The 57671-nt window shown below is 54.2% G+C and carries 52 protein-coding genes and 4 tRNA genes (2 of these 56 cut by a window edge); 40 read left to right on the top strand and 16 right to left on the bottom strand.

Annotated elements, in window-relative coordinates; genetic code table 11:
* From wecA to ACI2J2_RS18665, 17 genes are all read left to right on the top strand, one after another.
* On the top strand, positions 1–48 hold the 3' portion of the coding sequence (gene wecA, locus ACI2J2_RS18745; RefSeq protein ID WP_209637843.1) for a UDP-N-acetylglucosamine--undecaprenyl-phosphate N-acetylglucosaminephosphotransferase. Its footprint begins 1050 nt before the window's first position; only the last 48 of its 1098 coding nucleotides appear in the window; the start codon falls outside the window, past its left edge; it ends in the stop codon at positions 46–48.
* A 20-nt stretch (positions 49–68) separates the two neighbouring features.
* Positions 69–1121, top strand: coding sequence for an ECA polysaccharide chain length modulation protein (gene wzzE / locus ACI2J2_RS18740; RefSeq protein WP_209637841.1), 1053 nt, complete (start codon positions 69–71; stop codon positions 1119–1121).
* Positions 1122–1205: 84 nt separating this feature from the next.
* A complete protein-coding gene (gene wecB, locus ACI2J2_RS18735; RefSeq protein WP_209637839.1) occupies positions 1206–2336 on the top strand; it encodes a non-hydrolyzing UDP-N-acetylglucosamine 2-epimerase in 1131 nt (376 codons plus the stop codon).
* The gene (gene wecC, locus ACI2J2_RS18730) at positions 2333–3595 is read left to right on the top strand and encodes a UDP-N-acetyl-D-mannosamine dehydrogenase (RefSeq protein ID WP_404760598.1); all 1263 of its coding nucleotides are present in this window, start codon (positions 2333–2335) and stop codon (positions 3593–3595) included. Before wecB ends, wecC begins: the two co-directional genes overlap by 4 nt.
* Entirely contained in the window at positions 3586–4659 is a 1074-nt protein-coding gene (gene rffG / locus ACI2J2_RS18725; RefSeq protein WP_265556416.1) for a dTDP-glucose 4,6-dehydratase, read from the top strand. The genes wecC and rffG overlap by 10 nt, the downstream gene beginning before the upstream one ends.
* Positions 4660–4711: 52 nt before the next feature.
* The gene (gene rfbA / locus ACI2J2_RS18720) at positions 4712–5593 is read left to right on the top strand and encodes a glucose-1-phosphate thymidylyltransferase RfbA (protein WP_404760597.1); all 882 of its coding nucleotides are present in this window, start codon (positions 4712–4714) and stop codon (positions 5591–5593) included.
* Positions 5571–6296, top strand: a complete 726-nt coding sequence (gene rffC, locus ACI2J2_RS18715; protein WP_404760596.1) for a dTDP-4-amino-4,6-dideoxy-D-galactose acyltransferase — start codon at positions 5571–5573, stop codon at positions 6294–6296. The genes rfbA and rffC overlap by 23 nt, the downstream gene beginning before the upstream one ends.
* Complete coding sequence (rffA, locus tag ACI2J2_RS18710) at positions 6283–7413, top strand: dTDP-4-amino-4,6-dideoxygalactose transaminase (protein WP_209637829.1); 1131 nt, start codon at positions 6283–6285, stop codon at positions 7411–7413. Before rffC ends, rffA begins: the two co-directional genes overlap by 14 nt.
* Position 7414: 1 nt before the next feature.
* The gene (gene wzxE, locus ACI2J2_RS18705) at positions 7415–8665 is read left to right on the top strand and encodes a lipid III flippase WzxE (protein WP_404760595.1); all 1251 of its coding nucleotides are present in this window, start codon (positions 7415–7417) and stop codon (positions 8663–8665) included.
* Positions 8662–9747: a TDP-N-acetylfucosamine:lipid II N-acetylfucosaminyltransferase gene (locus ACI2J2_RS18700; protein ID WP_209637825.1), complete on the top strand. Its 1086-nt coding sequence runs from the start codon at positions 8662–8664 to the stop codon at positions 9745–9747. Before wzxE ends, ACI2J2_RS18700 begins: the two co-directional genes overlap by 4 nt.
* Complete coding sequence (gene wzyE, locus ACI2J2_RS18695; protein ID WP_209637822.1) at positions 9744–11120, top strand: ECA oligosaccharide polymerase; 1377 nt, start codon at positions 9744–9746, stop codon at positions 11118–11120. The genes ACI2J2_RS18700 and wzyE overlap by 4 nt, the downstream gene beginning before the upstream one ends.
* An 18-nt stretch (positions 11121–11138) precedes the next feature.
* Complete coding sequence (gene wecG, locus ACI2J2_RS18690; protein ID WP_209637820.1) at positions 11139–11879, top strand: lipopolysaccharide N-acetylmannosaminouronosyltransferase; 741 nt, start codon at positions 11139–11141, stop codon at positions 11877–11879.
* 370 nt (positions 11880–12249) lie between these two features.
* Positions 12250–13650 carry an amino acid permease gene (locus ACI2J2_RS18685; RefSeq protein ID WP_404760594.1) on the top strand — a complete coding sequence of 467 codons (1401 nt, stop codon included), beginning with the start codon at positions 12250–12252 and terminating at the stop codon, positions 13648–13650.
* Positions 13651–13788: 138 nt separating this feature from the next.
* Positions 13789–13865: transfer RNA gene (locus tag ACI2J2_RS18680), tRNA-Arg, on the top strand.
* Between the two features lie 64 nt (positions 13866–13929).
* Positions 13930–14005 (top strand) — tRNA-His (locus ACI2J2_RS18675).
* Positions 14006–14048: 43 nt separating this feature from the next.
* Positions 14049–14135, top strand: a tRNA-Leu gene (locus ACI2J2_RS18670).
* 76 nt (positions 14136–14211) lie between these two features.
* Positions 14212–14288: transfer RNA gene (locus ACI2J2_RS18665), tRNA-Pro, on the top strand.
* Between the two features lie 993 nt (positions 14289–15281).
* On the opposite strand, the gene hemY is transcribed toward ACI2J2_RS18665, so the two are convergent.
* Genes hemY through hemC form a run of 4 tightly spaced genes read right to left on the bottom strand, consistent with a single transcriptional unit; the run spans position 15282 to position 19305 of the window.
* The gene (gene hemY / locus ACI2J2_RS18660; RefSeq protein ID WP_265556408.1) at positions 15282–16475 is read right to left on the bottom strand and encodes a protoheme IX biogenesis protein HemY; all 1194 of its coding nucleotides are present in this window, start codon (positions 16473–16475) and stop codon (positions 15282–15284) included.
* 3 nt (positions 16476–16478) lie between these two features.
* Complete coding sequence (hemX, locus tag ACI2J2_RS18655; RefSeq protein ID WP_209637814.1) at positions 16479–17603, bottom strand: uroporphyrinogen-III C-methyltransferase; 1125 nt, start codon at positions 17601–17603, stop codon at positions 16479–16481.
* A 23-nt stretch (positions 17604–17626) separates the two neighbouring features.
* A complete protein-coding gene (gene hemD, locus ACI2J2_RS18650) occupies positions 17627–18367 on the bottom strand; it encodes a uroporphyrinogen-III synthase (RefSeq protein WP_209637813.1) in 741 nt (246 codons plus the stop codon).
* Positions 18364–19305, bottom strand: coding sequence for a hydroxymethylbilane synthase (gene hemC, locus ACI2J2_RS18645; RefSeq protein ID WP_265556407.1), 942 nt, complete (start codon positions 19303–19305; stop codon positions 18364–18366). The genes hemD and hemC overlap by 4 nt, the downstream gene beginning before the upstream one ends.
* Before the next feature lie 316 nt (positions 19306–19621).
* On the opposite strand from hemC, the gene ACI2J2_RS18640 reads away from it, so the two are divergent.
* Complete coding sequence (locus ACI2J2_RS18640) at positions 19622–22174, top strand: class I adenylate cyclase (protein WP_209637809.1); 2553 nt, start codon at positions 19622–19624, stop codon at positions 22172–22174.
* Between the two features lie 46 nt (positions 22175–22220).
* Here the strand turns inward: ACI2J2_RS18640 and cyaY are convergent, their stop codons facing one another.
* Positions 22221–22541 (bottom strand): iron donor protein CyaY, encoded by a 321-nt coding sequence (cyaY, locus tag ACI2J2_RS18635; RefSeq protein WP_209637807.1) that lies wholly within the window; start codon positions 22539–22541, stop codon positions 22221–22223.
* A gap of 78 nt (positions 22542–22619) precedes the next feature.
* Between cyaY and ACI2J2_RS18630 the strand changes: the two genes are divergently transcribed.
* The 6 genes from ACI2J2_RS18630 (at position 22620) to uvrD (ending at position 28376) form a co-directional block, all read left to right on the top strand.
* The gene (locus ACI2J2_RS18630; RefSeq protein ID WP_314590912.1) at positions 22620–22817 is read left to right on the top strand and encodes a lipoprotein; all 198 of its coding nucleotides are present in this window, start codon (positions 22620–22622) and stop codon (positions 22815–22817) included.
* Positions 22818–22875: 58 nt separating this feature from the next.
* Complete coding sequence (gene dapF / locus ACI2J2_RS18625; protein ID WP_209637803.1) at positions 22876–23700, top strand: diaminopimelate epimerase; 825 nt, start codon at positions 22876–22878, stop codon at positions 23698–23700.
* The gene (locus tag ACI2J2_RS18620; RefSeq protein WP_209637801.1) at positions 23697–24401 is read left to right on the top strand and encodes a DUF484 domain-containing protein; all 705 of its coding nucleotides are present in this window, start codon (positions 23697–23699) and stop codon (positions 24399–24401) included. Before dapF ends, ACI2J2_RS18620 begins: the two co-directional genes overlap by 4 nt.
* On the top strand, positions 24398–25309 hold the full coding sequence (gene xerC / locus ACI2J2_RS18615; protein WP_209637800.1) for a tyrosine recombinase XerC: 912 nt from the start codon (positions 24398–24400) through the stop codon (positions 25307–25309). The genes ACI2J2_RS18620 and xerC overlap by 4 nt, the downstream gene beginning before the upstream one ends.
* Entirely contained in the window at positions 25309–26025 is a 717-nt protein-coding gene (gene yigB, locus ACI2J2_RS18610) for a 5-amino-6-(5-phospho-D-ribitylamino)uracil phosphatase YigB (protein ID WP_404760593.1), read from the top strand. Before xerC ends, yigB begins: the two co-directional genes overlap by 1 nt.
* 188 nt (positions 26026–26213) lie before the next feature.
* Positions 26214–28376, top strand: coding sequence for a DNA helicase II (gene uvrD / locus ACI2J2_RS18605; protein ID WP_209637796.1), 2163 nt, complete (start codon positions 26214–26216; stop codon positions 28374–28376).
* A 138-nt stretch (positions 28377–28514) separates the two neighbouring features.
* Here the strand turns inward: uvrD and ACI2J2_RS18600 are convergent, their stop codons facing one another.
* The gene (locus ACI2J2_RS18600; RefSeq protein ID WP_209637794.1) at positions 28515–28988 is read right to left on the bottom strand and encodes a WbuC family cupin fold metalloprotein; all 474 of its coding nucleotides are present in this window, start codon (positions 28986–28988) and stop codon (positions 28515–28517) included.
* A gap of 445 nt (positions 28989–29433) precedes the next feature.
* Between ACI2J2_RS18600 and corA the strand changes: the two genes are divergently transcribed.
* Positions 29434–30384 (top strand): magnesium/cobalt transporter CorA, encoded by a 951-nt coding sequence (gene corA, locus ACI2J2_RS18595; RefSeq protein WP_209637791.1) that lies wholly within the window; start codon positions 29434–29436, stop codon positions 30382–30384.
* A 110-nt stretch (positions 30385–30494) separates the two neighbouring features.
* Positions 30495–31553, top strand: a complete 1059-nt coding sequence (locus ACI2J2_RS18590; RefSeq protein ID WP_209637789.1) for an AbrB family transcriptional regulator — start codon at positions 30495–30497, stop codon at positions 31551–31553.
* A 7-nt stretch (positions 31554–31560) separates the two neighbouring features.
* On the opposite strand, the gene rarD is transcribed toward ACI2J2_RS18590, so the two are convergent.
* The gene (gene rarD, locus ACI2J2_RS18585) at positions 31561–32448 is read right to left on the bottom strand and encodes an EamA family transporter RarD (RefSeq protein ID WP_209637787.1); all 888 of its coding nucleotides are present in this window, start codon (positions 32446–32448) and stop codon (positions 31561–31563) included.
* 64 nt (positions 32449–32512) lie between these two features.
* The gene (locus ACI2J2_RS18580; RefSeq protein WP_037426267.1) at positions 32513–32983 is read right to left on the bottom strand and encodes a thioesterase family protein; all 471 of its coding nucleotides are present in this window, start codon (positions 32981–32983) and stop codon (positions 32513–32515) included.
* Positions 32984–33184: 201 nt separating this feature from the next.
* Between ACI2J2_RS18580 and pldA the strand changes: the two genes are divergently transcribed.
* From pldA to rhtC, 3 genes are all read left to right on the top strand, one after another.
* Complete coding sequence (pldA, locus tag ACI2J2_RS18575) at positions 33185–34063, top strand: phospholipase A (protein ID WP_209637783.1); 879 nt, start codon at positions 33185–33187, stop codon at positions 34061–34063.
* A gap of 150 nt (positions 34064–34213) precedes the next feature.
* Positions 34214–36046: an ATP-dependent DNA helicase RecQ gene (recQ, locus tag ACI2J2_RS18570; protein WP_265556403.1), complete on the top strand. Its 1833-nt coding sequence runs from the start codon at positions 34214–34216 to the stop codon at positions 36044–36046.
* Between the two features lie 12 nt (positions 36047–36058).
* A complete protein-coding gene (gene rhtC / locus ACI2J2_RS18565; protein WP_265556402.1) occupies positions 36059–36685 on the top strand; it encodes a threonine export protein RhtC in 627 nt (208 codons plus the stop codon).
* 125 nt (positions 36686–36810) lie between these two features.
* Here rhtC and rhtB read toward each other — a convergent pair whose 3' ends face one another.
* Entirely contained in the window at positions 36811–37431 is a 621-nt protein-coding gene (rhtB, locus tag ACI2J2_RS18560; RefSeq protein ID WP_209637778.1) for a homoserine/homoserine lactone efflux protein, read from the bottom strand.
* Between the two features lie 135 nt (positions 37432–37566).
* On the opposite strand from rhtB, the gene pldB reads away from it, so the two are divergent.
* Entirely contained in the window at positions 37567–38604 is a 1038-nt protein-coding gene (pldB, locus tag ACI2J2_RS18555) for a lysophospholipase L2 (RefSeq protein ID WP_265556400.1), read from the top strand.
* A gap of 11 nt (positions 38605–38615) precedes the next feature.
* A complete protein-coding gene (yigL, locus tag ACI2J2_RS18550; RefSeq protein WP_209637773.1) occupies positions 38616–39416 on the top strand; it encodes a sugar/pyridoxal phosphate phosphatase YigL in 801 nt (266 codons plus the stop codon).
* 153 nt (positions 39417–39569) lie between these two features.
* Here yigL and glpQ read toward each other — a convergent pair whose 3' ends face one another.
* On the bottom strand, positions 39570–40649 hold the full coding sequence (gene glpQ, locus ACI2J2_RS18545; protein ID WP_209637771.1) for a glycerophosphodiester phosphodiesterase: 1080 nt from the start codon (positions 40647–40649) through the stop codon (positions 39570–39572).
* Positions 40650–40880: 231 nt separating this feature from the next.
* Positions 40881–42236, bottom strand: coding sequence for a glycerol-3-phosphate transporter (glpT, locus tag ACI2J2_RS18540; RefSeq protein WP_037426293.1), 1356 nt, complete (start codon positions 42234–42236; stop codon positions 40881–40883).
* A gap of 365 nt (positions 42237–42601) precedes the next feature.
* Between glpT and glpA the strand changes: the two genes are divergently transcribed.
* The 3 genes from glpA to glpC are packed head-to-tail and all read left to right on the top strand — an operon-like array spanning position 42602 to position 46702.
* Positions 42602–44245, top strand: coding sequence for an anaerobic glycerol-3-phosphate dehydrogenase subunit A (glpA, locus tag ACI2J2_RS18535; protein ID WP_404760592.1), 1644 nt, complete (start codon positions 42602–42604; stop codon positions 44243–44245).
* Positions 44235–45506, top strand: coding sequence for a glycerol-3-phosphate dehydrogenase subunit GlpB (gene glpB / locus ACI2J2_RS18530; RefSeq protein ID WP_404760659.1), 1272 nt, complete (start codon positions 44235–44237; stop codon positions 45504–45506). The genes glpA and glpB overlap by 11 nt, the downstream gene beginning before the upstream one ends.
* Positions 45503–46702 carry an anaerobic glycerol-3-phosphate dehydrogenase subunit GlpC gene (gene glpC, locus ACI2J2_RS18525; RefSeq protein WP_404760591.1) on the top strand — a complete coding sequence of 400 codons (1200 nt, stop codon included), beginning with the start codon at positions 45503–45505 and terminating at the stop codon, positions 46700–46702. The genes glpB and glpC overlap by 4 nt, the downstream gene beginning before the upstream one ends.
* 52 nt (positions 46703–46754) lie before the next feature.
* On the opposite strand, the gene ACI2J2_RS18520 is transcribed toward glpC, so the two are convergent.
* The 3 genes from ACI2J2_RS18520 to ACI2J2_RS18510 all read right to left on the bottom strand — a co-directional run bounded on the left by ACI2J2_RS18520 (position 46755) and on the right by ACI2J2_RS18510 (position 48542).
* Entirely contained in the window at positions 46755–47318 is a 564-nt protein-coding gene (locus ACI2J2_RS18520; RefSeq protein WP_209637766.1) for a DcrB family lipoprotein, read from the bottom strand.
* A gap of 80 nt (positions 47319–47398) precedes the next feature.
* Positions 47399–47833 (bottom strand): GNAT family N-acetyltransferase, encoded by a 435-nt coding sequence (locus ACI2J2_RS18515; RefSeq protein WP_404760590.1) that lies wholly within the window; start codon positions 47831–47833, stop codon positions 47399–47401.
* A 43-nt stretch (positions 47834–47876) separates the two neighbouring features.
* Complete coding sequence (locus ACI2J2_RS18510; RefSeq protein ID WP_209637761.1) at positions 47877–48542, bottom strand: 7-cyano-7-deazaguanine/7-aminomethyl-7-deazaguanine transporter; 666 nt, start codon at positions 48540–48542, stop codon at positions 47877–47879.
* 399 nt (positions 48543–48941) lie between these two features.
* On the opposite strand from ACI2J2_RS18510, the gene tusA reads away from it, so the two are divergent.
* A complete protein-coding gene (gene tusA / locus ACI2J2_RS18505) occupies positions 48942–49187 on the top strand; it encodes a sulfurtransferase TusA (protein WP_209637759.1) in 246 nt (81 codons plus the stop codon).
* 64 nt (positions 49188–49251) lie between these two features.
* Here tusA and ACI2J2_RS18500 read toward each other — a convergent pair whose 3' ends face one another.
* On the bottom strand, positions 49252–51567 hold the full coding sequence (locus tag ACI2J2_RS18500; protein ID WP_404760589.1) for a zinc/cadmium/mercury/lead-transporting ATPase: 2316 nt from the start codon (positions 51565–51567) through the stop codon (positions 49252–49254).
* Between the two features lie 670 nt (positions 51568–52237).
* On the opposite strand from ACI2J2_RS18500, the gene ACI2J2_RS18495 reads away from it, so the two are divergent.
* Entirely contained in the window at positions 52238–53701 is a 1464-nt protein-coding gene (locus tag ACI2J2_RS18495) for a serralysin family metalloprotease (RefSeq protein WP_209637755.1), read from the top strand.
* 55 nt (positions 53702–53756) lie between these two features.
* Positions 53757–54134 (top strand): AprI/Inh family metalloprotease inhibitor, encoded by a 378-nt coding sequence (locus ACI2J2_RS18490; protein ID WP_209637753.1) that lies wholly within the window; start codon positions 53757–53759, stop codon positions 54132–54134.
* A gap of 35 nt (positions 54135–54169) precedes the next feature.
* Here the strand turns inward: ACI2J2_RS18490 and ACI2J2_RS18485 are convergent, their stop codons facing one another.
* Positions 54170–54796 carry a lysoplasmalogenase gene (locus ACI2J2_RS18485; protein WP_209637751.1) on the bottom strand — a complete coding sequence of 209 codons (627 nt, stop codon included), beginning with the start codon at positions 54794–54796 and terminating at the stop codon, positions 54170–54172.
* Positions 54797–55214: 418 nt separating this feature from the next.
* On the opposite strand from ACI2J2_RS18485, the gene ACI2J2_RS18480 reads away from it, so the two are divergent.
* The 3 genes in view from ACI2J2_RS18480 to ACI2J2_RS18470 are tightly spaced (at most 11 nt apart) and all read left to right on the top strand, a layout consistent with a single transcriptional unit that may run on beyond the window.
* Positions 55215–55964, top strand: a complete 750-nt coding sequence (locus ACI2J2_RS18480) for a methyltransferase domain-containing protein (RefSeq protein ID WP_404760588.1) — start codon at positions 55215–55217, stop codon at positions 55962–55964.
* 11 nt (positions 55965–55975) lie between these two features.
* Positions 55976–56887: a class I SAM-dependent methyltransferase gene (locus ACI2J2_RS18475; RefSeq protein ID WP_404760587.1), complete on the top strand. Its 912-nt coding sequence runs from the start codon at positions 55976–55978 to the stop codon at positions 56885–56887.
* On the top strand, positions 56884–57671 hold the 5' portion of the coding sequence (locus tag ACI2J2_RS18470) for a site-2 protease family protein (RefSeq protein ID WP_404760586.1). It continues 331 nt past the right edge of the window; only the first 788 of its 1119 coding nucleotides appear in the window; it begins with the start codon at positions 56884–56886; the stop codon falls past the right edge of the window. The genes ACI2J2_RS18475 and ACI2J2_RS18470 overlap by 4 nt, the downstream gene beginning before the upstream one ends.

The raw sequence follows: 57671 nt of genomic DNA, 5'->3' as shown, positions 1-57671 counted from the left end.
ATCAAACGTCGTCTGCGGCGTTCGAACAGCAATAAGCAAGTATCTTAATCAGAGGCTTTTGGGCAGTGATGAATCCAGAAACAATGTCTAACAAGAACGCCCCGGCAGTGGATAACGAACTCGATATCCGTGGCCTGTGTTGTACCCTGTGGCGCGGTAAACCATGGATTATTGGTATTGCGGCATTGTTTGCCGTGGTTGCGCTGGTCGTTTCCTACCTGGTGAAACAGGAATGGAGTGCAACGGCGATTACTGACAGGCCAACCGTAAATGCATTGGGCGGTTATTACTCCCAACAACAATTCCTGCGCAATCTGGATGTAAGAACCATGCCAGCCGCTGCCAGTGAGCAGCCAGGCATTGCTGACGAAGCGTATAATGAATTCATTATGCAGTTGGCCGCTTACGATACACGTCGTGATTTTTGGCTGCAGAGCGATTATTACAAGCAGCGTCAGGAAGGCGATGCGGGCGCTGATGCGGCATTGCTCGACGAACTGATTAACAACATACAGTTTACTGCGCGTGATGATAAAAAAGTGCCGAACGACGGTGTGAAATTGACGGCGGAAACGGCGGCAGATGCTAACCGTCTGCTGCGCCAGTACGTCGCCTTTGCCAGCCACCGTGCAGCACAGCACTTGAACGAAGAGATCCAGGGGGCTTGGGCTGCCCGTACCACCTCGATGAAAGCGCAGGTCAAGCGCCAGGAAGCGGTCGCAGAGGCGGTGTATAAGCGCGAGTTGAATACCATTCAACAGGCGTTGAAAATTGCCGAAACGCAGGGTATCAGCCGGACTCAAACCGATACACCGGCAGAACAGCTGCCAGACTCCGATCTGTTCCTGCTGGGCAAACCTATGCTGCAGGCACGCCTGGAGGGGTTACAGGCTTCGGGGCCTACATTCGATCTGGATTACGATCAAAATCGTGCGATGCTGTCGACATTGAACGTTGGCCCGACGTTGGACGAAAAGTTTCAGACTTACCGCTATTTGCGGACGCCTGAAGAGCCGGTAAAACGTGATAGCCCGCGGCGGATATTCTGGCTGATCATGTGGGGCGCGATGGGTGCTTTGGTTGGCGCAGGTGTTGCCCTGGTGCGTCGGCCGCGTAATTAAAAATAATATAATAATTCGCTGATGGGCGCGTAAGCGCCCAATTCGCAGGTACGCCTGCGGTTAACCGACCAAAAGAGATTCGCTGTGAAAGTGTTGACTGTTTTCGGCACCAGACCTGAAGCCATCAAAATGGCACCGCTGGTACATGCCCTGGCTCAGGATGAAGCCTTTGAATCAAGAGTCTGCGTGACGGCACAGCATCGTGAGATGTTGGATCAGGTATTGCGGTTATTTGAAATAGTGCCTGATTACGACTTGAATATCATGAAGCCCGGTCAGGGATTGAGTGAGATTACCTGCCGTATTCTGGAAGGTCTGAAAGGCGTTCTCGAGGAGTTCAAACCGGACGTAGTGCTGGTTCATGGTGACACTACCACGACGCTAGCGACGAGTCTGGCGGCGTTTTATCAGCGTATTCCCGTAGGACACGTTGAGGCAGGTCTGCGCACCGGCAACCTTTATTCGCCGTGGCCAGAAGAAGCTAACCGTAAGCTGACCGGCCATCTGGCGATGTATCACTTCGCTCCGACGGAAAATTCGCGTCAGAATCTGTTGCGGGAACTGCTGCCGGACGATCATATTTTCGTCACCGGTAACACGGTGATCGACGCGCTGTTCTGGGTACGCGATCGGGTGATGGGTGATACCGCATTGCATGACAGCCTGGCACAGCGTTATCCGTTCCTGGATGCCAATAAGAAATTGATTCTGGTTACAGGCCACCGTCGCGAAAGCTTTGGTGGCGGTTTTGAGCGGATCTGCAGCGCGCTTGCAGAAATTGCACGCACGCATCCCGATGTGCAGGTGGTGTATCCGGTGCATCTCAATCCAAATGTCAGCGAGCCGGTCAACCGCATTTTGAAAGGGATCGATAATATTATTCTGATCGATCCGCAAGATTATTTGCCCTTCGTGTATCTGATGGCCAAGTCTTATTTGATCCTGACCGATTCTGGCGGCATTCAGGAAGAGGCGCCGTCATTGGGCAAACCTGTGCTGGTAATGCGTGACACCACCGAGCGACCGGAAGCGGTAGATTCAGGCACGGTGCGTCTGGTGGGCACCGACGTGGCAAAAATTGTCGACGCCGTAACCCGCTTGCTGACGGATGAAAGTGAATATCACGCCATGAGCCGGGCGCATAACCCTTACGGTGACGGGCATGCCTGCCAGCGTATTCTTGAAGCTTTGAAGAACCATCAGGTGACACTATGAGTTTTAACACTATTTCAGTTATCGGCCTGGGTTATATCGGCCTGCCAACAGCGGCGGCGTTCGCCTCCCGTAAGAAAAAAGTGGTGGGCGTAGATGTTAACCAACATGCGGTAGATACCATCAATCGCGGCGCGATCCATATCGTGGAACCCGACCTGGATAAAGTGGTGAAAGACGCGGTCGATGGCGGTTATCTGCAAGCCGTAACTCAACCTCTTGCCGCAGATGCTTTCTTGATCGCGGTGCCAACGCCGTTTAAAGGCGATCATGAGCCGGATCTGGCTTATGTCGAAGCTGCGGCAAAATCCCTGGCTCCGGTGCTGAAAAAGGGCGATCTGGTTATTTTGGAGTCGACCTCTCCGGTCGGCGCCACCGAACAGATGGCCCAGTGGCTGGCCGAGGCGCGTAGCGATCTCAGCTTCCCTCAGCAGGCAGGTGAGTCTGCCGACGTGAACATCGCTTACTGCCCAGAGCGTGTGTTGCCAGGGCAGGTGATGGTTGAGCTGATTCAGAACGACCGCGTTATTGGTGGCATGACGCCAAAATGCTCAGAGCGTGCCAGCACGCTGTATAAAATTTTCCTCGAAGGTGAGTGCGTCATTACCAATTCGCGCACCGCTGAGATGTGCAAACTGACCGAAAACAGCTTCCGCGATGTGAACATCGCGTTTGCCAATGAACTGTCGCTGATTTGCGCGGAACAGGGCATCAACGTGTGGGAGCTTATCCGGCTGGCGAATCGCCATCCGCGGGTAAATATTCTGCAACCAGGCCCTGGTGTTGGAGGCCATTGTATCGCGGTCGATCCGTGGTTCATTGTCTCGCAAAATCCGCAGCAGGCGCGTTTGATCCATACTGCGCGCCTGGTGAATGACGGAAAACCGCTGTGGGTGGTGGATCGCGTTAAGGCGGCGGTTGCTGACTGCCTGGCGGCGACCGACAAGCGTGCATCCGAAGTGAAAATTGCCTGCTTTGGTTTAGCCTTTAAGCCAAATATCGACGATCTGCGCGAAAGCCCTGCGGTTGAAGTGGCACACCTGATTGCCGATTGGCACGTTGGTGAAACGCTTGTCGTTGAGCCTAACGTTGAGCAGTTGCCGAAATCACTGGCGGGCCATGTGACGCTGAAAACGCTGCCTGACGCATTGCAACAGGCAGATGTGATCGTGATGTTGGTCGATCACAAGCAGTTCAAGGCAATTAAGCCGGAAGAAATAAAACAAACATGGGTTGTGGATACCAAAGGGGTATGGCGTTGAAACGTATTTTAGTCACTGGTGGGGCTGGCTTTATTGGCTCAGCGGTCGTGAGGCACATCATCGAAGCTACGCAGGACAGCGTCCTGGTGGTAGACAAACTCACCTACGCGGGCAATCTGGAGTCGCTCTCGGTGGTTGCCGATAACGAACGCTATTCGTTTGAACAGGTGGATATTTGCGATCGTTCGGCATTGGATCGGGTATTTGCCCAGTATCAGCCGGACGTGATCATGCACCTGGCGGCGGAAAGCCATGTTGACCGTTCTATCGATGGCCCGGCGGCATTTATTGAAACCAACGTGGTGGGTACCTACACCATGTTGGAGGCGGCCCGCCATTATTGGCAACCGCTGGATGCAGAGAAGAAGCAGAGTTTCCGTTTTCATCACATCTCCACCGATGAAGTGTATGGCGATCTGCACGGTACGGACGATTTGTTCACTGAAACCACGCCTTACTCGCCGAGCAGCCCCTATTCGGCCTCCAAGGCGTCCAGCGATCATCTGGTCCGCGCCTGGTTGCGTACCTATGGCTTGCCGACGCTGGTCACCAACTGTTCCAATAATTACGGCCCATATCACTTCCCGGAGAAGCTGATCCCGCTGGTGATCCTCAATGCCGTGGCCGGTAAACCCTTACCGGTGTATGGCGATGGCGCACAGGTGCGTGATTGGCTGTATGTTGAAGATCATGCGCGTGCATTATACCAGGTGGTTACCGAAGGCGTGGTCGGTGAGACCTACAATATCGGTGGCCACAATGAGCGCAAGAATATTGAAGTCGTGCATACCATTTGCGATCTGCTGGAAGAGTTGGCACCGAATAAACCACAGGGCGTGGGGAAATACCGTGACCTGATTACTTACGTCAAGGATCGTCCGGGCCACGATATGCGTTATGCGATCGATGCCGGAAAAATTGACCGGGAGCTGGGCTGGCGCCCACAGGAAACCTTTGAAAGCGGTATCCGCAAAACGGTTTCTTGGTATCTGAACAATGAAACCTGGTGGCGTCGTGTTCAGGACGGTTCCTATGCGGGTGAACGTTTAGGTTTATCAGACTAAATACAGCGAGGCCGTTACCTGAGTGGCGGTCCTGCAGATTTTTGGAGTAAGTATGAAAGGCATTATTCTGGCTGGCGGTTCCGGTACCCGTTTGCACCCTATTACCCGTGGCGTATCCAAGCAACTGTTGCCTATTTACGATAAGCCGATGATTTATTACCCGATGTCGGTGCTGATGTTGGCTGGTATCCGCGACATTTTGATTATTTCTACCCCGGAAGATTTGCCTTCGTTCCAGCGCTTGTTGGGGAGCGGCGATCAGTTTGGTGTGAATCTCAGCTATGCCGCACAACCGAAGCCAGAAGGCTTGGCTCAGGCGTTCTTGATTGGTGAAGAGTTCATCAATGGAGACTCCTGTTGTTTAGTGTTGGGGGATAACATCTTCTTCGGCCAATCTTTCAGCCCTAAACTGAAAACTGTCGCGACGCGTACCGAAGGTGCAACGGTATTTGGCTATCAGGTGATGGATCCCGATCGCTTCGGTGTGGTGGAGTTTGACGAGAATTTCCGCGCATTGTCGATTGAAGAAAAACCGAAAAAGCCTAAATCTGACTGGGCAGTGACCGGCTTGTACTTCTACGACAAGCAGGTTGTGGAATTTGCTAAACAGGTGAAACCTTCGGAGCGTGGTGAGTTGGAAATCACCAGCATTAACCAGATGTATCTGGAGCGTGGTGAACTGACCGTTGAACTGCTAGGCCGTGGTTTTGCCTGGCTGGATACCGGTACCCACGACAGCTTGCTGGAAGCCAGTAGCTTTGTGCAGACGGTAGAAAAACGTCAGGGCTTCAAAATCGCCTGTCTGGAAGAGATTGCCTGGCGTAACGGTTGGCTGGATGATAAAGGCCTGAAGCGTGCCGCCAGCGCACTATCCAAAACCGGTTACGGCAAGTATTTGCTGGATCTACTGCATGTACGTCCACGCCACTATTGATCCCTTAGCATGGGAATCTGAGTTTTTCGCCCTTACTAGCGCAAAACTCAACTTTTCCGATACGGCCCCGGCGCTAGCCGAGGCCGATCTGGCTGGCTGGGCTTTGGTACAGGCCAAAATCCCGGCACATCAAACAGCGTGGGCCGACGGACTGGCTCAGCTAGGTTTTCAATTGGTTGAGGGTGAAGTTGACCTGGTGCTGAATGTCGGCACGGAATGTGCTTCATCGATAAATATGTCTCCGCAGCGCATCCGCCTGGCTGTGCCTACCGATATTCCGGCGCTGCGTGCTGCCGCGGCACGCGTGTTCACCGCCAGCCGTTTCCGTGCCCCTTGGTATGATGTCCAAGACAGCGGCCGTTTCTATGCCGCCTGGATCGAAAAGGCGGTCTTGGGGACGTTTGACCATCAATGTCTATTGGCGCTGGACGATACTGGGCAACCGGAAGGTTTCGTCAGTCTGCGTGATATCGGTCACCAGGAGGCCCGCATTGGCCTGCTGGCGGCGTTTCCAGGAGCCTCAGGCAGAGGCATCGGTTCGCGATTGATGGCTGCGGCCATTGCTGAGTGTCGATCACTGAAGCGTCTGCGGGTTGCGACCCAACTGGGTAATATCGCGGCGTTACGGCTCTATCAACGACAGGGTGCTGTGATTGAAAGCACCTCGTATTGGTTATACAGAGGAAAACATGATCCCATTTAACGCACCACCGGTTGTTGGTACCGAACTTGACTATATGCAGGCTGCGATGGGCAGTGGCAAGCTGTGTGGTGACGGTGGATTTACCCGCCGCTGCCAGCAATGGATGGAACAGCGGTTTGGTAGCCCGAAGGTGTTGTTGACGCCATCTTGCACCGCGTCGCTGGAAATGGCGGCAATCCTGCTGGATATCCAGCCGGGCGATGAAGTGATCATGCCGAGTTTTACCTTTGTTTCAACGGCTAACGCTTTTGTGCTTCGGGGCGCCACCGTGGTGTTTGTCGATCTGCGTCCAGACACCATGAACATCGATGAAACTAAAATCGAAGCCGCGATCACCGACAAGACCCGCGCTATTGTGCCGGTACATTATGCTGGCGTAGCCTGTGAAATGGACACCATCATGGCGCTGGCGAAAAAGTATAACCTGTTCGTGGTGGAAGATGCCGCGCAAGGCGTGATGTCTACCTACAAAGGGAAGGCGCTTGGCACCATCGGCCATATTGGCTGCTTTAGCTTCCACGAAACCAAAAATTACACTGCGGGTGGGGAAGGCGGTGCCACGCTGATTAACGATCCGGCGCTGATCGACCGGGCGGAGGTCATCCGTGAGAAAGGCACCAACCGCAGCCAGTTCTTCCGTGGTCAAGTGGATAAGTACACCTGGCGTGATATTGGCTCGAGCTACCTGATGTCAGACCTGCAAGCGGCCTATCTCTGGGGGCAACTTGAAGCGGCCGATCGCATCAACCACCGTCGCCTGGCGTTGTGGCAACAGTATCACGACAGCCTCCTGCCATTAGCCAAAGCGGGTCGGATCGTTCTGCCGACTATCCCGACGGGCTGCGTACAAAATGCGCATATGTTCTATATCAAATTGCGCGATATTGAGGACCGCACGGCGTTTATCAATTATTTGAAAGAAGCCGAAATCATGGCGGTATTCCATTATATTCCGCTACACGCGTGCCCAGCGGGCGATCGCTTCGGTCGTTTTGCCGGTGAAGATCGCTTCACCAGCCAAGAGAGTGCACGTCTGGTCCGTTTGCCATTGTTCTACAATATGTCTGATGTCACTCAACGCACGGTGATCAATACCATTCTTAACTTCTGCGCTTGATATGTCACTGGCAAAAGCGTCGATTTGGACTGCCGGCTCTACGCTAATCAAGATTGGCGTAGGGCTGTTGGTGGTGAAACTGCTGGCAGTGGCGTTTGGTCCCAGCGGGGTTGGGCAAGCGGGTAACTTCCGCCAGTTGATTACCGTGTTGGGCGTGTTGTCCGGCGCCGGGATTTTTAACGGTATCACTAAATACGTTGCCGAATATCATCAGGATCCACAACGGCTGCGGCTGGCTGTTGGCACGGCATCGACTATCGTTCTGGGTTTTTCCACGCTGTTGGCACTGGTGTTTCTGTTCGCGGCTGAACCCATCAGTATCGGGTTGTTCGGCCATGCTGAGTATGTGAACGTGGTGCGGGCGGTGGCGTTTATACAGATGGGCATTGCCTACGCCAACCTGTTTATGGCGGTGCTGAAGGGCTATCGTGATGCGATGGGCAACGCACTGGCGGTGATTGCCGGCAGCTTGATTGGTGTCGTGGCGTACTACCTGTGCTTTACGCTCGGGGGTTATGAAGGCGCACTGGCAGGGTTGGCGCTGGTGCCTGCACTCGTGGTGTTGCCCGCAGGCTTTATGTTGTGGCGACGCAAAACCCTGCCGCTGCGCTATTTGGCGCTGGCATGGGACAAGGCATTAGCCAGCCATCTTGGCAAGTTCACTATTATGGCGTTGATCACGTCGGTGACGCTGCCAGTGGCCTACGTGATGATGCGTAACTTGCTGGCGAGCCATTACAGCTGGGATGAAGTGGGGATTTGGCAGGGGGTGAGCAGTATCTCCGATGCTTACCTCCAGTTTATCACCGCTTCATTTACCGTTTATCTGTTACCCACGTTGTCACGGTTGAAGGAAAAAAACGCCATCTCGCAGGAGATCGTGCGTTCACTTAAATTTGTGCTGCCTGCGGTGGTCGCGGTAAGTTTCACCGTCTGGCTGTTACGTGATTTCGCCATCTGGCTACTGTTTACGGACAAGTTCATCGCGATGCGCGATCTGTTTGCCTGGCAGCTGGTGGGGGACGTATTGAAAGTTGGCGCTTATGTGTTTGGCTACCTGGTTATTGCCAAAGCGTCGCTGCGTTTTTATATCCTGACCGAAGTCAGTCAGTTCCTGCTGTTGACGCTGTTCTCGCATTGGTTGATACCCTTGCACGGTGCGTTGGGCGCGACGCAGGCTTACATGGCAACCTACATCGTGTATTTCGCGCTCTGTAGCTGCGTATTTATTCTTTATCGTAGACGAGTATGACCACACTGATTCACGTATTGGGATCTGATATCCCGCATCACAATCAGACGGTGCTGCGTTTCTTCAACGACGTGTTGGCGAAGCGCCTGCCGTCCGATCAGACGCGCCATTTCATGGTAGCGGCGAAAGACGCCGCTGCGCTAGGGTCGTTCCCCGATCTGAACATTGAAAGCTATCCGGACAAAAAAAGTCTGGCGATGGCGGTCATTGCCCGTGCTCAGGCCGATCGCAACCAGCGTTTCTTCCTGCATGGCCAATTTAACCCTACGTTGTGGCTGGCATTGTTAAGTGGGAAGATCAAAGCGCATCAGGTGAGCTGGCACATCTGGGGGGCCGATCTTTATGAAGACGCCACCAGTTGGAAATTCCGTCTGTTCTATTTACTGCGCCGTATTGCGCAGGGCCGGGTGGGGCACGTGTTCGCCACCCGTGGTGACGTCATCCACTATCAGCAGCGCCATGCGCGTGTGCCTGCTTCTCTGCTGTATTTCCCGACACGGATGGATCCGGCGTTAACCGGCATTAACGTAGAGAAAAACCTGGCTGGCCCAATGACCATTCTGGTAGGGAATTCGGGCGATCGTACCAACCGGCATGTGGAGGCGCTGAAAGCGATTCATCAGCAGTTTGGTGCCGATGTTCGAGTGATCTTGCCGATGGGGTATCCGGCCAATAACGAGGCTTACATTGAGCAAGTACGTGCAGCCGGGCTGGCGTTATTTAGCGCCAGGAACCTGCAGATACTGACGCAGCAGGTGGCATTTGACGATTACCTGAATATCCTGCGTGAGTGCGATCTCGGTTACTTCATCTTTAACCGTCAGCAGGGTATTGGCACCCTGTGTCTGCTGATCCAGTTCGGTGTGCCGTTCGTCCTGAGTCGACAGAACCCATTCTGGCAGGATCTGGCCGAGCAGCATCTGCCGGTGCTGTTTTATGGCGACTCACTGGATGAGGCGGTGGTACGAGAAGCGCAACGCCAATTGGCATCGGTGGATAAGCAGGCGATCGCCTTCTTCAATCCTAACTACGTTGATGGCTGGCAGCAGGCATTAACCCTGGCAGCAGGGGAGCAGTCATGACGCTGGCGCAATTTGGCGGGTTATTTGTTGTCTACCTGATAGGCGTGTTGTTTGTTCTGACATTGACCTATCAGGAGTTCCGGCGCGTCCGCTTTAACTTCAACGTGTTTTTTTCGCTGCTGTATCTGCTGACGTTTTACTTCGGTTTCCCACTGACGTGCTTGCTGGTATTTCAGTTCGACGTTGAGGTGGTGCCTGTGGAGTTCCTGCTGTACGCCATTCTCTCCGCCACTGCGTTTTATGCGATTTACTACGTCAGCTATAAAACCCGGTTGCGAAAGCGTAGCGTGCAGCCGCGTAAGCCGGTATTTACCATGAACCGGGTGGAAACCAACCTGACGTGGGTATTGCTGGCGTTAGTCGCCATTGTCACTGTTGGCATTTTCTTTATGCAAAACGGTTTCTTGCTGTTCAAGCTCAATTCCTACAGCCAGATTTTCTCCAGTGATGTATCTGGCGTGGCGCTCAAGCGGTTCTTCTATTTCTTTATCCCGGCGATGCTGGTGGTCTACTTCCTGAAACAAGATTTGCGTGCCTGGTTCTTTTTCCTGGCGGCAACGGTCGCTTTTGGCATTTTGACCTACGTGATTGTCGGTGGGACTCGCGCCAATATCATTATTGCCTTCTCGCTATTTCTGTTCATCGGCATTGTGCGGGGATGGATCTCGTTGTGGATGCTGGTAGCCGCCGGGGTGTTTGGTATCGTTGGTATGTTCTGGTTGGCATTGAAGCGCTACAGCCTGGACGTCAGCGGCCCCGAGGCGTTTTATACGTTCCTCTATCTGACGCGTGATACGTTCTCGCCGTGGGAAAACCTGGCGTTACTGCTGCAAAATTACGACAAGATTGATTTCCAGGGCCTGGCACCTATAGTGCGTGATTTCTACGTCTTTATTCCGGCGTGGCTCTGGCCGGGGCGACCGGATACCGTGCTAAATACCGCCAACTACTTCACCTGGGAAGTGTTGAATAACCATTCAGGCCTGGCAATTTCACCGACGCTGATCGGTTCGTTGGTGGTCATGGGGGGCGCGCTGTTCATTCCGGTTGGCGCGGTCTTGGTGGGTATGATTATCAAATGGTTCGACTGGCTGTATGAGATGGGCAAAAGCGAGCCGAACCGTTATAAGGCTGCCATATTGCAGAGTTTCTGCTTCGGCGCGGTATTCAACATCATCGTGTTGGCTCGCGAGGGCGTGGATTCGTTTGTCTCACGCGTGGTGTTCTTCTGCCTTATTTTTGGTGCCTGTTTGCTGATGGCAAAATTGCTGTACTGGTTGTTTGACACTGCTGGCTTGATTAAGGCGCGTGTGCTGCGTTCGCGCACGCTGAGAGCGCCTGCGTCATCCGTTCAGGCCGACAGCCTTTTGTAAGGTAAGGGTAATAATAAGATGGAAGTAAAAATCTCGGTCCCCAAATATGAGCTGCGCGGTTTCAGCCTCTGGGGATTTCGCGATATGGCACAGTGCATGGATTTTCTCTTTGACGGTGGCCGGGTAAAACAGGGCACGTTAGTTGCCATGAATGCCGAAAAGATTCTGACGGCCGAACAGGATGCAGAACTCCATGCTCTGCTGGACGAAGCGGAATATAAGTACGCCGACGGCATCAGCATGGTTCGGTCTATCCGTCGTAAATATCCGGGTGCCGATGTGTCTCGCGTCGCGGGAGCCGACTTATGGGAAGCATTGATGCAACGCGCGGGGCGTGAGGGTACGCCAGTGTTCCTGATTGGCGGCAAGCCGTCGGTATTGGCGGAAACGGAACAGAAGCTGCGTAGCCAGTGGAACGTTAATCTGGTCGGTAGCCAAGATGGTTACTTCAAACCTGAACAACGTGAAGCGCTGTTTGAGCGGATTCGCGCCAGTGGCGCGGCCATTGTGACGGTTGCCATGGGATCGCCGAAACAGGAAATCTTGATGCGAGACTGTCGCAAGATCCATCCAAAAGCGCTCTATATGGGGGTTGGCGGGACCTACGACGTGTTTACTGGGCACGTAAAACGTGCACCAAAGATCTGGCAAAACCTCGGTCTGGAGTGGCTGTATCGGCTGTTGAGCCAACCGAGCCGCCTTGGCCGCCAGCTGAAATTGCTCAAGTTTGTTGGCTACTACTATCGCGGTAAGATGTAATCACGACGTTGGGGCGGATTATTCCGCCCTGATGCAACAAATTGTTCAAATAACCTGCTTTATGGCTGTTTATCCAGCGTCTCTATAACCTCAGTTCCTAAACTCCCCTGCATTTATTCCATAAAGTTTTAAATTGCGGTTTGCTTATAGCGGCAAAATGCGAAACGATACCGCCCTGAAATTATCCCCAGCTGTTGGCGCCAGATATGGCCGCACTGAACGACGTTTTTCTCCGCCGTAAGATTGCCTCGATCGCCAGTTGATGTCCGTCACCGCGACGGGAGATGATTTACGCTATTTTTAATTAAAACAATAACGACCGGTAACGGCCGGCATGCAAACACAATCAAAAAAATAATACTGAGGATTTATGGCACACAAAGAAAAACCGCAAGGTCTACATCGGGGGCTGGAAGCCCGGCATATCGAGCTGATTGCGCTGGGTGGCACCATTGGGGTCGGTCTGTTTATGGGCTCCGCCAGCACGCTGAAATGGGCCGGGCCGTCGGTATTATTGGCTTATATCATCGCCGGGTTGTTCGTGTTCTTTATTATGCGTTCGATGGGCGAAATGCTGTTCCTTGAGCCGGTCGCGGGCTCTTTTGCCGTTTATGCGCATAAATACATGAGCCCGTATTTTGGCTACCTGACGGCCTGGGGCTATTGGTTTATGTGGATTGCCGTTGGTATCTCAGAAATCACCGCCATTGGGGTCTACGTGCAGTTCTGGTTCCCGGAGATCCCGCAATGGATACCCGCGCTGATTGCCGTGGCGATGGTCGCGCTGGCTAACGTGGCGGCGGTGCGCCTGTACGGCGAGCTGGAGTTTTGGTTTGCCATGATTAAGGTGACTACCATCATTGTGATGATTCTGGTCGGGCTGGGGGTGATCTTGTTTGGCTTCGGCAATGGGGGGCAGCCTATCGGCTTTGCCAACCTGACAGAGCACGGCGGTTTCTTTGCCGGTGGCTGGAAGGGCTTCCTGTTTGCGCTCTGTATTGTCGTGGCGTCCTATCAGGGGGTTGAGCTGGTTGGCATCACCGCCGGTGAGGCCAAGAACCCGCAGGTGACGTTAAAACGCGCGATTAACAATATCCTGTGGCGCATCCTGATTTTCTATGTTGGTGCCATTTTCGTCATTGTCACCATCTTCCCATGGAACGGTATCGGCACCACCGGCAGCCCGTTTGTACTGACCTTTGCCAAAATCGGTATCGTTGCTGCCGCGGGTATCATTAACTTCGTGGTGTTGACCGCTGCGCTTTCTGGCTGCAATAGCGGTATGTATAGTGGGGGGCGCATGCTGTACGCGTTGGCCAAGAACCGTCAACTGCCGGCCTCACTGACCAAGCTGTCTGCCAGCGGCGTGCCGGTGAACTGTATTGCTGTGACCATCGCCTGTCTGTTGGTCGGCTCTGGCCTGAATTATTTGATCCCCAATCCGCAGGCGGTGTTCGTTTATGTCTATAGCGCCAGCGTACTGCCGGGTATGGTGCCGTGGTTTGTGGTGTTGATTAGCCAACTGTATTTCCGTCGTGCTCATAAGGAAGCGATCAAAACCCACAGCTTTAAGTCGATTATGTTCCCCTATGTGAACTATTTGACCATCGCTTTCCTGGTCTGCGTGCTGATCGGCATGGGAATTAACCCGGATACCCGCATTTCTCTGCTGGTTGGTGCGATATTCTTAGCGGCAGTCAGCCTGTGCTACTTTGCTTTCGGTATGCACAAGAAACATCATCCGGCTGAAAAACGGACAGAAACCCAGTAATAAGCGGTGAAAAGGGGCTACGGATAGCCCTTTCCTGCGCAGGAGTGAGCAAAGCGTAATCAAACGCAACATTTCTGCGAAAAAGCACTAGACAGGATTAGGTTAAAACCGTAGTATCCCCTCCCGCAACGGCGCTATGCGCCCGTAGCTCAGCTGGATAGAGCGCTGCCCTCCGGAGGCAGAGGTCTCAGGTTCGAATCCTGTCGGGCGCACCATTAAGTTTGTGTGCAAGAGCTGCGGTGGTAGTATTACCGCGTGAAGTAGTAAGAAGTAGAAATGGTGGCTATAGCTCAGTTGGTAGAGCCCTGGATTGTGATTCCAGTTGTCGTGGGTTCGAGTCCCATTAGCCACCCCACTTCCTAAGAGAAGTGAAGAATTTTAAGCTGTTTTGTGACTGTGCGAAGGTGGCGGAATTGGTAGACGCGCTAGCTTCAGGTGTTAGTGTTCTTACGGACGTGAGGGTTCAAGTCCCTCTCTTCGCACCACACACAAAATGTCTAATAAATTTAATATTTACATAGACATAAGCGATAAAATTTAGTAGTATCTGCAACAAGAAATCGGCGAGTAGCGCAGCTTGGTAGCGCAACTGGTTTGGGACCAGTGGGTCGGAGGTTCGAATCCTCTCTCGCCGACCACATTCAAAGAAACCGACGAAAGTCGGTTTTTTTACGCCTGGAGTTTATGGGATGAGGCAAAACTGTCTGGAACAGTTTTGAACAGCGCTTTAGCGTTGGCCCGTAGGGCAAGCATCGAAGATGCGCGTAATTCTCTCTCGGCGACCACATTCAGAAAAGCCCGTTCAGCAATGAGCGGGCTTTTCGCTTTCTGCTATTCGGCCAACTGTCCCAGCGCTGTTTAATGTTTTCGCCGCACTCTCGCAGGCGTGTTGGTTTTCCACGACAATCGCATGGTGCATTGTCGCCAGGATGAGACATATAATGCATTGATTTATATATATAAAAATCGCTTTAGCTTAAGTCGTCGTTATAAGGCGACATATCTTCTGGCATAGCGTGATGGAGCGGATAACAGGTGGCTGAAAGCACGATGCATGTTAGTGTGATTAAATCTGTTTTAATTCAGTGTGATAGATGAAATGTTTATAAACATTGATGCTGTTTGAAAAAGTTGGCACGCCAAGTGCAATATCTACCTCGTAGATGCTCATTCCACTTCTTATGTTCGCCTTAGGCTTCATAAACCCTGGGAATGACGCAGAGCCGATTTAGGGTGCCTATTGCCCACCAGAACGATGTCAGCGTTGCTTACAGCCACTGACATCACACTCCGGGCATAACGTTGAGTGAGGCACCGCCCCTGTTGTCCTAGACCTGATTGCTTTTTTATACACTTGCCACCGCGGCAAGTGTTTTTTTTTGCCCATACCCTTCATACTTGAACCTGCATCGGTCTTGGCTGCGTTTGTGCACCCCAGTCACTTACCTGAGTAAGCTCCTGGGGATTTACAAACTTGCCGCCGTGATTCAGCTCCAATTATTTCGGGTATACATCGTTGCCATACTTGAAGCTGCATCTGTGTCGCTGCGTTTGTGCGCCTCAGACATAGGATAAAGAGAATAAAAAAAAGCGCGCCGAGTGGCGCGCCTTGAAGACAAAGCATTGTCGCGTTAGTCGCCGTTTTGCTTCAGAGTCAACATTAGACCTTCACGTCGCATCTGAGCTGCCTCATCTGAACGGTGCAGCTTATCCAGCACGTCAGCCAGCCAGGCATAATCGTAGGCATCCGGGCGTTGTTTCAATGCTTCCCGCAATGCATCGGCGGCCTGTTGCCATTCACCGTGTTTCATCAACAACTGCCCCAGCGTGCTGTTTAGCAGCGGTGTGGCACCGTGTTGTTTCACTTGCTGACGCAACGCTTTCTCCAGCTGCTGTGGATTCCCTGACTTCAAACGAGGGATCAGCAACACCAGTCGCTCGTCATATTGACGTTTCAGGCTGTCGAGCACGATTTCCTGTGCTAATTCGTGATCATTGCATTCGATCAGATGTTCTACCATCGCAATTTGCAACGGAACTTCATGGCGGGTTTTACGGCTTTGATCTTTCCACCAACGCTTCAGGCCGTCGCTGCCTTCATCTGCCATTGCCTGATTCATCAGGCCAATATAAGCCTGTTGCTGCAATGCTTGCAGTTCAGCTTCGGTATGCAGATTGATCTTGCTCATCGATGGCAAGATCTCAAGCAATGAGGCAAAGGCACCGGTACGCAGATAAGCCATTTCCGCCAGTCTTAACACTTCTGGGTGACGGGGCGCTTGGTTTAGCAGGCGATCGACACCGTGACGCGCAGCATGGTTTTCACCCTGTGCGAGTTGAATGCGTACGCGAGTAATGTCTACCGGCAACTGATCGGTGTCGGCGGCTTCGGCGGCGCGTTCCAGATATTGATTGGTGCGGAAGTCGTCGCCGCGTTGCTGTGCAGCTTCGGCGGCCAAGAGGTAGTTTACGACCGGCTGCTCCGCGTGATCCGCGTTGCGCGTCAGCAGTTTCTCAACTTGTTTGTAATCACCTTCGGCCAGTTTGATCAGTGCAGCCTTGGTTTGCTTGCGAGCACGGGTGCGCTTACGGCCGATAAACCAGCCACGGGTACGGGCTCCTGTACGGAAGAGGCGGCGCAGGATCCATTCGATCACCAACAGCACCACAAACAACAAGACGCCCATGATCACCAGACCGGTGACACTGGTTTCAATGTTGTAGTTATCGGTCTGAATCAGCACATAGCCCTGATGGCCGGCCAACATCGGCCCAACCACCACACTGGCAATTAACACCAGGAACAGAAATAGCACGCGTAACATGGCTTATCCCTCCTGGTGGGCTGCAGGGGACTGGGCCATCAGATTACGCACCCGGGTCTGCATCAGTTTTTCCAGCAGTGGCTGGCTTTTCAGGTGGTCCGGCACGTCCATTGTGATCGACTGCTGGCTCAGCGCATCCAACTCTTCCAGGAACGCTTTCGTGGCGGGATCGGTGGTATCGAAGTACGCGCGGACCCACGTAGAAATGGTTTCCAGCGACTGTTTATACACTTCGTTTTGATGGCGTGGGATTGCCTGGGCGGCAACTAACAGGCGTGAGCGAATATTTTCGCGCAGGTAAATGTCCTGATTCGGTGCCAGCAAGGGCTCTGCACTGCTATCACGGCGGCGGACCGTAATAAAGTCGGCCATAAAGTTATGCCAGCTTTTCGCCAGGTTTTGCCGCCATTCGCCGATAGAACTGGACAGCTCGGTGCTGTCTTGGTCCATTGGCGCTTCGTCACGGTCGTTATCCGCCAGGCGCAGATTATCAACCTGGTTGGAGAGCTGATTGGTTTTGAGAATGATGCCATCGAAATCTACCTGGGTAAGGGTAGATAGCGTGCTGATATCTTCGGTGATGGCGCGACGAACCTCGAGCAGGCTTGGGTCGTTCATGTCAGCCAGGCTGGCGTCAGCGCTTTTTAGCAAGGCTGCGGCGGTCGTGACGTCCTGATCGCTCCACAGTTTACGCCCGGCCATTTTCACCAAGAAGTCGGCCTGCGCCAGCAACCAGGTTTTGGCGTCGCTGCCGGAAATAATGGCGACTTTTTCTTGCAGCTCATTAAGCTGGCGTGCCAGGGTCGCTTGCTCACGATCGGCAGCATCCAGCGTTTTACCCTGTTGCTGCAGCAGCCCTTCCAGCGCCCCTCTTTCTTGCTGTTGGCTCTGTTTCAGGGCTTCAAGCTGCTGCTGCAAGGTTTGATTGGCGGCAATGAGCTGCTGTGCTTGTCGATGTGTGTGGTAATAACCGCCGGCGGCCAAAGCAATAACCAGCACGATGGCAATTGCGCCTAATACCGGGCCGGTATTTTTACCTTTGCGCTTGTCAGCGTCTGGCTGCTGGGGGCTCTCAACCGCTGTGGTTGGCTCTTCAACCGGTGCGGATGGGGTATTTTGTTCCGTCATAGTGGCACATCCCATAGTCAGGTTTATTGTAGCGCGCGGATCAGCGCGTCATTATCGGCATTATCAGCTACCCGAATTGTGCTCCAGCCCAATTCCTGGGCGAGGGTAGCCAAACGTTCACTGACGACGACCAGGCGGCAACGTAATAGCCACGAAGAACGGTAGTAATCAGGAACTAAAGTATAGAGCTGTTGTAACATTTCACCGCTGGTGACGACCAGTGTATCAACACCGGCGCGCTGCCAGTGGGCGCTTTGTTCGCTACCATCATAATGCACCGGGCTACGTTGATAACATTCATAATAGCTGACGGCTGCGCCACGCTCGCTCAAGGTATTGCCGAGCAGCTCGCGTCCACCGTTGCCGCGTAGGATCAGTGCCTGTTTGCCGTCGAGTTTCTGTAAGGCAGGCAGTAGCAACAAGGTTTCGCTGATCTCCTGCTCACGTGGGTACTCCACCGGCAGGCTGGTGATCCGGTGCATCGCCAGCGCGGTGGTGCGGCCGATAGCATAATAGGTCAGTCTGGCGGGCCATGACAGCCCGACGCGGCCCATCACCGAGTTGGCGTAGCTCACCGAGTGCTGAGACAGGATAAACACCAGATCGCCATCGTTAAGCTGCTGCAATGCCTGTGGCAATTTTGGCAGATCGCCGCCGGGGGCGAAATCGATCAGCGGTGCATGATAGGCAACCCGGCCGAGCGCGCGCAGTCGGCTTACCAGTTCTTCTCCTGACGGAGAGGGGCGGGTCACCAGTATCGTCATGCCGGGGGATTTCCCTGATAAACATCCTGCAAAATTTCACGTGCGCCTTTCGCCAGCAGCTCTTCTGCCAGCTCAACGCCCATCTGTTCAGCTTGTGCTGCCGGGCCGTGACGCTCGCCGCGTACCATCTGGCTGCCATCGGGGGAGCCGACCAGCGCCCGTAGCCACAGGCTATTGCCATCCAGCTCGGCATAGCTGCCGATGGGTACCTGACAACCGCCTTCCAAACGGGTGTTCATCGCACGTTCTGCGCGCACACGGATTTCGGTTGCCGCGTGATTGAGCGGCGCCAACAAGGCGCGGGTAGTTTCATCGTCGAGGCGGCACTCAATGCCGACAGCACCCTGACCGACAGCCGGAAGGCATTCTTCCGGGGTCAGCGGGCTGCGGATACGCTGTTCCAGCCCCAGGCGATTCAGCCCCGCGACGGCCAGAATAATGGCGTCGTAATCGCCGTTATCCAGTTTTGCCAGGCGTGTTCCGACATTACCGCGTAGATCGCGCACGATCAGATCCGGGCGGCGCTCACGCAATTGGCACTGACGGCGTAGGCTGGACGTGCCGACTACGCTGCCGTGCGGCAGTTGATCGAGCGAGTCGAAACGGTTGGAAACAAATGCGTCGCGCGGATCGTCACGCTCACAAATGGTCACCAAACCCAGACCCTCGGGAAAATCGACCGGGACGTCTTTCATCGAATGGACGGCGATATCCGCACGGCCATCCAATAACGCCAATTCAAGTTCCTTAACAAACAGCCCTTTACCACCGACTTTCGCCAGTGGTGTATCCAGAATAATGTCGCCCCGCGTAACCATTGGCACCAGTTCGACCTGTAGGCCCGGGTGGCTGGCCATCAGTCGCTGCTGCACATAATGTGCTTGCCAGAGAGCGAGTGGGCTTTGGCGGGTGGCAATTCGAATAATTTTGTCTAACATGGTTGTTACCGTTTTTATAATTCGCTATTCATCCTACCACTGAGTACGAAAAGTGTCAGTGCAAGAAGCCACAGGCGGATAAAGGACAACGGAATCAACGGGACGTGTGATGTATTTTGGGGCAGTTAACACTGCGGGTAAATCGTTTAGAGTGGCGCTACAATAATAGTGAAGCGTTACTTCCTTTACGGTCAATCAGCAAGGTGTTAAATTGATCACGTTTCCAGCAATAAGTTGCCAAATATTCTTCCAACACTAACGGCGCTTATGGAATACGGGTTTTTTTCTAAACACCGGGATAATCAGGCGAGACGTCTTGTACCTCTACATCGAGACACTGAAGCAGAGACTGGATGCGATCAATCAATTACGAATCGATCGCGCCCTAGCGGCCATGAAGCCCGCGTTCCAACGGGTATACAGTCTGCTGCCTACCTTATTGCACCACCACCACCCACTGATGCCAGGTTATCTGAACGGTAACGTTCCCCATGGCGTTTGCCTCTACACGCCTGATGAAACCCAGCAAGAATACCTCAACGATTTAGAAGACAAATGGGGCAGCCCGTTTGATAAGCTGGCCAGCGGTGAACTGCCGATTACCGGGGTTTACTCCATGGGCAGCACCTCGTCGATCGGTCAAAGTTGCAGTTCGGATCTCGACATCTGGGTATGCCACCAGTCTTGGCTGGACAACGAAGAACGCAATCGTCTGCAACAGAAATGCAGCCTATTGGAAAAATGGGCTGCGTCGATGGGGGTTGAGGTTAGCTTCTTCCTGATCGACGAAAACCGCTTCCGTCACAACGAAAGCGGCAGTCTGGGTGGTGAAGACTGTGGCTCTACCCAGCATATTTTGCTGTTGGACGAGTTTTATCGCACCGCGGTGCGGCTGGCCGGCAAACGCATTTTATGGAATATGGTGCCGGGCGAAGAAGAAGCGCATTACGATGAATATGTGCTGTCGCTGTACTCGCAAGGGGCGTTAACGCCGAACGAATGGCTGGATCTCGGCGGCCTGAGTACGCTGTCGGCAGAGGAATACTTTGGTGCCAGCCTGTGGCAACTGTATAAAAGTATCGACTCGCCGTACAAAGCGGTACTGAAAACCCTGCTGCTGGAAGCCTATTCCTGGGAATACCCCAATACGCAGCTGTTGGCGATGGGCATCAAGCAGCGTCTGCATCAGGGCGAGATCGTCTGCTTTGGTCTCGACGCTTACTGTATGATGCTTGAACGCGTCACGCATTATCTGACTGAAATCAACGACACTACCCGCCTCGATCTGGTCCGCCGCTGCTTCTATCTCAAAGTCTGTGAAAAATTGTCGCGTGCCAATGCTTGCGTTGGCTGGCGTCGTGAAATTCTCAGCCAGCTGGTTAGCGAATGGGGCTGGGACGAAGAGCGCCTGGCGATCCTGGATAATCGCGCCGGCTGGAAAATCGAACGGGTACGTGAAGCGCACAACGAACTGTTGGACGCGATGATGCAAAGCTATCGCAACCTGATCCGTTTCGCCCGTCGTAACAATCTTAGCGTCAGCGCCAGCCCGCAGGATATTGGCGTGCTGACCCGTAAGCTGTATGCCGCGTTTGAAGCCCTGCCTGGCAAGGTAACGCTGGTGAACCCGCAGATTTCGCCAGATCTGTCGGAAGACGACTTAACCTTCATTCATGTCCCGGTTGGCCGCGCCAACCGTACCGGCTGGTATCTGTACAATCAAGCTCCGGCCATGGACTCTATCGTCAGCCATCAGCCGCTCGAATATAACCGCTATCTGAATAAATTGGTGGCCTGGGCCTATTTCAACGGCCTGCTGACGCCGAAGACCCGGCTGCACATCAAAAGCGGTAACCTGTGCGACACGGCCAAACTGCAGGAGCTGGTGGCCGACGTGTCGCACCACTTCCCGCTGCGGCTGGCAGCGCCTACGCCAAAAGCGCTGTACAGCCCGTGTGAAATCCGCCATTTGGCGATTATCGTCAATCTGGAAAACGATCCGACCGCAGCCTTCCGTAATCAGGTGGTGCATTTCGATTTCCGTAAGCTCGATGTGTTCAGTTTTGGCCAGCAGCAGCAATGTTTGGTAGGCAGTATCGATCTGCTGTACCGCAATTCGTGGAACGAAGTGCGTACTTTGCATTTCAGCGGTGAGCAATCGGTGTTGGAAGCGTTGAAGACTATTCTTGGCAAAATGCATCAGGATGCCGCTCCGCCGGAGTCGGTCGAGGTGTTCTGCTATAGCCAGCATTTGCGCGGCCTCATCCGTACGCGTATACAGCAGCTGGTTTCTGAATGCATTGAGCTGCGCTTGTCCAGCACACGCCTGGAACCGGGTCGTTTCAAAGCGGTTCGCGTTGCCGGACAAACATGGGGCTTGTTCTTCGAGCGCCTGAGCGTGTCGGTGCAGAAGTTGGAAAATGCGGTGGAATTCTACGGCGCCATTTCGAACAACAAATTGCATGGTCTGTCGATCAAAGTAGAAACCGATCAGGTGCATTTGCCTCCGGTAGTGGATGGCTTTGCCAGTGAAGGGATCATCCAGTTCTTCTTCGAAGACACGTCGGACGATAAAGGCTTTAACATCTATATTCTGGATGAGTCTAACCGGGTCGAGGTGTACCACCATTGTGAAGGCAGTAAAGAGGAGCTGGTACGCGATGTCAGCCGGTTCTACTCTTCCTCACATGACCGCTTCACGTACGGTTCAAGCTTTATCAACTTCAACCTGCCCCAGTTTTATCAGATCGTGCAGCTCGATGGCCGCACTCAGGTCATCCCGTTCCGCAGCAATGTATTGTCGAGCCTGTGCGTTCCCCTGACCGAGGGTGCAACGCTGCCGCTGAAGCAGCAGTTTCAATTGCATTGATTTCACAGGGGCTCAACGTGCTGAGCCCCTGTGAACGCCACCATACTTAGGCAAATGCCACATCTTCGCCGGCCTGTGCGCTGGCCGCTTCACTCAGTAACGGGTAGAAGGCGCGACCGCTGCGATCGCAGACCCACACGCCGTCACGGTAGTTAAAGTGGTAGCCGCCGGTTTTGGTCGCCAGCCAAACCTGATGCAGCGGCTCCTGGCGATTGATCACAATTTTGGTGCCATTTTCGAAGCTTAACGTCATTACACCGCCGTTAGTTTCGTAATCGATGTCTGCATCGCCGTCAAAATCGTCCAGTGTCTCTTCAATATTAAGCATCAGTTGGTCAGCCAACTGGTGAAACTCACTGTCGTTCATATTCAATTCCTATTGCTTTTCATGATCCACCTGCGATTATAGAGACCTTGGACGCATGAATTACAGGCATTAATGCAAATGAAAAAACAACTACGCTATGCGCTGATGGCAGTGCTGTTTACCGGGCTCTCTGGCTGCGGTCTGAAAGGCCCGCTGTACTTCCCTCCAGCCGATCCGGCCAGCAAGAAACCTCAGGTTCAGACTGGCGATCAAGTACAGAAAAATCAGCAGGAGCTTTCTGGGTCTCAGCAAAAACCGTCGATGAGCGACCAGTAACATCTTGTTTGCGGCGGCGTGGGCCATCGCAAACTCAAGACGGATAGCGGAGTATGATATGCAGTTCTCCAAAATGCACGGTCTGGGCAACGACTTTATGGTGGTCGATGCCGTTACACAGAATGTCTATTTTTCACCCGAGCTGATCCGCCGTTTGGCCGATCGGCACTTGGGCGTTGGCTTTGACCAGATGCTGGTGGTAGAACCGCCTTACGATCCTGAACTGGATTTTCACTACCGTATTTTTAACGCTGACGGCAGCGAAGTGGCGCAGTGTGGTAACGGTGCCCGCTGTTTCGCCCGTTTTGTGCGATTGAAAGGGCTGACCAATAAGCGTGATATTCGCGTCAGTACCCAAACGGGGCGTATGGTGCTGAGCGTCACCGATGACGATCTGGTTTGTGTGAATATGGGCGAGCCAAACTTCGATCCTCAGGCCGTCCCTTTTCGTGCGACCAAAGAAGAAAAGACGTACATCATGCGTGCGGCCGAACATACGGTGTTGTGTGGCGTGGTGTCGATGGGCAATCCGCATTGTGTTTTACAGGTGGATGATGTAAAAACCGCCAAGGTGGAGTTGCTTGGACCGGTACTGGAAGGGCACGAGCGCTTCCCGGAACGGGCCAATATCGGTTTCATGCAAATTGTCAGCCGTGAGCATATCAAGCTGCGCGTCTATGAACGTGGCGCTGGCGAAACGCAAGCTTGCGGCAGCGGCGCTTGTGCTGCAGTGGCGGTGGGGATTCAACAAGAATTGCTGTCAGAAGAGGTGCATGTAGAACTGCCGGGTGGCAGCCTGCATATTCGCTGGAAAGGACCGGGCAGCCCGCTGTTTATGACCGGTCCGGCAACCCATGTATATGACGGATTTATTCATCTATGAAGAGCGTTGAGGACCAGGCTGTCGCGGGCATTGAGCTTGACGATGACGCCGTAATGCAGTTTTTACTGCAAAACCCAGATTTCTTTATCCGCAATGCGCGTTTGGTGGAACAGATGCGCGTTCCCCATCCCGTTCGCGGCACTGTGTCGTTGGTCGAGTGGCATCTGGCCCGCCAGCGTAATCATATCAATCAGTTGGAAGAAGAAATCACGCTGCTGATGGAGCAGGCCAGTGCGAACGAAACGCTGTTTGCCAGCCTGTTGCATTTGCAGGCCAATCTGGCCACGGCCAGTAGCTTGCAGGATATGCTCAACCGCCTGCAACGCTGGGCTCGCGGATTCGGTCTGGCCGGTGCCAATATCCGTCTGTTTTCAGAAAGCTGGAAAATTGGCGCGCCTTCCGACTTTACGCATCTTGGCCTGACGCGTTCGTCATTTGAGCCGTTGCGTATTCAGCGCTTGGGCGATCAGCAACATTTCCTTGGGAGCCTTAACGGTCCTGAGTTGTTGCTGTTACTGCCACAGGCCAAGCTGGTCGGTTCGGTAGCGCTGTCGATGCTGGGTGATAATGGTGAGCTTGGCATGGTGATTTTCAGTAGCCGTGATACCCAACACTATCAGCAGGGCATGGGTACGGTGATGCTCAATCAGCTGGCGCGTATGTTGCCTGAACTGCTGGAACGCTGGATCGAACGCGCATGATCCCGTTGGCGGCCAGCCTGCAACAGCCGGTGGACGCTTTCTTGCGTTATCTGAAGGTGGAACGCCAGCTCAGTCCATTGACACAGTTAAGCTATTCGCGCCAGTTGCAGGCGCTGATGGTCTTGACGCAAGAGATGGGCGTGACGGAATGGCCGGCTTTGGATGCTGCCAAAGTCCGTATGCTGGCAGCGCGCAGTAAACGTGCCGGATTACAGTCTTCTAGCCTCGCGTTGCGCCTGTCGGCGTTACGCAGTTTTCTCGACTGGCAGGTCAGCCAGGGTATGCTGATTGCTAACCCTGCGAAAGGTATCCGAACGCCACGTAGCGGTCGGCATCTGCCGAAAAACATCGACGTCGATGAAATGAATCAGTTGCTGGATATCGATCTTAACGATCCGCTAGCGGTACGCGATCGGGCCATGCTTGAGGTCATGTACGGTGCCGGTCTGCGTCTTTCGGAACTGGTTGGGCTGGATTGCCGCCATGTCGATCTGGGTGCGGGTGAAATTTGGGTGCTGGGTAAGGGCAGCAAGGAACGCAAGCTGCCGGTAGGTCGCACCGCGGTGACTTGGCTTGAACACTGGTTGGCGATGCGCGATTTATTTGGGCCGTCAGACGATGCGATGTTCCTGTCTAATCAAGGTAAGCGTATCTCGACCCGCAACGTGCAAAAGCGTTTTGCCGAGTGGGGCATCAAGCAGGGCGTTAACAGCCATATTCATCCGCACAAACTGCGCCACTCGTTTGCAACCCATATGCTGGAATCGAGCGGCGATCTGCGTGCGGTACAGGAACTGCTGGGCCACGCCAACCTGACCACCACTCAAATCTATACCCACCTCGACTTTCAACATCTGGCGACCGTGTACGATGCAGCGCATCCACGTGCCAAACGGGGGAAATCCTGATGCATTTTTATCGTCCGCTGCGGCCGTTGGCGGCGTTGACCTTTGATCTGGACGACACGCTGTACGACAACCGTCCGGTGATCAAACAGACTGAGCTGCAGTCTGTGGCCTTTTTGCAGAATTACCATCCTGGATTGAACCACTTCCAGTCGGCGGATTTTCATCGCCTGCGTCAGGAACTGCGTGAACAGGACCCGGAAATTTATCACGACGTCACCCAATGGCGTTGGCGGGCGATCCACCTGGCGCTAAGCCGTCAGGGGCTGCGTGATGCTGAAGCCGCCGATGGGGCGGATGCGGCAATGCAGAACTTTGCGCTGTGGCGTAGCCGCATTGATGTGCCTGAAGCAACCCATGCGACGTTGAAAGCCTTGAGTGAACGTTTTCCGCTGGTGGCGATCACCAATGGCAATGCCGATCCTGCGCTCTGCGGGCTGGATGGTTACTTTCAGTTTGTGTTGCGTTCGGGGCCGGATGGCCGCGCCAAACCTTATCAGGACATGTACCAGCTGGCCGCCGAACGGTTAGGGATCGCGCCTCAATATATTCTCCACGTCGGTGATGACTTGACCACTGACGTCGCCGGGGCGTTACGTTCCGGCTTACAAGCCTGTTGGATCAACGACCGTCAACGCAGCCTGATGCAGGCCGCTGACAGTCGCCTGCTGCCACACATTGAGATCGTTCAGTTGGCATCGCTGACAGCATTGTTATAGCCCTTCATGCTTGAAACCGCAGCGGTGTTGTCACCCCAGCCACTGACTGGAGTCAGTTCCTGGGGCTCGCACATTGGCCGCCTTGCTGCAACTTCAATTATTTCGGGTATAATCCCAAACTGACTCTGTATAAATTCACAGTGGAATCGCATTTCTGACGCGCTTTCCCTTACCAATTAATGGTGCCTATGGACGTTTCCGATCTGCTCGACAGCCTGAATGAAAAACAACGCGAAGCCGTGGCGGCGCCACGTGGCAACCTGTTGGTACTGGCCGGCGCGGGCAGTGGTAAAACCCGAGTGCTGGTGCATCGCATCGCCTGGCTGTTGTCGGTAGAGAACTGTTCGCCGTATTCCATTATGGCGGTGACCTTCACCAACAAGGCGGCGGCGGAAATGCGCCACCGTATCGAACACCTGATTGGGACCAGCCAGGGGGGGATGTGGATCGGCACTTTCCACGGCTTGGCTCATCGTCTGCTGCGTGCTCATCATTTGGACGCCAACCTGCCACAAGACTTCCAAATCCTCGACAGCGACGACCAACTCCGCCTGCTCAAACGTATCGTCAAAGCGTTGAATATCGATGAAAAGCAGTGGCCGCCGCGTCAGGCGATGTGGTACATCAACGGCAAAAAAGATGAAGGCCTGCGCCCACAGCATGTTGAAACCTATAACAACCCCGTAGAGGCAACCTGGCTGCGTATCTATCAGGCGTATCAGGAAGCCTGTGACCGTGCCGGGCTGGTGGACTTTGCCGAACTGCTGTTGCGTGCCCATGAGCTGTGGCTGAACAAGCCGCATATCCTCAATCATTACCGCGAACGCTTCACCAACATATTGGTGGACGAGTTCCAGGACACCAACAGTATCCAATATGCCTGGATCCGCTTGCTGGCCGGCAATAACAGCAACGTGATGATCGTGGGTGATGACGACCAGTCCATCTATGGATGGCGTGGCGCTCAGGTGGAGAACATCCAACGTTTCTTGAAGGATTTCCCTGGTGCCCAGAGCGTCCTTCTGGAGCAAAACTACCGTTCGACCAGCAATATTCTGAAAGCAGCCAACACCCTGATCGCCAATAACGGCGGGCGCATGGGTAAAAACCTGTGGACCGAAGGCGGGGATGGTGAACCCATTTCAATCTATTGTGCCTTCAACGAACTCGACGAGTCGCGCTTTGTGGTTGGCCGCATCAAGGCCTGGCAGGAGAACGGTGGTGCACTGAATGACTGTGCCATTCTTTACCGCAGCAATGCGCAGTCACGTGTATTGGAAGAAGCGTTATTGCAAACGGCAATGCCGTACCGCATTTACGGCGGGCAACGCTTCTTCGAGCGTCAGGAGATCAAGGACGCATTGGCCTACCTGCGGTTGATCGCCAATCGTAACGACGATGCGGCGTTTGAACGTGTGGTAAATACCCCAACGCGTGGCATTGGTGACCGGACGCTGGACGAAGTGCGTCGTACAGCACGCGATCGCCAACTGACGTTGTGGCAGGCCACCCGCGCGCTGTTGCAGGACAAAGTGCTGGCCGGGCGCGCGGCATCTGCGTTGCAACGTTTTACCGAACTGGTGGACGCACTGGCGCACGAAACCGCCGATATGCCGCTGCACGTTCAGACTGACCGGGTGATCCGTGATTCGGGCCTGTTCATTATGTATGAACAGGAGAAGGGCGAAAAAGGCCAAGCGCGTATCGAAAACCTCGAGGAACTGGTAACCGCAACGCGCCAGTACAGCTATCAGGATGAAGATCAGGATCTGATGCCGCTGCAGGCATTTCTTTCACATGCGGCACTTGAAGCGGGTGAGGGGCAGGCCGATGCTTATCAGGATGCGGTGCAGTTGATGACCCTGCACTCGGCCAAGGGGCTGGAGTTTCCGCTGGTGTTTATCGTCGGTATGGAAGAGGGGATGTTCCCAAGCCAAATGTCGCTGGATGAAGGTGGGCGCTTGGAAGAAGAACGCCGTCTGGCCTACGTTGGCTTGACGCGTGCCATGCAGAAATTGACGCTGACCTACGCCGAAACACGCCGTCTGTACGGCAAAGAGGTTTATCACCGCCCTTCACGTTTCATCGGTGAACTGCCGGAAGATTGCGTGGAAGAAGTGCGTTTGCGCGCCAGTGTCTCGCGGCCGGTGAGTCATCGCCGTATGGGTACGCCGATCAGTGAAAACGACACCGGTTATAAGCTGGGCCAGCGAGTGCGTCACCCCAAGTTTGGTGAAGGGACCATCGTCAATCTGGAAGGCAGTGGTGAACACAGCCGGCTGCAGATTGCGTTTCCAGGGGAAGGGATTAAGTGGCTTGTCGCCGCCTACGCCCGCCTGGAAACGGTGTAACTTATACTCGTTATACTGCTGGCTGCACCTGTTTTACCCCAGGCACCTGGTTCACTCAACGCCTGGGGATTCAGGGGCTCGCGGCCTTCATGCGACTCGAATTAAGCCGAGCATATTGCGGCGGTTTGAAGAACCGCCTCAGTGAGCGAAACGGTCACCCACTTGCGCAGTGGCATACCAACGCATCACCGCTTCGGTGCCTTCAGCCCCTTCTTGCGGTGCCCACTGCATGCAGTCTTCTTCAGACAGCGCCTGATAAGGCCCTTGTTTCACCTCAAAAACCACACCACCTGGATCAACCGATAGCACGGCATGCCAGGTATATGCCGGCATTTCCAGCACTTTGGTTTCTTCACCGAGCAGGGTTCGCTGGGTGACGACGCCCTCTTCGTTAAATTGCAGTACTACAAAGCGTCCGCGCAGCGGGGTTAACAGTTCCCAGGTTTGCGGATGACGGTGTGGGCGGATATAGGTGCCGGGTTCCATGGCAATCGCCAATCGTTGTACCGGATCGCTCAACTCGTCGTGTAACGTGCGGTGCGCGCGCAGGCGTGCCACTTTGGCGGCCTGTTCACTCATGGTGGTCAGGTCGTGGGCAGTAATCTGTTTCATTCGTAAAGTCCGCAAGCTTATCGTGGCGTAATCTTAGCAACATTCTTGGGCGTGGTCAGAGATCGCCGCGACTTTTTCGTTACCGTTTATCGCGGATTAAGCCGAATTTATCCTATTCGTCATAGCGATGAATTGTTGCGCAATTATCGTGCCTAACGTGTTGACAGACTTTTTCTTCTCGGCGTAACATGCGCGCACTATTATCAATGAGGACATACGCCTTGGACACACCCAGTAGATACTGGCTCACTGACCTGGACAACAACAGGTACAACTTCTAAGGCTATCCTATTGAGCTGATAGCCTTCGTGGTTGTCGGCGACCTCTTAAGTGTCGCTACGAGTCAGATCCTTCATGGTCTGAAACAAGCTGGTGATGCAACACCCCCTCTGTTTCTGTGCTTCCACGCGTTGTTTACCCCTGTCACCCTAAGGGAGTTTGGCACATGCTAAGCGCGTTTAAATTAGATAACGGCCGCCTGTCCCGTCTGGAGTTGGATGAATCCGATGATCTGACCACGTCATTGTGGGTTGATCTGGTTGAGCCGGAAGAAGGCGAGCGTGAGCGCGTTCAAAGCGAGCTGGGCCAAAGCCTGGCGACACGCCCGGAGCTAGACGATATCGAAGCCTCCGCGCGTTTTTTCGAAGACGAAGACGGTTTGCATATTCACTCCTTCTTCTATTTTGAAGATGCGGAAGATCATGCCGGTAACTCCACGGTGGCTTTCACCATTCGTGATGGCCGCTTGTATACCCTGCGTGAGCGCGAGCTGCCGGCGTTTCGCCTGTATCGTATGCGTGCCCGTAACCTGACGATGGTCGACGGCAATGCCTACGAGCTATTGCTGGATCTGTTCGAAACCAAGATCGAACAGTTAGCCGACGAGATCGAAAACGTCTACAGCGATCTGGAAAAACTCAGCCGGGTGATCATGGAAGGCCATCAGGGTGACGAATACGACGAAGCGCTGTCAACGCTGGCAGAGCTGGAAGATATCGGCTGGAAAGTGCGCCTGTGTTTGATGGATACCCAACGTGCTCTGAACTTCCTGGTGCGTAAGGCGCGGTTACCGACCGGTCAGTTGGAACAGGCGCGTGAAGTGCTGCGTGATATCGAATCCCTGCTGCCACACAACGAATCGCTGTTCCAGAAAGTGAACTTCCTGATGCAGGCAGCGATGGGCTTTATCAATATTGAGCAGAACCGCATCATCAAGATCTTCTCGGTGGTGTCCGTGGTGTTCCTGCCGCCAACGCTGGTGGCCTCAAGCTACGGGATGAACTTTGAGTTTATGCCAGAGCTGAAGTGGTCGTTTGGTTACCCTGGTGCTATCAGCCTGATGATCCTGGCAGGGTTAGCCCCCTATCTGTACTTCAAGCGCAAGAACTGGCTTTAACCTGAGGGGCGAACTTGTTCGCCCGATATTTCTGCCTAACCCCAGTCTTAGCCTGCAAAAAAGGGGTAGAATGCTCCCTCAGCTTATCTGTCTGTAAGGCGTGAGTTTTGATGGAGAAGTCCCCCCGTTTGATTCAATGGTCAATCCTGCTGCTGGCCTCGCTGGTGCTGGGGTTTGGCCTGCAAACCTTTCATATTCCCGCTGCGCTGTTGCTGGGGCCGATGATTGTCGGTGTGGCGATGGGGCTATTGGGTGCCACGGTACGTATTCCCAGCGCCCTTTTTATCGCTGCGCAGGCGGTACTGGGCTGCATGATTGCGCAAAGCCTTTCCCCTGCGATTCTCACGCCGTTACTCGATGATTGGCCTCTGGTGCTGTTGGTACTGATCGCGACACTGTTGGCGAGTGGGATTTCCGGTTGGTGCCTGGTGCGCTTTAGCGGTTTGCCGGGGCCTACGGGGGCCTGGGGCTCATCGCCCGGCGGTGCGTCGGCGATGGTGGCGATGGCCGGAGATTTTGGTGCAGATGTCCGGCTGGTGGCTTTCATGCAGTACTTGCGGGTGCTGTTTGTCGCGACGGCGGCAGCGTTAGTGGCCCGTATTGGTTTGGGGGATGAAGCGGGCCAGGGTAGCGCAGCATTGGAATGGTTCCCGTCGCTGGATTGGCGCTTTCTGGCGACGCTGGGAGTGGCTATGATCGGCGCGTGGTTGGGGCCCCGGCTGCGTATTCCCTCTGGTGCATTGCTGTTGCCGATGATCATCGGTGCGGCGCTGCATTCCAGCGGGACGATGGCCCTGCAGGTGCCGGAATGGCTACTGGCGTTGGCCTATACTCTGATTGGCTGGAGCGTTGGGCTACGTTTCACCCGACCGATATTTTTGTTGGCGCTGCGTACCTTGCCGCAAATGGTGGTGTCGATCATCGCGCTGATGCTGATTTGCGGCCTGCTGGCATGGATGCTGACGCATTTCCTGCCGGTGGATATGATGACGGCCTATCTGGCAACCAGCCCTGGCGGGTTGGATACCGTGGCGATCATTGCCGCAGGCAGCCGGGTAGATATGTCTTTTGTGATGGCGATGCAGACACTGCGGCTTTTCACCATTTTGCTGACGGGGCCGGCGATGGCGCGGTTTATTTCCAACCGCGCTGCGCCGGCATCAACCTAACGTTGGTTCAGCGTAGTTTGCGTTGGGTGTAAAGCGCATCCATGATAAACAGAATCAACGCTGCCCAGATAAAGCCGAAGGTCACCAGTTTGTCCTGACCCACAGTTTCACCGTAGAAGGTGACGGCCAGCAGAAACATCAGCGTGGGGCCGAGGTACTGGAAAAAGCCAAGTGTCGATAGGCGTAGGCGGGTCGCTGCGGCAGTAAAGAACAGCAGCGGCACGGTGGTGACGATACCGGCAGCCACCAGCAGCAGGTTTAACGACCCAGGGTTAGCGCCCAGGTGGCTGGTCGGGCTGTCGGCAAACAGGAACAGATACGCCGCCGCCACGGGCAGTAGCCACAGGGTTTCAATCAACATACCGGTCTGTGCGTCTATGGCAATTTTCTTGCGAAGCAAGCCGTAGAACGCAAAGCTGAACGCCAGCCCCAGGCCAATAATTGGCAGAGAGCCAAATTGCCATAGCTGAATCAGTACGCCGGCGAACGCCAATACCACCGCCAGCCACTGCATTCGGCGGAAACGCTCCCCCAGGAACAACATCCCCAACAGCACGTTCACCAGCGGGTTAATGAAATACCCCAGGCTGGCCTCCAGCATATGGTGGTTATTCACCGCCCAGATAAACAGCAGCCAGTTGCCGCCGATCAGCAGTGCCGTCACCGCCAGCAGCAACAGCCGTTTGCGGTTGTGGCAGGCGGCACGCACCTGTGGCCAATTGCGGCCCAGTGAGATCAGCGCCAGCATAAAGAAGAATGACCAAATGACCCTGTGAGTGAGGATCTCATCGGCAGGGACCTGTTGGATCAGTTTGAAATAGGCCGGAGCAATGCCCCAAATAAAATAGGCAGCAAGAGCAAAGAAGATGCCCTGCCGCGTTTGCTGTGCGTCCATGACGATACTCAGATGGGTAAAACGGAGGTGCGGTGAGTGTACTGAAGACGCTCACCGCATACAATCACCCGACCAGGTAGGTGGCGGTGGCACTGGCAATATGCAGGCCATCGTGGTTATGCAGTTCAACGCGGGCGACAGCAACTTTGTTGCCGCTGCGCAAGACGCTGGCCGCAGCCACGAAGTGCTCACCGCGACCCGGGCGTAGATAGTCAACGCGCAGATCGATAGTCCCCATGCGTGACAGGCGAGTAGCGACTTCTTCTTCGAGCAGAGGATCCAGACGCATCAACACACTGCCGGCGCACGCCAACCCTGCGGCGACGTCCAGTACCGACGCGATTACGCCACCGTGCAGGATCTTCTGGGCAGCGTTGCCCACCAACTTGGGCTGGTTGGTGAAACTCAGTTCCACGTAGTCGTCGTCAAAGCGGCGGAGCTCAAGGCCCAGCTCGCGGTTAAACGGCATGTGATAAACAAAGATTTCGCCAATTTTCTGGCGTGCGGCTTCGAGAGTCAGTGGTGTGGTAGACATAAATACCTATGCTTGTTCTGTGTAGTAGGGAAGGTAACTGGTCAGTCCAGGTTAACTGTTTGTTGATATTATGCCTATATTTTGTTGCTTTCCAGACTAATCCAATAAATACACGTCACGCTGCTGTAAAACCGCCTTTGTGTGTAAAATGGCCTGTTTTTATTTCAGAGTTTGTCATTTTTTGTTGGGGTGAGGAACGTTATGCGCATTTTGTCAGGGATCGTTTTAGCCACGCTGGCGGTGCCGCTGGTGGTTCAGGCGGAAGAGGCCAAAGAGCAGCAAATTCATGATAAACCGGCGGTGCGCGGCAGCATTATTGCCAACATGCTGCAGGATCACGACAACCCATTTACGTTGTACCCGTACGATACCAACTACGTGTTGTACACCGATACCAGCAATATCAACAAAGAAGCCATCAAGTCCTATAACTGGGCCGAAAATGCACGCAAGGATGAAGTGAAATACCAGCTCAGCCTGGCGTTTCCACTGTGGCGCGGTATTGCCGGCGACAACTCTGTGCTGGGCGCTTCTTACACGCAACGCTCATGGTGGCAGCTTTCCAACCACAGTGAGTCATCGCCCTTCCGTGAGACCAACTATGAACCACAGGTGTTCTTGGGCTGGGCGACGGATTATAGCTTTGCCGGTTGGACACTGCGTGACGTTGAAGTTGGTCTTAACCACCAATCCAACGGCCGCTCTGATCCCACTTCTCGCAGTTGGAACCGCGGTTACGCGCGCTTTATGGCGCAAAATGGCAACTGGCAGGTGGATCTCAAACCCTGGTTCCGTTTCTCGGAAAGCGACAGCAGCGACGACAACCCGGATATCACCAAATACATGGGTTACTACCGCCTGAAAGTCGGTTATGCCTGGGGTGACAGCATATTCAGCGTCGACAGCCATTATAACTGGAACAGCGGCTACGGCGGCGCGGAAATGGGCTGGAGCTACCCGATCGGCAAGCACGTGCGTTTCTACACTCAGGTGTTCAGCGGCTACGGCGAATCCTTGATTGATTACAACTTCCGGCAGACACGGGTTGGCGTTGGTGTCATGCTAAACGATATTATGTAATCATACCCTGCGTACTTGAAGCTGCTGCTGTGTTGGCTGCGTAGACTCACCCCCGCTCACTTGGTTGGCCAAGCTCCCGGGGATTCACCTACTGGTCGCCTTGCCGTAGCTCCAATGACTTTGGGAATACCGTTCAAAGTGGGGAAGTGTGTGTCAACCGCAGCAGTGATAAACAAAGAGTTGCTGGCAGAGCAGGTATTACGCGATACCTTCGGCTACCAGCAATTCCGACCGGGTCAACAAACGATTATCAATACGGCGATCGCTGGGCAGGATTGCCTGGTTGTTATGCCGACCGGTGGCGGTAAATCGTTGTGCTATCAAATCCCGGCGCTGGTGATGGACGGCCTGACATTAGTGGTTTCCCCGTTGATCTCATTGATGAAAGATCAGGTTGATCAACTGCTGGCCTATGGCGTCTCTGCCGCTTGCTATAACTCGACTCAGACACGCGAGCAACAGCTTGAAGTGATGGCGGGTTGCCGCAATGGCCAGATCAAAATGCTGTATATCGCCCCTGAAAGATTGATGATGGACAGTTTCCTCGATCAGCTCGGGGGCTATCCACCGGCCCTGTTGGCGGTGGATGAAGCGCATTGTATTTCTCAGTGGGGTCACGATTTCCGTCCAGAATACCGCGCGCTGGGGCTGCTGAAGCAACGCTTCCCAGATATGCCGGTGATTGCCCTGACCGCGACCGCCGATGAGTCGACGCGTGGCGATATCGTGCGTCTGTTGGCGCTGCAGGATCCGCTCGTCCAGGTCAGCAGCTTTGACAGGCCGAATATTCGTTACACGCTGGTGGAGAAGTTCAAACCGCTCGATCAGCTGTGGCGCTTTGTGCAGGACCAACGGGGTAAGAGCGGTATTATTTACTGCAACAGCCGCGCCAAGGTTGAAGACACCACCGCGCGCCTGCAAAGCCGTGGCCTAAGCGTGGGAGCCTACCACGCAGGGCTGGATAATGAGCGCCGCGCACAGGTGCAGGAAGCCTTCCAACGTGACGATTTGCAGGTGGTGGTGGCTACCGTTGCTTTTGGCATGGGCATCAACAAACCCAACGTGCGTTTCGTGGTTCACTTTGATATTCCACGCAATATCGAATCTTATTACCAGGAAACCGGTCGCGCTGGGCGCGACGGCCTGCCGGCTGAAGCCATTTTGTTGTATGATCCGGCGGACATGGCTTGGCTGCGTCGCTGTCTGGAAGAAAAACCGGCCGGGCAGCAACTGGATATTGAACGACATAAGCTCAATGCCATGGGCGCGTTTGCTGAAGCGCAAACCTGCCGCCGATTGGTGTTACTCAACTATTTTGGTGAAGGTAAACACCAGAACTGCGGCAACTGCGATATCTGCCTGGATCCGCCCAAGCGCTATGACGGACTGGAAGATGCCCGCAAGGCGTTGTCCTGCGTGTATCGTGTCGGCCAGCGTTTCGGGCTGGGCTATATTGTCGAAGTGCTGCGCGGCTCCAATAACCAGCGTATCCGTGAATACGGGCATGAAAAGTTGCCGGTATACGGCATTGGTCGCGATCAAACCACCGAGCATTGGACGAGCGTACTGCGTCAGTTGATTCACCTGGGTTTTATCACTCAGAACATCGCTTTGCATTCGGCGCTGCAACTGACCGAGGCCGCACGCCCGGTACTGCGTGGTGAGCTGGAGCTGCAACTGGCGGTACCGCGCATCCAGAGCCTGAAGGTCCGCAGTAGCGCTAACCAAAAATCCTACGGTGGTAATTACGATCGCAAATTGTTCGCTAAACTGCGCAAGCTGCGTAAGTCGATTGCCGACGAAGAAAATATCCCCCCTTACGTGGTATTCAACGATGCTACGCTGCTGGAAATGGCGGAACAGATGCCAATTAAGGCCGGTGACCTGTTGAGTGTTAACGGTGTCGGCCAGCGCAAGCTGGAGCGTTTTGGCGCCCCGTTTATGGCGATGATCCGCGATCACCTCGATAATGACGAAGATTAAGGGCAATAAATCATGTTGATGCTATTTCTAACCGTGGCTCTGGTGCACCTGATTGCGCTGATGAGCCCGGGCCCAGACTTCTTTTTTGTGTCGCAAACCGCCGCCAGCCGTTCGCGCCGTGAGGCGATGATGGGCGTGGTGGGCATTTCGCTCGGCATCGTGGTGTGGGCGGGGGTGGCGCTGATGGGCCTGCACTTGATCCTGCAAAAAATGGCCTGGCTGCATCAGATTATTATGGTCGGCGGTGGGATTTACCTGTGCTGGATGGGCTGGCAGCTGCTGCGTTCCGCTCGCGCCCAAAACGCGCAATCTGCGCCGGCACCGGAAGTGAAAGTCACCTTGCCCAAGCCGGGACGCAGCTTTATTCGTGGTTTCCTGACTAACCTGTCTAATCCGAAGGCGGTTATCTATTTCGGCAGCGTGTTTTCACTGTTTGTGGGTGACGATGTGGGGGCCGGTGCGCGCTGGGGCCTGTTTTTGTTGATCATCGCTGAGACGTTTGTTTGGTTCAGCCTGGTTGCGGTGGTGTTTGCGCTGCCAGCGATGCGCCGCGGCTATCAGCGGCTGGCTAAGTGGATCGACGGGCTGGCGGGCGTATTGTTCACCGGCTTCGGCTTGCACCTGATTTTTACCCGCTAGGCTATTTTACTTGCCAGGTTGGGCCCGAGCAGTGCTCAGGAGCCTCACGTACTCCGTGTAGGCTCCGGGTCTTATGCGCTGATCCTGTCCAACCTGTTTGCGATAATTAGGCGTAGAATGCGCTATCAGGCTTTTCTTGCCGTGGCGAGCAACCCGGCCACCAGAATAAACAGCGAGCCGAAGATGCGGTTCAGCAGCTGCATTTGGCGTGGCGTTTTTAGCCAACCTGCAATGCGGGTTGCCAGCGTGGCGTAGCCAATCATCACGATGATATCCACTACCACGGTGGTGACACCCAGCACCAGGTACTGTTCGGCCTGCGGCTGGTTGGGCAAAATAAACTGTGGAAACAGCGCGGCCAGAAACACGATGCTTTTTGGGTTGGTCAGATTTACCAGCACCGCACGGCGGAACAGGCGGCGGCGCGGCATCGTACCCGCCAGCGTATGCAGGTCCAGGGCACCGGCGGCGCGCCACTGCTGAATACCGAGCCACACGAGATAAGCAGCACCCAGCCATTTCAGCAATTCAAACGCCATCAGCGATTGTGACACCAACGCGCCCAGGCCAATGCCGACCAGAACGATATGCAAACTCAGCCCAACCTGCAGGCCGGCGATCGATGCTGCCGCGCCACGATAACCGTGGCTGATGCCGGTGCTCATGGTGTTGATCGCCCCTGAACCGGGTGACAGGCTGAGGATAAGGGTTGTTAGCAGGTAGGTTAACCACCAGTCTAAGGTCATCGCAGTGCTCCCTGAAAGCGCCAATTTGTGCCAAAATGGTTCGGTTTTTGTAAGAATTGAATCACAATACGCTAGTATTATTTCTTGTGCCAGAAGTCACATTTTTGCCGCTGGCGGCTCAGGGAAAAGCTCTTGATGACGTCGTTTACTCTCAGCACTGATGACTGGTTAACGCGTGAAACGCAGTTCGCTGCCTTCGCCACCGGACCGCTGCTGGATTTTTGGCGGCTGCGTGAAGAAGGCGAGTTCAGCGGGGTTGGCGGTGTGCCAATCCGTTTCGTACGTTTCCGCTCTGCACGTCACCAGCGGGTGGTGGTGATCAGCCCCGGCCGCATCGAAAGTTACGTTAAATATCCTGAAGTTGCTTACGATCTGTTTCATTGCGGCTATGACGTAATGATTCTGGATCACCGCGGGCAAGGCCGTTCAGGCCGTTTGCTGGCAGATACGCACCGGGGTCATGTGATAAACTTTGCCGATTACGTTGACGATTTCGCGCAATTCTATCAGCAAGAAGTGGCACCAGGTGGCTACCGGCAACGTTTTGCGTTGGCCCATTCGATGGGGGGAGCGATCCTGGCGCAGTTTCTGGTACGCCAGCCTCAGAGCTTTGACGCAGCTGCGTTTTGTGCGCCCATGTTCGGTATTTATTTGCCAATGCCCGACTGGATGGCAAACCGTATCCTGAATTGGGCGGAGAAATACCCCGTAGTACGCGACTACTATGCAATAGGCACTGGCCAGTGGCGGCCACTGCCCTATGTCGTCAATGTATTGACCCACAGCCGGGAACGCTATCGGCGCTGTTTGCGTTATTACGCCGATTATCCCGAGTTACAAGTGGGCGGGCCGACTTACCATTGGGTAAGGGAAAGCCTGCAGGCTGGGCGAGAGATTATTGCTCAAGCGGCTAAAATAACCACGCCGCTATTATTATTACAGGCCGGGGAAGAACGGGTGGTCGACAACCGTTCCCACCAGGCTTTTTGTCAGGCATTGTCAGACGCGGGTCATCCCTGTGAAGGGGGTAAACCGCAGGTTATCGAAGGCGCACGGCATGAGATCCTGTTTGAGCGGGACGCGATGCGCGCCGAAGCATTGAGCGCAATCCTGCGTTTCTTTGCTCAACACTTAGGTGGTGCACCTACCGCCGACCACTCCATCAGAGGTTAGAACATACCGCTATGTATCACGTCGTTGCTTCCGATTTAGATGGCACGCTGCTATCACCTGACCATACGCTGTCACCTTACGCCAAAGAGACCTTGAAGCTGCTGACCCAGCGTGGCGTGCATTTTGTTTTTGCTACCGGCCGCCACCATATCGACGTTGCGCAGATCCGCGATAGCCTCGATATCAATGCCTTTATGATCACCTCTAACGGCGCTCGAGTGCACAATACCGACGGCGAGCTGATTTTCAGTCATAATCTGGCCGAAGACATTGCCCGTGATCTCTACGGCATGCTGCATGACGATGCGGACATCACCACCAACGTCTACCGGAACGACGACTGGTACATCAACCGCGAAAGCCCGGAGCAGGAGGAATTCTTCCGCGAGTCGATCTTCACCTACCAGCTGTTCGAGCCAGGCCTGCTGGAAACCGACGGTGTGTGCAAGGTGTACTTCACCTGTGACGATCACGAAAAACTGCTGCCGCTGGAAGATGCCATCAATGCGCGTTGGGGCGATCGGGTTAACGTCAGTTTCTCGTTTCCAACCTGTCTGGAAGTGATGGCGGGCGGTGTGTCAAAAGGGCATGCGCTGGAAGAAGTGGCCAAGATCATCGGCTATACGCTGAAAGAGTGCATTGCCTTTGGCGACGGTATGAATGATCTGGAAATGCTGTCGATGGCCGGTAAAGGCTGCATCATGCGCGACGCGCACCAGCGTCTGAAAGACAAGCTGCCTGAGCTGGAAGTGATTGGCTCCAACGTCGACGACGCGGTACCGCACTATCTGCGCAAGATGTTCCTGGCCTGATAACCCTTCGTTTAGCATTGTTGGCTACGCGCACTTACCCCAGTCACTGACTTGAGTAAGCATCCCGGGGATGCGTTTACTTGCCAGCCTCGCCGGGACGCGAAATCCATTGGGTTGTGACTTATCATGGGGCGCCTTGCGGCGCCCTGATGGTTACTTGTGCTGGCCCTGCTTTTGCAGGAATTGCACGCCCTTGTCAGGGAAGTCGGTGAATACGCCGTCAACGCCTGCTTGGTTGTAAATCACGTCATACAGTTGGTTCACGTCGGTGACGTAGTTCGGTAGCGCATCTGCACGGATGGTGAATGGGTGCACCGCCAGTTTATTGGCATGGGCTTCCTTCACCATGTCGGTCAATACCACCTTGCCGGGCTTGGATTTCTCCGCTACCACCAGCATGTGGTAGTCCGGTCCGATACCGTCGGCGTACTGAGCAATTTGCTTCATCGCGCCTGGCTTGAACATCCAGTCATAGTCGTATTCCACCCACTTGCCATCGGCCTTTTGCTCATAGGTTTCCTGCCACTTGTTATAGGCAATCAGTTGGATCAGTTTCAGATCCATACCCATCTTCGGTTCAAGCTCGGTTTTAATTCGCTTCAGTTCGTTGGCGTCGAAGCATTGCAGATAGACGTTATCGCCTTTGCCGGTATAACCATACTGCTTCAGGACTGACAGCACCTTACTGGAGATGTCTTTGCCTTCCTGCTTGTGGAACCAGGGTGCTTTGATTTCCGGGTAGATACCGATATTTTTACCGGTTGAATGGTTCAGGCCCTGAACAAACTCGATCTCTTCCTGGAAGGTATGAACACGGAAGTCGGATTTGCCCATCGGGAAACGGCCTGGGTATCCCTGTACCTTCTTGCCGTTTTCGATCTCAAAGCCTTCGGTAAACTTCAGCGATTTAATTTCCGGCAACGTGAAGTCGATGGCGTAATAGCGACCATCTTTGCGCGCACGGTCTGGGAAACGTTCTGCCACATCGGTGACGCGATCGAGATAGTGGTCATGCAACACCACCAACTCGTTGTCTTTGGTCATCACCAGATCCTGCTCGAGGAAGTCTGCCCCCTGCGCATAGGCCATGGCCTTCGCGGGCAGCGTGTGTTCCGGCAGATAACCGCTGGCGCCACGGTGGGCAATGACTACCTTGTCGGCGGCGTGCGCCGCGCTGACCATTGAGGTCGCCAGGATGATCCCTGTCAGCAGGGCTTTGACTTGAGTCCGCATGTTGTTGTTCTCCGTGTTGTAGGGGCAGAGGGGAGTAAAAAGGCCGCAATGCGGCCTGAGTTTGATGACAAAGTGGTTTTTGAACCCGAGATGCCCGGGCTTAGCGCGCCGAGGGGCGCTCCGGCGGACAAGCCGCTACGACCCCATCGGCACCCTTTCCCTAATAACAGGCTTTGTCAGCAGTGTAAGGCCGCAATGCGGCCTTTAAATAATGCGACAGTGATATGAAACTTAACCGCGTTTATTGGCAGCGATTTCTGCGTGGTGCTTTTTCTCGCTCATCATGGTCAGCAACAACAGGACTACCGCACCGATGCTGCCGCCAATCATCACCATGAAGCCGCCGTCCCAACCGAAGTAGTCAACGGTATAGCCGACGATGGCGCTGGCTGCGACGGAACCCCCCAGGTAACCGAACAGACCGGTGAAGCCCGCAGCGGTACCGGCTGCTTTCTTCGGCGCCAGCTCCAATGCGTGCAGGCCGATCAACATCACCGGGCCATAAATCAGGAAGCCGATGGTGATCATACAGGCCATATCGATGCCAGGATTACCGACCGGGTTCAGCCAGTAAACCACGGTGGCGATGGTCACCAGGGTCATAAAGAACACGCCCGTTGCACCGCGGTTACCTTTGAACACCTTGTCCGACATCCAGCCGCACAGCAGGGTGCCCGGAATACCGGCATATTCGTACAGGAAGTAAGCCCAGGAAGACTTGTCCAGCGCAAAATGCTTCACTTCTTTCAGGTAGGTCGGTGACCAGTCCAGGATGCCGTAACGCAACAGGTAGACGAACACGTTGGCCACGGCGATGTACCACAACAGCTTGTTCGGCAGAATGTATTGCATGAAGATTTGCTTGGCAGTCAGCTCTTCTTCCGCTTTATCGCTGTAATCGTCCGGGTAATCGTTTTTGTATTCTTCGATCGGTGGCAGGCCACAAGATTGTGGGGTGTCACGCATCAGGGCAAAGGCGATCAGGGCGACCAGGATGGCACCGAAGGCCGGCATATACAGCGCAGCATGCCAGTCGTTGAACCATGCCATACCGAGCAGGAACAGCAGTGGCGGCAGACCACCACCTACGTTGTGGGCACAGTTCCAGACCGAAACAATACCGCCGCGTTCTTTCTGCGACCACCAGTGCACCATGGTTCGGCCACACGGCGGCCAGCCCATTCCCTGGAACCAACCGCACAGGAACAGCAGCACGAACATGACAGCGATGCTAGACGTTGCCCAAGGCACGAAGCCCATGAACAACATCACTGCTGCGGCCAAAATCAAGCCGGCGGGCAGGAATACGCGCGGGTTGGAGCGGTCAGACACCGACCCCATGATGAATTTGGAAAAACCGTAGGCGATAGAAATACCGGACAGCGCGAAACCGAGGTCACCGCGGCTGAAACCTTGGTCAATCAAATAAGGCATGGCCAGGGTGAAGTTCTTGCGCACCAGGTAATAGGCGGCATAACCGAAGAAAATCCCCATAAAAATTTGCCAGCGCAATTTACGGTACAGCGGGTCGACTTTGTCGACCGGCACACGGGAAATGTGTGCTGCCGGCTTAAAAATACTCAACATGAGCGCCTCCGATGGCTTTATCTAGTTATCACATCAATATGATCTTGTACGTTCATTTGATGATTGAGCGGATATCGAATGTGGTGTTTTTATGTTCCATAACGAGCGCCATCCTAGTCAAATCAGCCTGGTGTCGCTGTGATGAATGGCGCAATTGTTACACTTTTATGAAGCACCGGCGAATTTTGAGCGATTCGTTAACGTTATGAAATAGAAAAACACCCAAAAATCGTGATTATGATCACATTCATGGTTTTTTGTGGACATTATGTTTTCGTTTCAGGTTCGTTATTGTTCCTTATCAAACAAAGACCCCAGTGACTGTGGCTCAATAGACGCATAACCACGGATCATGAGGGAGTGTCATGAGCAGCCATTCACCGGCTAACGAAACGGATGTGATCATCATCGGCGGTGGCGCGACCGGCGCGGGCATTGCGCGTGACTGTGCGCGCCGTGGACTGCGTTGCATACTGCTTGAGCGCCACGACATCGCGACTGGCGCGACGGGCCGCAACCATGGCCTGCTGCACAGTGGTGCGCGTTATGCGGTGACCGACGGCGAGTCGGCACGCGAGTGTATAGAAGAAAACCGTATCCTCAAACGCATTGCACATCACTGCATTGAGCGTACCGATGGGCTGTTTATTACGTTGCCGCAGGATTCGTTGGCCTACCAACAAGAGTTTATTGCCGCCTGTCACAGTGCCGGCATCAACGCCGAAGCGATTGACCCACAGTTGGCACTGCGCCTGGAGCCCGCGGCGAATCCAACATTGATAGGTGCGGTGCGCGTACCCGATGGCACTGTTGATCCGTTCCGACTAACCGCCGCGAATATGCTCGATGCCCGTGAGCACGGGGCGCAAATTCTGACCTATCATCAGGTGGTTGGTTTGATTCGTGTGGGCGATCGCGTGACAGGCGTGCGCGTTTTCGACCATAAATCTGCGCGCCGCTACGATATTCATGCCGAAATGGTGGTTAACGCCGCCGGCATTTGGGGCCAGCAGATTGCGGAATATGCCGATTTGCGTATTCGTATGTTCCCGGCGAAAGGTGCTTTGCTGATCCTCGGGCATCGCATCAATAACATGGTGATCAACCGTTGCCGCAAGCCCGCAGATGCCGACATTCTGGTTCCGGGTGACACCATTTCGTTGATTGGCACAACGTCCACCCACATTGACTATGACCAGATTGACAACATGCAGGTGACACCACAAGAAGTGGACATCCTGATACGTGAAGGCGCGTTATTGGCACCGGAGCTGGCGCAGACCCGTATTCTGCGAGCTTATGCCGGCGTGCGTCCACTGGTGGCCAGTGATGATGATCCGAGTGGCCGTAACGTCAGCCGTGGCATTGTGCTGCTAGATCATGCCAGCCGTGACGGGTTGGAAGGGTTTATCACCATCACCGGCGGCAAACTGATGACCTACCGGCTGATGGCACAGTGGGCCACCGATAAAGTATGCGAAAAGCTCGGGTTAACTAGCCCCTGCACCACTGCGCAAGAGGCCCTACCGGGTTCCCGCCAGTCGGCGGAAGAAACCGTACGCAGCGTGGTTTCTCTCCCCGCCAGCATTCGCGGTTCGGCGGTTTATCGTCACGGTGACCGTGCCAGTCGGGTACCGGCTGGCGATCGGCTGGATAACAGCCTGGTGTGCGAATGTGAAGCCGTGACCGCTGGAGAGGTGCGTTATGCGGTGAACACGCTCACCGTCAATAATCTGGTCGATCTGCGCCGTCGTACCCGCGTTGGTATGGGCACCTGCCAAGGTGAGCTTTGCGCCTGTCGTGCCGCTGGGCTACTCACGCGTTTTAACGTCACCACCCCGCAGCAGTCTATCGATCAGTTATCACATTTCCTCAATGAGCGTTGGAAAGGGGTACGACCTATCGCTTGGGGGGATGCGCTACGTGAAAGCGAATTTACCAGTTGGGTTTACCAGGGATTGTGCGGGCTTGATGCCCGGGAGGAACAGGAGGCCGATGATGCGATTTGACGTAGTGGTGATTGGCGGCGGGTTGGCGGGTATGGCCTGCGCGATTCGCTTGTCGGAGCAAGGCAAGCGTTGTGCCGTCGTCAGTTCAGGCCAGAGTGCCCTCTATTTCTCCTCCGGCTCGCTTGATCTGCTGGCACAGTTACCCGACGGCACGCCGGTAGAGGCTCCCCTGGCAGCGTTGCCTGCGCTTGCCATACAAGCCCCTCAGCACCCCTATTCACTGATGGGGGCGGAACGGGTAGCCACGTTGTCTGACGAAGCAGCACGGTTGCTGCATCGCTGTGGCCTCAGTTTGCAGGGGGGCAGCGAACGTAATCATCTGCGCGTTACGCCGCTTGGCACGCGCCGAGCCACTTGGCTAAGCCCGCAGGCGATACCCGTCACGCCGCTGGAAGGGGAGCTTCCATGGCAAAACATCGCGGTAATTGGTATCGAAGGATTTTTAGATTTTCAGCCTCAGCTGGTTGCCAGTTCCTTGACGCAGGCGTTGGGGATCAAGGCCGAAGTGGCTCATATGCACCTGCCTGTGCTGGACCGGTTGCGTAACAACCCCAGTGAGTTTCGGGCTGTGAATATTGCCAGAGTGCTGGATCTTGCTGAGAACCTGACATTGATGGCGGATGAAGTGCGTCGACTTGCCGGGGATGCCGAGGCGATTTTCTTGCCCGCCTGCTTGGGGTTGGAAGACGATAAGCCGCTGGCGGCGCTGCAGGCGGCGGTGGGGAAACCTATCCGCGTGTTGCCGACGCTCCCCCCTTCGGTGTTGGGCATGCGCTTGCACCAGGCTCTGCGATCGCGTTTACAGCAGCTGGGCGGCGTTTTTATGCCAGGTGACAGCGTACTGCGGGCAGATATCGACGCTGGGCGTGTGACGGGTCTCTATACCCGCAACCACACCGATATTCCGCTCATTGCGCAACACGTGGTGCTGGCCAGCGGCAGCTTTTTCAGTAATGGGCTGGTGGCGGACTTCGACGGTATACGTGAACCGGTATTGGGGTTGGATGTCGACAGCCGAACCGATCGCGCAGATTGGTGCCATAGCGATCTGTTTGCTCCGCAACCCTATCTGCAATTTGGGGTGCGTACCGATAGCCAGTTACGGGCAATAAGACACGGGGAGCCAGTGAGCAACCTGTTCGCGATTGGTGCGGTGACTGGTGGCTACGATCCGCTGCAGCAGGGTTGCGGCGCGGGTGTTTCGCTGATTGGAGCGCTGCATGTCGCGCAACAGATTGCAGCGCAGGAGGAGCAACCATGAGCCTACAGAAAGACAATAGTTTCGAAAATTGCATCAAGTGTACGGTGTGCACCACCTATTGTCCCGTGGCCAAAGTCAACCCACTCTATCCGGGGCCAAAGCAGGCGGGGCCTGACGGTGAACGTCTGAGGCTCAAGGATCCGGCGTTGTACGACGAAGCGCTTAAGTATTGCACTAACTGCAAACGCTGTGAGGTGGCTTGCCCGTCAGATGTCAAAATCGGCGATATCATTCAACGGGCTCGCGCCGACTATGCCCAAAGCAAACCCACGTTGCGCGATGCCATCCTGAGCCACACCGATATTATGGGCTCGCTATCGACGCCGTTTGCACCGATCGTTAATGCAGCTACCGGGTTGAAACCGGTACGCGCTTTACTGGATAAAGCGTTAAAAATTGACCATCGTCGCGAACTGCCTAAATATTCGTTTGGCACCTTCCGTCGCTGGTACCGCCAGCAAGCGCAGGTCCAGCAGCGTTACGCTGAGCAGGTGGCGTTTTTCCACGGCTGCTTCGTCAATTACAACCATCCGCAACTGGGTAAGGATCTGATCAAGGTCTTTAATGCGATGGATATCGGCGTGCAGCTGCTAAAGCGTGAAAAATGCTGCGGCGTGCCGCTAATCGCCAACGGCTTTATCGCCCAGGCCAAAAAGCAGGCCAAGGTGAATGCAGAGTCGCTGCATGAAGCGGTGCTGGAGCGCGGTATTCCTGTCGTGGCAACGTCGTCGAGCTGTACTTTTACTCTGCGCGATGAATATCCGCATTTGCTGGAGGTGGATACCTCGGCAGTGCGTGAACGGGTAGAGCTGGCGACACGTTATCTGTATCGCCTGATCAATCAAGGACGTCAGTTGCCATTGAAAAACATGCCATTACGGGTGGCTTACCATACACCTTGCCATATGGAGAAAATGGGCTGGACTGCTTATACGCTGGAATTGTTGCGGCAAATCCCGGGGCTGGAGCTGATCGTGCTGGACTCGCAGTGCTGTGGGATTGCCGGCACCTACGGTTTTAAATCGGAAAACTATGCGACCTCACAGGGGATCGGTGCATCGCTGTTCCGCCAGATAGAGGAAAGTGGCGTGGATGTCGTGGTCACCGACTGCGAAACCTGCAAATGGCAAATCGAAATGTCGACCAGCAAGCGCTGCGAACATCCGATCACTCTGCTGGCGCAGGCATTGGCGTAAGGCACCGCAGGCTGTGTCCCTCCAGGTTCAATGGAGGGACACAGTCGCGTATTTATTTTTTCAGCTTCAGCGTTTTGATGATGCCTTCGGCTTCAGCCTGAGCCTGCTGTTGGTTATCCGCCGGCAGGGTCACCTGAATAGTCAGCATGTTGTTGTTCAGCGTGCCAATCAAGATAGAAGAGTAGGCTTTCTCGCCGCTGCTGGTGATGATGCTGTCTAACTGACGCAGTGGCACGCCGTCAACGTCGATGGCTTTGTTGGTGACCACCTGCAGGTTGGCATCACGCGCACGTTGGGTATCTTCCAGACGTTTGCTCAGCGTTTCCAGGCTGTCGGGGGTTTTGTCGCCGAGGATCACGATCAGCGCACGTTGACCGGTGCTGTCGGCGTAGACATGCATGTTGTTTGCCTGATTGCCCAGTTTGCCACTTTGGTCCGCCATGCCAACGGGCAGGGTGAAGGCCAGCGTACCCTCCAGCAAGCTTACCTGTTGCCCCGCGGGGGCGCTGGCAGCAGCATCAGCCGCTGATGCTTTGGTGTCTTTGGTGTCGCCGTCACAGGCCGCCAGGCCAAGCACTAACAGGCTGATACCCATCAATTTTGCTACTTTACGCATTGGGCTTCCTTTTTCCTTTCAGGTAGGGTTTCACTGCCTTATCGCACCCTATTCCAGGGTGAAATGCAAGGCAGATGTTGTCACAAGGTTTTCTCAAGTAATAGCCGATAATCAGCCACTTCGCCTTTCTTTTCCAGCTGAACAATCTGATAGTGATGACTGATGAGCATCATCAGCATTGCACGGAACTGATTGCGCGTTTTTACCGCCAACAGTCGATAACCCTGAGCCCGTGCCCACTGCTCTTGCTCCACGAGTAAAGCCTGCGCGACACCATAACGGCGAAACCTCGGCAATACGCCGCCCAGCCAACTGTAGAACACTTTTTCCTGCTGTTGATAACCGAGTTTGAACCCTGCGGGTTGGCCGTCGATCTCGGCGATCAGTGCGTTAGCCGAGGCAGATCCAATACGTTGCTGCAAATCAGCCTGACTGTGTAAGTTACCGAACTCAGGGATGCCTTGGTACAGGCGATGAATTTCTTCGAGGGTGGCGTGGCGGGTGGTCACTGTCATTGGCGGCCTCCGGGTAAGTGCAGGCCGCCAATGATAACACGGGTTAACTCGGTTGCAGGCTACCGTCGTTTTGACGTGCAGCGATGCGCTTAAGCAGCATGTTCAACAGCACGCCGTACATTGGCAGGAAGAACAGCATGCAGATCAGCACTTTGAAGCTGTAATCCACCAGGGCAATTTCAACCCAGTTATTGGCCATAAAGGCGTCGCTGCTCTTGTAGAAAGCAATAAAGAAGAACGACAGGGTATCACTGATATTGCCGAGGAACATGGCCGCAGCGGGAGCAACCCACCAGGCGCTGCGTTGACGCAGGCGGTTGAATACGTGGACATCAAGGATCTGACCGAGTACGTAAGCCATAAAGCTGGCGACGGCGATACGCGCAACAAATAGATTAAAGCTGCCCAACGCGGCAAAACCCTGCCACTCGCCCTGATAGGTCACCGTGGAGATCACGTACGAAATAAACAGCGCCGGCACCATCACCGAAAGAATGATACGCCGCGCCAGTGATGCGCCAAAAATACGTACTGTCAGATCGGTAGCCAGGAAAATAAACGGGAAGGTGAATGCACCCCAGGTGGTATGAAAGCCGAAAATGGACATCGGCAACTGCACCAGGTAGTTGCTGGAGGTAATGATGACAATATGGAACAGCGATAGCCAGACCAACGCGGTAAAGCGCTGCTGAGCAGTAAACGAATACATGTTGTAGCCTTTTTAATAATGGGGTGAGGGAACCCAAAAATGTCTTGTCTGTGCAACGAAATAAGCTGCGCGGGCGCATGATACGCGTTTGCGCAACCAATGCAACGGTTAGTGGGCCAAATAAGCGGCGAATAATGCAGCAGCACTGTGATTTGGCCCCAGCCTGAAAGGTCACGCCTCCAACAACCGTTCTCTGTGTTGTCAGGTGCCCACTATGGGCTGCACCCTCCGCCGTGATAACGGCAGTTGGGGGCAGTGACGGCACCACATTTCATCGGGAGACGCAGCCTCTTTAACGCAAACGTTAACGCATCTTGCGCAGAAAAACTACCGGCGTAAACTAGGCGCTAATGAGATGCGGCGAGCGTTCGCCGATCGTTTTTGAACGAGAAAAAATGCATGACTGACTTATTTTCCCAGGCTGACCAGACGCTTGATGCGCTGGGATTGCGCTGTCCAGAACCGGTAATGATGGTGCGCAAAACCGTGCGCCATATGGATAACGGTGAAACCTTGTTGATTATTGCTGACGATCCGGCGACAACCCGCGACATTCCGGGGTTCTGCCGTTTTATGGAACATACGCTGGTGGCGCAGGAAACCGATAAGGCACCGTACCGCTACCTGTTACGTAAGGGCGTCTAACCTTTGCCCGGGGAATAGATGGCGTGGCCCGTTCCTGGGCCACGTGGTTACAGTGTGTTATTGCCTAGTCGCGTTTCTTCAGTAGCCGCAGGGCGTTGGCGGTGACCAGCGCGGTGGCGCCAGAGTCTGCCAGTACGGCCAGCCACAGCCCGGTCAGGCCCAGCAGCGTGGTGATCAGAAATACCCCTTTCAGCCCCAATGCAATGGTGATGTTCTGCCGGATATTGGCATGTGTGGCGCGTGAGATGCGGATCATTTCCGCCACACCCAGCAGGCGGTTATGGGTCAGCGCGGCATCGGCTGTTTCCAGGGCCACATCGGTACCGCTGCCCATCGCGATACCAATGCTGGAGGCTTTCATCGCCGGGGCATCGTTGATGCCGTCGCCGATCATCGCTGTTGGACGCAATTCGCTCAGTTCCGTCACTGCCTTCACTTTATCTTCCGGCAACAATCCAGCCCGGTAATCCAGCCCAAGCTCAGAGGCAATTGCCGCCGCCGCACGTGGATTATCGCCGGTTAACATGACCCCGTTGATCCCCAATGCATTCAGTTCGGCAATCGCCTGTTTGGCGTCGCTGCGCAAGGTGTCGCGTAGCGCCAACAGGCCGATAGGGACACCCTCTTCCAGTACCACTACCGCTGTCTTACCGGCATTTTCCAGCCGCTCCACCTGCTGGATACCCTGTTGTTGCAGCAAACCTGCGGCCAGCTTGGCAGGTGCGCTGATCAGCAGGGTTTTACCGTCGACAATACCTTCTACCCCTACGCCAGCCAATGCTCGACGGCCTTGTGCCAGTGGCAGAGGCGCACCGTATTGCTCGGCGCGTTTGATAATTGCTTGCGCCAACGGGTGATGGGAACCTGCTTCAACCGCAGCGGCAAGGGTCAGTAATTGTTGTTCACTGATGCCGTTGAGCGGGAGTACATCGGTGACTGTGGGTTTGCCTTCAGTCAGCGTGCCGGTTTTATCGAAAGCAATGGTTTGTACCTGGCCCAATTGTTCCAACGCCGCACCGCCTTTAATCAGCGCACCACGGCGGGTGGCGGCGGCCAGCCCGGATGTGATCGCCGCCGGGGTGGAGATCACCAGTGCACAAGGACAACCGATCAGCAGCAGGGTCAGGCCACGATAAATCCAGGTATCCCAGGGTTGTGAATACATTAACGGTGGTACCAGGATCACTGCGATAGCCAGCAGCATGATAGCTGGGGTGTAGTACCGGCTGAAACGATCGAGGAAACGCTCGATCGGTGCTCGGCGTTCTTCAGCTTCTTCAATCAGTTGTAGAATGCGGTCGATGGCGTTTTTGCCAGGCTCAGAAACCACTTTCATTTGCGCGGCCTGATCGACCGACAAACTGCCCGCAGCGACTTTTTGACCCTGCTGGCGTTCGACGGGTACCGACTCGCCGGTCAGGGCGCTTTCGTCGAAGCTGGCGAACGCATTGATCAGTTCGGCATCTGCCGGCAGGCGGCCACCGGGGGCAATTTCAATCACATCGCCAGGGCGTAGGCTGGATACCGGTACCCGCTTGCGCTGCGTGCCTTGAAGCAGCAGGGCGTCTTCCGGCACCAATTCCATCAGTGCTTTCACGCCGCGGCGCGCGCGGTTAGCGGCATAGGACTCCAGCATTTCACCGACCATAAACAGCAGCAGCACCATCGCCGCTTCGGCCGTTGCACCGATAAACAGTGCTCCGATGGCGGCCACACTCATCAGCGTTTCAATGGCAAATGGCGTACCGGAGCGGATCAGTCGAACCGCTTTGGTCGCGACCGGTGCCAGACCTACCAATGTGGTGGCGATAAAAGCGATGCGGCTCAGTTCAGGGTTGACCATGCTGAGCGCCCAACTGACGATCATCAGCGTGGTAAGCAGCAGTAGCGGACCGAACTCGCCAAGGCGCGACGATTTTGGCTGTTCGGCTTGGGCTGTTTGCGCCCCGAGCAGGGTAAATCCGGCTTGTTTTACCGCGTCCTGAATACGCAGGCTAATATCGGATTGCGCGTCGACAACCAATTTTTCTGTGGCGAACAGCACGCGAGCGTTGTCGACGCCGGGGATGGCGGTCACCGCGTTTTCAATTTTTTTGGCGCAGCTTGGGCAGTCCATACCTGTGACTTTCCAGCTATAGCGCTGACTTCCGGAGAGAGGGGCGGCAGCTAGCCTGTCACTTTCCTCATCCGGATCCTCATGATCTTCCGTGCTGCAACTTCCAGCGCCATGATCATGTGCGTGCGTATGTCCGCTGTGGCTGTCGACACTCTGTTTTTCACTGCTGCAACCGTGCTGGGTTTTACTGTGGCTGTGATTGCACCCACAACCGCCTTCCGCATGATGGTGTTCTTGATGATTATGGTTTTCATGGTGAGTCATAGCGTCCCCCTCTGGGCCGTTAATGAAGTTCATTGGGCAGACTCTACACCCTGGAGCCAACTCCAGAGTCAAGCAGGGGATGAGAATTATTGCTAACTGTGAGACGGAGGGGGTTTTTACGTCAGTGACGTACGTTTCAACGTATTGACTGGCTTAATAAGCGCATTTCGGTCTGGTGAAACACGGCCGTTAGTCAAAATAAGAAAATGTTATTCCCATACAAACTAAAAAGTCCCGTCGGCTAATAATAAAGAGTTATTAATCTATAACTCTTTAGCTAAATTTAACTTTATGTCACTTAAATGCCAGCACGATCCGCTTGAACCTACAGGCCGCATTTTTGTTGAAGTTTGTTGCCAACTTATGAAGTTTAAGTTTCATTTACATTGTAAATAACGGTAAAAACCAGCATAACTCTCCTTCGTTACATGAATATATAGCTGATTATTTTATGTTCAGTTTCCAACCCCTGCCTATAATTGGAATCGATTACCATTTATGGCGGTAATCTTATTTGCTGATATATATGCATTAATTCTGTCTAACACACTGCCGGTAACGGCGCATAAGTCCCTTCCCGCTAGTTGCCGGATCGTTCTCCGTCGCTGACGGGCAGGTTATGTCTATCTGTCTGATTGATAACGATCAGCTAATGAGTGGAATCGAACCAATGCAATCTACTAAAAAGGCAATTGAAGTTACTGAATCGGCTCTCGCGGCGACCGGCTCCGGCTATAATGCTGTAGACGATCTGTTGCATTACCACGAACGTGGCAACGGGATTCAGGTTAATGGCAAGGACTCATTTTCTACCGAACAAGCTGGGCTGTTTATTACCCGCACCAACCAAACCTGGAACGGTTATAAAGTTTTTGACCAGTCGGTTAAATTAACTTTCTCTTTCCCGGACTATAAATTCTCTTCCACCAACGTTGCCGGCGATACCGGGCTGAGCAAGTTCAGCGCGGAACAGCAGCAGCAGGCCAAACTGTCGCTGCAGTCGTGGTCTGACGTGGCCAATATCACTTTTACTGAAGTTGCCGCCGGCCAAAAGGCCAATATCACGTTTGGCAACTACAGCCAGGATCGCCCTGGTCATTACGATTACGGCACGCAGGCGTATGCGTTCTTGCCGAACACGATCTACCAAGGGCAGGATCTGGGTGGTCAGACTTGGTACAACGTCAACCAGTCCAACGTTAAGCATCCCGCCAGCGAAGATTATGGCCGCCAGACGTTTACTCACGAGATTGGCCATGCATTGGGCCTGAGCCATCCGGGTGATTACAACGCCGGAGAAGGCAATCCAACCTATAACAACGCCAGTTATGCCGAGGATACTCGCGGGTTCAGTCTGATGAGCTACTGGAGTGAAACCAATACCGGCGGTGATAACGGCGGTCACTACGCTGCGGCACCGTTGCTGGATGACATTTCAGCCATTCAGCACCTGTATGGCGCTAACCTGTCGACCCGTACCGGTGACACGGTGTATGGCTTCAACTCCAATACCGGCCGTGATTTCCTCAGTACGACCAGCAATTCGCAAAAAGTGATCTTTGCGGCCTGGGATGCGGGTGGCAATGACACCTTCGATTTCTCCGGTTACACCGCCAATCAGCGCATTAACCTGAACGAAAAGTCTTTCTCCGACGTGGGCGGGCTGAAAGGTAACGTGTCTATCGCCGCCGGCGTGACGATTGAAAATGCGATTGGTGGTTCGGGCAATGATGTGATCGTCGGCAATGCGGCCAACAACGTGCTGAAAGGCGGCGCGGGCAACGACATTCTGTTCGGCGGTGGTGGGGCCGATGAGCTGTGGGGCGGTGCAGGCAAGGATATTTTTGTCTTCTCTGCGGTCAGCGACTCTACGCCAGGTGCGTCTGACTGGATCAAGGACTTCCAGAAAGGCATCGATAAGATCGATCTGTCATTCTTCAATCAGGGTGTATCGAGCAGCGATCAGATCCACTTTGTTGATCATTTCAGCGGCGCAGCGGGCGAAGCTTTACTGTCCTACAATGCGTCAAATAACGTCAGCGATCTGGCATTGAACATCGGTGGCCATCAGGCACCGGACTTCCTGGTGAAGATCGTGGGCCAGGTAGACGTTGCCACTGACTTTATCGTGTAACAGTGAAGATAATAGCGCCCGGCGCACTCTGGCCGGGCGTTATGCAGGAGTCGATATGAAAGGCAGCTTAGCCTGTGCCGCCGCGATGGCGGGGGGCATGATTGTTACGGGGACCGTTATGGCCAGCAGTTTAGTTCTTCCCACCGCGCAGTCTTTGGCGGGGCAGTGGCAAGTCGCCGATGCTGAACACCAGTGTCAGATCGCGTTTTTAGCCAGCGAGCAGAGTGAAACCAACGGCTACCAATTGGTGGATCGGCAGGGGTGTTTGAAAAAGGTGCTTACGGCTGAGGTTGTAGGTTGGCGCCCTGCGCCCGATGGTATCGCTTTGCTGCAGGCGGACGGCAGCACATTGGTCTTCTTCTCGCGAGACGGGGATATTTATCGTAATCAACTCGGTGCAGATGACGGTTTGACGCTGAAGGCGTTGGCATAATACAGCGGGTTCGATAGCCGAACCCGCCCTGAGCATTACAGGTACAACGAACGTACGATCAGGAAATGGCCGGAAAAGTAGCAGAATGCCACGAGCGCATCCGCTGCACGGAAGGTAAAGCGATAGCGATTAATCAACCACACGATGTTGGCAAGCAGCAGGAGAGAGGTTCCGGCCAGCAGAGAGAAACCGAAATCTGTGCTGCGCATAAAGTATTGTTCACCTGCCAACCACACCATCAGCAGCGTCATTGCGACCAACGTGGCGATAGGCCAGCGCATTTCTTCCAGTCGGGTCCAGATGGTTGCCAATAACAGCATGCCGATTACCAGCAATGCCAACGGCAGCGGCCAAAACAGACTGAAGGTCATCTGACTAGCGAAACTCAGGGTATAGAGTAAGTTAGACAGGAAAAAAGCCCCGATGGCGTAGAGCACGCGCTCTCGCGGCAACAACAACAGGGCGTCGCCGATCAGTGTTGCCACCAGACCCAGGACAATCAGATAACCTGCGGCACCCAGTACTGGCGCTTGCCAGGCCAAAAGCAGCAGTAATAGCAGGGTAACCGGTTTAAACACCCAGCGTTGCCAGCGTGGCCCGCGGTAGGAGGCATCGACGAACAGCCAACCGGAAAAGAATACGGCAAGGAACGGCCAACTCATTATGTCTTCCTTATTCATTATGGGAGCCGCAGCATCCGGCTCCAAATTGTCACCAGTGTCACTTCCTGATTGCAGTGTAGGCAGCACGGCTGCAATCGACAATGCTTTCTTGCGAGTGAAGGGTAACTCATCTGGCGTGATCAGGAATGATCTATAGCGAAGGTGCATCAGGAAAATGGCACCTATTGCGCGTATTTGTCCCCTTGGAAAGTGGTGCTTTATAACAAGACCTCAGATGACTCGACCGAATCATAAGAAAATAGAATATATCAGTGATGGCGCTGCTCGCGGAAGGGTTCCGAGGTGTTGGGAACTAAAACAAAAAAATAAATCAAACGTGGATGTTGCTTAAGATTTATTAAATTGATAAACATTGTTTACATTTTTAATACTTCATTAACATTCTTTTTGGAGCGTCATGGCGAGTATGGACAGTGTGACCGAGTCGTCTTTGGACAGCGTTGGGGATGGAATTGATTCTTTAAATGCGGCATGGAGTTTTGGTGGTAATACGCCAAAGAACTTTGACTCTCATGTTTCTAAGTCAGTGCCAAAATATCATGATGGCCACGATATCATTCTTTCGCTTAGCGATTTCTTTATCAATAAAAACTCCGTCGTTTATGAACTTGGAAGCTCAACCGGGGCTTTAACCCGCAAGATGGCTAAACGGCACTCTCAGGGGGCAAAATTTGTTGGTATTGATATTGAAGAGGCCATGACGCAACAGGCTAATATTCTGCTTGCCGAACAAGCGGCCAATAAAAATGTGACTTTCCTTACTGACGATATTTTGAATTTCCCGTACGAAAAGAGCGATTTTATCGTCGCTTATTACACTGTGCAGTTTATTCCGCCACGTGTTCGTCAGCAATTGTTCGATCGTATTTATCAAAGCCTCAATTGGGGCGGCGCCTTCGTGTTATTTGAGAAGGTTCGCGGTCCCGATGCGCGTTTTCAAGACATCATCAGCAGCCTGTATGTTGATTACAAGGTTGAACAGGGATATGCCGCTCATGAGATCTTGGCTAAATCGCGCTCCCTGAAGGGCGTGCTTGAGCCGTTTTCTACGTTAGGAAACCAAGAAATGCTTAATCGCGCCGGGTTTGTGGATGTGATGACCATTTTTAAACATATCTGTTTTGAAGGATTCTTCAGTATTAAGTGATGGGATAGAAAATGGATATAAAATCCGTGCGGCATTACCTGAGCTTATTACACATGCAGCAAGACTATCAGGCAACGCAAGTTGCATGTGAAATTTGCAACTCAGCGGCTTGTTTAACGTTACTGACGCATATTCGTGGGCCGCAAGAAAACGCGGTGGCTTTGCCGATTGCCGGCTGCACTCAGTGTGGACATATTTACCAGGCATATCGTTTTGACGCTCAGTTTTATCAAGATTATTACGATAAATTTTATCGTTTGAATTTGTTTGGAGAGGGGGCACCGGATAAAAGCTTTTTCCTCGATCAAATCAAACGGGGCGATTATCTCTACAAAAGTCTGAGCCAATGGTTGCCTGAACGGGGGCGCCTGATCGATGTAGGGTGCTCTGCCGGTGGATTAATGATCCCGTTTGCCAAACGAGGCTGGCAAGTAAAAGGAAACGATCCGGACAGCGCTTATGCCCAGTATGGCAAAACGCTGGGGTTGAATATTGACACGGTCAGCGCGGAAGAAATGACCACAGATGATCAAGCAGATCTGATTATCATTAATGGGTCACTTGAGCACGTTTATGACGTCAACCGGGTAATGGAAAAATGTCAGGCTATGGCGTCAACGCAAGGACTGTTGTTGATCGAAGGCCGTGCGTTGGGCTATGGCATGCAACAGGGTTATCTGACACATAACCATCGGCGTTTTCTAACACCGCACAGTATTGAACTGCTGATGCTCAAACATGGCTGGACCCCGATCTTAACCACAGAAACGCCGCTATGTGGGCCGACAAGGCCGGGGGCTGTTTTTGTGTTGGGCAGGTTCGGCCGCGTGGACACTTCGGCATTTTCTGCGGTTTGTGCTGCAGGGCGTGACCGGCTGCAACAGTTCTATCAGCCCTGGTTTGAAGCAGCGGGGGCCGCATGAGCGATAGCGCAATACCGATAGCGGCGACTCTCCCTCCCTGCCGATATCGCGATGAACTGATTTGTGAACCCGTAGAGGGCGCTGAAAAACCTAAATTCCGCATTTATGACCCCCAAAATGATATCGCTTATGAATTGGGAAAAACTGAACTGGCGTTAGCTCGGCTGTTTAACGGTGAACGAACTGTAGAGCAGGTACAACGGGTTGCGCAGGAGAGTCTGCGGGCGACCATCGCTTTACCAAAGCTGGCGGCTTTTCAAACCCGTTTGCTGCAATTGGGCTTATTGACGCATAGCGGTCAAGAGGGAGGCCTCAAGCGCGACCCTGCTACGGGCATTACCTACGGCCCGCTAAAGCGTTTTTTGCTGATCAATCTGATAAAAATGAACCCGCAAAACGGTTTGGATCGCCTCTATCGACGGGCACCCTGGTTATGTTCCTCATTGTTTAACGCGCTGTTGCTGCTGGCGGTGGGTGTGGCTTTAGGCTTTTTGTTCAGTCGGTGGGCTCAGTTTAGCCAGGATGTCATGGCAACCTATACCCAAAGCTGGTCATGGTTGGCTTGGCACTACCCGGTCATATTGAGTTCTATCGCCATCCATGAATTAGGGCATGCCTTGAGTTGTCGACATTATCGCGTGCGCGTTACCGATTTTGGCATTGGCGTTTATACGTTGCTGGCGACGGGCTGGGTTAGGCCGGAACAACGAACATGGTCCGCGCTGAGTCCCGGCAAGCGGGCAATCACCATCCTGATGGGGCCAGCAGCCAGCTTCTACTATGC

Source organism: Serratia sp. NPDC087055 (genome assembly GCF_044900985.1).
GTDB lineage: Bacteria > Pseudomonadota > Gammaproteobacteria > Enterobacterales > Enterobacteriaceae > Serratia.
The sequence above is the reverse complement of the archived record's forward strand: the minus strand, read 5'-3'. Positions and strand labels throughout refer to the sequence as shown.

What these genes read in the sequence shown, in the direction of transcription:
- ACI2J2_RS18580 (WP_037426267.1), bottom strand. Translation starts at nt 32,983, where the DNA reads ATGTCTACCACACCACTGACTCTCGAAGCCGCACGCCAGAAAATTGGC.
- rarD (WP_209637787.1), bottom strand. Translation starts at nt 32,448, where the DNA reads ATGGACGCACAGCAAACGCGGCAGGGCATCTTCTTTGCTCTTGCTGCC.
- wzxE (WP_404760595.1), top strand. Translation starts at nt 7,415, where the DNA reads ATGTCACTGGCAAAAGCGTCGATTTGGACTGCCGGCTCTACGCTAATC.
- ACI2J2_RS18495 (WP_209637755.1), top strand. Translation starts at nt 52,238, where the DNA reads ATGCAATCTACTAAAAAGGCAATTGAAGTTACTGAATCGGCTCTCGCG.
- cyaY (WP_209637807.1), bottom strand. Translation starts at nt 22,541, where the DNA reads ATGAACGACAGTGAGTTTCACCAGTTGGCTGACCAACTGATGCTTAAT.
- glpA (WP_404760592.1), top strand. Translation starts at nt 42,602, where the DNA reads ATGAGCAGCCATTCACCGGCTAACGAAACGGATGTGATCATCATCGGC.
- ACI2J2_RS18480 (WP_404760588.1), top strand. Translation starts at nt 55,215, where the DNA reads ATGGCGAGTATGGACAGTGTGACCGAGTCGTCTTTGGACAGCGTTGGG.
- hemX (WP_209637814.1), bottom strand. Translation starts at nt 17,603, where the DNA reads ATGACGGAACAAAATACCCCATCCGCACCGGTTGAAGAGCCAACCACA.
- pldA (WP_209637783.1), top strand. Translation starts at nt 33,185, where the DNA reads ATGCGCATTTTGTCAGGGATCGTTTTAGCCACGCTGGCGGTGCCGCTG.
- ACI2J2_RS18490 (WP_209637753.1), top strand. Translation starts at nt 53,757, where the DNA reads ATGAAAGGCAGCTTAGCCTGTGCCGCCGCGATGGCGGGGGGCATGATT.
- ACI2J2_RS18600 (WP_209637794.1), bottom strand. Translation starts at nt 28,988, where the DNA reads ATGAAACAGATTACTGCCCACGACCTGACCACCATGAGTGAACAGGCC.
- ACI2J2_RS18515 (WP_404760590.1), bottom strand. Translation starts at nt 47,833, where the DNA reads ATGACAGTGACCACCCGCCACGCCACCCTCGAAGAAATTCATCGCCTG.
- hemC (WP_265556407.1), bottom strand. Translation starts at nt 19,305, where the DNA reads ATGTTAGACAAAATTATTCGAATTGCCACCCGCCAAAGCCCACTCGCT.
- yigB (WP_404760593.1), top strand. Translation starts at nt 25,309, where the DNA reads ATGCATTTTTATCGTCCGCTGCGGCCGTTGGCGGCGTTGACCTTTGAT.
- pldB (WP_265556400.1), top strand. Translation starts at nt 37,567, where the DNA reads ATGACGTCGTTTACTCTCAGCACTGATGACTGGTTAACGCGTGAAACG.
- tusA (WP_209637759.1), top strand. Translation starts at nt 48,942, where the DNA reads ATGACTGACTTATTTTCCCAGGCTGACCAGACGCTTGATGCGCTGGGA.
- ACI2J2_RS18520 (WP_209637766.1), bottom strand. Translation starts at nt 47,318, where the DNA reads ATGCGTAAAGTAGCAAAATTGATGGGTATCAGCCTGTTAGTGCTTGGC.
- dapF (WP_209637803.1), top strand. Translation starts at nt 22,876, where the DNA reads ATGCAGTTCTCCAAAATGCACGGTCTGGGCAACGACTTTATGGTGGTC.
- rffC (WP_404760596.1), top strand. Translation starts at nt 5,571, where the DNA reads ATGTACGTCCACGCCACTATTGATCCCTTAGCATGGGAATCTGAGTTT.
- rfbA (WP_404760597.1), top strand. Translation starts at nt 4,712, where the DNA reads ATGAAAGGCATTATTCTGGCTGGCGGTTCCGGTACCCGTTTGCACCCT.
- ACI2J2_RS18630 (WP_314590912.1), top strand. Translation starts at nt 22,620, where the DNA reads ATGAAAAAACAACTACGCTATGCGCTGATGGCAGTGCTGTTTACCGGG.
- glpB (WP_404760659.1), top strand. Translation starts at nt 44,235, where the DNA reads ATGCGATTTGACGTAGTGGTGATTGGCGGCGGGTTGGCGGGTATGGCC.
- xerC (WP_209637800.1), top strand. Translation starts at nt 24,398, where the DNA reads ATGATCCCGTTGGCGGCCAGCCTGCAACAGCCGGTGGACGCTTTCTTG.
- ACI2J2_RS18685 (WP_404760594.1), top strand. Translation starts at nt 12,250, where the DNA reads ATGGCACACAAAGAAAAACCGCAAGGTCTACATCGGGGGCTGGAAGCC.
- ACI2J2_RS18485 (WP_209637751.1), bottom strand. Translation starts at nt 54,796, where the DNA reads ATGAGTTGGCCGTTCCTTGCCGTATTCTTTTCCGGTTGGCTGTTCGTC.
- wzzE (WP_209637841.1), top strand. Translation starts at nt 69, where the DNA reads ATGAATCCAGAAACAATGTCTAACAAGAACGCCCCGGCAGTGGATAAC.
- ACI2J2_RS18475 (WP_404760587.1), top strand. Translation starts at nt 55,976, where the DNA reads ATGGATATAAAATCCGTGCGGCATTACCTGAGCTTATTACACATGCAG.
- glpT (WP_037426293.1), bottom strand. Translation starts at nt 42,236, where the DNA reads ATGTTGAGTATTTTTAAGCCGGCAGCACACATTTCCCGTGTGCCGGTC.
- wecC (WP_404760598.1), top strand. Translation starts at nt 2,333, where the DNA reads ATGAGTTTTAACACTATTTCAGTTATCGGCCTGGGTTATATCGGCCTG.
- wzyE (WP_209637822.1), top strand. Translation starts at nt 9,744, where the DNA reads ATGACGCTGGCGCAATTTGGCGGGTTATTTGTTGTCTACCTGATAGGC.
- ACI2J2_RS18700 (WP_209637825.1), top strand. Translation starts at nt 8,662, where the DNA reads ATGACCACACTGATTCACGTATTGGGATCTGATATCCCGCATCACAAT.
- ACI2J2_RS18510 (WP_209637761.1), bottom strand. Translation starts at nt 48,542, where the DNA reads ATGTATTCGTTTACTGCTCAGCAGCGCTTTACCGCGTTGGTCTGGCTA.
- ACI2J2_RS18500 (WP_404760589.1), bottom strand. Translation starts at nt 51,567, where the DNA reads ATGACTCACCATGAAAACCATAATCATCAAGAACACCATCATGCGGAA.
- rffG (WP_265556416.1), top strand. Translation starts at nt 3,586, where the DNA reads ATGGCGTTGAAACGTATTTTAGTCACTGGTGGGGCTGGCTTTATTGGC.
- glpC (WP_404760591.1), top strand. Translation starts at nt 45,503, where the DNA reads ATGAGCCTACAGAAAGACAATAGTTTCGAAAATTGCATCAAGTGTACG.
- glpQ (WP_209637771.1), bottom strand. Translation starts at nt 40,649, where the DNA reads ATGCGGACTCAAGTCAAAGCCCTGCTGACAGGGATCATCCTGGCGACC.
- ACI2J2_RS18590 (WP_209637789.1), top strand. Translation starts at nt 30,495, where the DNA reads ATGGAGAAGTCCCCCCGTTTGATTCAATGGTCAATCCTGCTGCTGGCC.
- hemD (WP_209637813.1), bottom strand. Translation starts at nt 18,367, where the DNA reads ATGACGATACTGGTGACCCGCCCCTCTCCGTCAGGAGAAGAACTGGTA.
- corA (WP_209637791.1), top strand. Translation starts at nt 29,434, where the DNA reads ATGCTAAGCGCGTTTAAATTAGATAACGGCCGCCTGTCCCGTCTGGAG.
- rffA (WP_209637829.1), top strand. Translation starts at nt 6,283, where the DNA reads ATGATCCCATTTAACGCACCACCGGTTGTTGGTACCGAACTTGACTAT.
- rhtC (WP_265556402.1), top strand. Translation starts at nt 36,059, where the DNA reads ATGTTGATGCTATTTCTAACCGTGGCTCTGGTGCACCTGATTGCGCTG.
- hemY (WP_265556408.1), bottom strand. Translation starts at nt 16,475, where the DNA reads ATGTTACGCGTGCTATTTCTGTTCCTGGTGTTAATTGCCAGTGTGGTG.
- rhtB (WP_209637778.1), bottom strand. Translation starts at nt 37,431, where the DNA reads ATGACCTTAGACTGGTGGTTAACCTACCTGCTAACAACCCTTATCCTC.
- uvrD (WP_209637796.1), top strand. Translation starts at nt 26,214, where the DNA reads ATGGACGTTTCCGATCTGCTCGACAGCCTGAATGAAAAACAACGCGAA.
- ACI2J2_RS18620 (WP_209637801.1), top strand. Translation starts at nt 23,697, where the DNA reads ATGAAGAGCGTTGAGGACCAGGCTGTCGCGGGCATTGAGCTTGACGAT.
- yigL (WP_209637773.1), top strand. Translation starts at nt 38,616, where the DNA reads ATGTATCACGTCGTTGCTTCCGATTTAGATGGCACGCTGCTATCACCT.
- wecG (WP_209637820.1), top strand. Translation starts at nt 11,139, where the DNA reads ATGGAAGTAAAAATCTCGGTCCCCAAATATGAGCTGCGCGGTTTCAGC.